Origin of the sequence: Mesorhizobium loti CJ3sym (assembly GCF_000472785.1) — a bacterium.
GTDB classification, from domain to species: domain Bacteria; phylum Pseudomonadota; class Alphaproteobacteria; order Rhizobiales; family Rhizobiaceae; genus Mesorhizobium; species Mesorhizobium loti_E.
Genome location: NZ_KI421462.1, coordinates 152,298 through 209,968, shown reverse-complemented (window position 1 = coordinate 209,968; position 57,671 = coordinate 152,298). Strand labels below are relative to the sequence as shown.

Here is a 57,671-nt window from a genome sequence, read left to right as displayed (position 1 = left end):
GACGCACGACAGGCTGTGCGTTTTGGCACAAAAGTCATGGCCATAAGCGCACCGGCACTTTACTCTCCAAATCATGATTCGCCTTGATCCCGCGACCGCCAGCTCGGGTGCGCCGCCCTCCGTTCCGGCTTGGGCGATCACAAGCGCCGGCGCGCCGAGCGACGGCGCCGCCGCCTTCCGGGCCGGCGCCGCCCTGGGTGTCCTCGACACGCTCGCCCGCGCACAGCCTGCCTGGGCCGGCGTTTGGCGGCAGCGGCTGGCGCTGAGCTGCGCCGCCGCCAGCATGCGGCTCGCCGGCCGCGCCGAGGACGCGGCCGCCTTGCGCGACGCCTGGTATCTGCGCCCAGCCGGGGCCGACTCCGGACCCGCGGGCACCATCTTTGGCGCCTGGCGGCAGTTGGCCGGACAGCCGCCCGTCGCTACCCCTGACCGGCTCGAAAAGATACTCGACCAGCTCGGGTTCCATTGGGAGAGCGCGGCGCTCGCCGACCTCTGTAGGGACATTGAAAACCTGGCGCGGTCGCAGCGACCGGCGCCGTTCGCCGCCGCGGCGATCGTCGCTCACGTCGTCGCCATGAGGCCCGATGCCGAGCTTTTTGGTTGGTGGCTCGCCGACCTAGTGCTGGCGCAAAGCCTGGGGTGGCCGCAGCCCCTGCCGCTGCTGATGGCTCAGGCCTTTGGTCCGGCTTTTCGCCCCGACGGCGGCGGCAAACGCATCCGGCCAGGGGACAAGAATTTTGAGCGGGCGGTCTGCGTCGCGCTGGTTCACGCTGCGGCCGATGCCTGCCGGCTGGCCACCGAGTTGTCGCGCCGCGCCGCAAAACTCCTGGCGGTGGCGCCGAAATTGCGCTCCAAAGGCGCCGGCGAGGTGGTCTTCCTGCTGTTCAACGAAGACGCCGTCTCTGGATCGCTGACGACGAAGAATCTGTCGCGCTTTGCATCCCGGCGGCTGTTCGAGCGGCTGCAGCAACTGGAGGCCGTGCGCGAGCTCTCCGACCGTCCCACCTTCCGGCTGTTTGGACTCTAGCGATGAGCGAAGCCTCTGCCCGCCGCAAGTCGAACGATCAGCCGGCGCTGCTTGACACCGAGCTCGATCACCTGCCGCCAGAACTGCGCTGGCGTGAGTGGATGGGCCGGGTGGAGGCGGTGATCTTTGCGGCAAATGAACCAGTGACACGCAGTGTCCTCGCGCGGGTGGTGGGAAGGAATTGCAATATCGAGCTGGTCATCGACGACATCCGCGCCGAGCTCGCCGGCCGCCCCTATGAACTGGTCGCGGTCGCTGGCGGCTGGCAGCACCGGACCAAGAAAATTTTTGGCGACGCCATCCGCGCCGCCTTCGGCACGGCAGCGGGCGAGGGGGCAAAAGAACTGTCGCAGGCGGAGGCACTGGTTTTGATGTGCATTGCCTATTTCCAGCCGATCACGCGCGGCGAGCTGTCTAGCTTTTTCGGCAAGGAGGTGTCGCGCGACCTGATCGGCGTGCTGCGGGGGCAGGACCTCATCGCCTCGGGGCCGCGCTCGCCGCAGCCGGGCGCGCCATACACCTATGTAACGACGAAGACTTTCCTGTCGCAGTTCGGGCTCGACACGCTGCGCCAGCTGCCCGAATTCGAGGCACTGGAGGATGCAGGCCTGCTGTCGAAGGAGAAGCTGCTGGCCGGCGACATCGTGCCGGGGTTTTCTTCCAACCATCGAAACGCCCACCCAGAGATCGAGGATTGACTGTCCGGGGCGCGTAGCAACCGCCGGCAGTTGCGTGTCCGAAATGTGTGCAGCATTCACCGCTGCATTCTCGCAATCCCGCGTACCGCGCGTCTTGGCGGCCACCCGGCTCCTCGCAGTGAAACGCCCCGACCTCTTCGTCTGCGTGAACGGTGGCAACACGGCAGGTCTCGCTACTCCCTCTCGTCTGCGCCCACCACCATCGGGTTGAAGAACTACTGGGAGCGGGTGATCGACCCCATCCAACAGGCACCTTGGTACAAGACCCCGCGCCCCACGACATGGGAAATGGAGATGTGGGATGTCCGTGTTGCTATGCTCGATGCTATCTACTACCAGCCAAAGCCCATTGAGGGCCCAACATAGGGCTGGATTACCCTCTTACTCGCCGAGCGTTCTTTATGGACGAAAACGAGACTTACCTGTGGTGCGGCGTCTTCCGCGATCTCAACTCGGAGGCCCGACTGTCGCTGACCCAACTCGTGATTAAGGGTGGCGCCGTCAAAGGCACCCCGGATCAAATTGGTGCGCGACTGGGGCGGACACGGACGCTGGCGCTACTCCGCGTCAAGGCGACTGACCGCATCGTCGGCGTCGCCACGCTAAAAAACCCCCACTCCGGATACCGGGTAAATACGTTCGCCGCAGCGGCGGCTCCGATCGCAGGCTACGAAACTGCGCCGGAGTTGGGATATGTTGTGATCGCCAAAGAGATGCAGGGCAAACGGCTCTCCGGCGGCCTCGTCGAGGCTATCCTCAAAGAGCTCCGCGAGCCTGCCTATGCCACGACCGACAGCAACACCATGAGAAACAATCTTGAGCGGTCCGGATTCACTAGGGCGGGGCGGGAATGGCAAGGCAAGAGGGGTACACTCTCGCTCTGGACGTTCGTTCCTCGTCAAGGGGCATGACCTTCTGCGAGAGATGCGCGAGGAAGGATCCTGCCGGACGTCTCATCATAGTCCGTTTGAAGAATTTGCCCGGCTTCACTGAGTAGGAATAGGATGACGTCGTACTGCACTTTCCTCATATTCAATCCCACTCACGTTGAGGCAGTCGATTTTATGTGCTCGGCTGCGGGCTGGAAAATTCGCTTTATTGCCGACCCGTCAGAACGATTTTGGTTCTACAAAAATGGGGTGACGGAAATCTCGCATCCTGACGCGCTCACTATGCGGCCGACCGGCTCTATAGCCGGCCAACTAATGGTCATCGATTCGGACGAGACGACGGCCAACAACATCATTGGGCTGGTTCGTGCGGCGAACGACGTTATCGAAGGAAATTACAAGCAAGACGCCCCATTCCGCCGAGGTTTTGAACTGCCTGACGATCCATCTGAACAAACAGGCGTTTTCTGCGATGTGTTTCGGAGTCATGGTTTCTTTGAGCAATTCAGCCATGATCCCGACTTCCCGCTTGCAGTGGCGCTGGCTGCAACTGCGTGGCAGGACAGACGTCTGGTGTATGCGATCCACAAACTATCGCGAAGCTTCGAAACGGAGAGCATCACATGGTGGTCAACCCACCCTAGGTATGGCCAGATCTTCGACAAGCGCTCCCAGCTCCACTCAGCTCACGTAAACACCTCGATAGCAATCAATCTTGCCTTCTCAGCGATTGAAGAGATCAAACTCCAAGTGAAGTCTAGCGCAGCTAAAGCGCGGTTTCTGGCGGGCGAGTGGAACCCTGCCGTGTTGAAAGATATTTTGGATAGACTCCAGGAGGCGGGGATAGACGTTGACCAAAAGGTGAATTGGATCGTGAGGGGCGAGATATCCAGGTCGGAAGATAGGATCAAGCCAACGCTTGGGGCGCCGGCTCCGTATAGCGACGGTCAAGTTGTTCGTGATGTCGAATTGACAATCCCCGACGCACTCCACATCAGTAGCTTCATTCGAAATTTCATGACGGCACATGGATTCAGCGATTCCTCTGAATTCCTTGGCCCGTATGAGGTTTTCAACGTTGAAAGTTTGGCTCGCCGGCTCATCCTCTCGAAAGCTCAATTGTGGAATGTCAGTACCGACGATATTTTACGGCGGACCAGTTCTGAAAATTGACGGCTAACCCATTCTTCCCGTGCTAGATCGTCAAGGAAATGCGGCTTGGCGGTAGATGCCTGCTGCGTGAGCATTGATCGCCGCTCAGCCATTGCCACAGTCGTCGGACATTGACGAATGCTCCTTAACCAGAAGGCAACGCATCGTTACCAATACGCTCGATTGCGATCACGGGTCCTGCGAAACCCGATCCGGAAAACTGACCGCCTAGCCGTCGACGTCGTGGAAAATTAAGCCAGGTCCGTCAGAGGGCAGTACTGCCGATTTCTCCATCGAGGTGGGGCTCCAGGCCGAGCTATCAGGAGCCGATTGTAGGGACTCAAGTTCTTCGATGTGGACGTCGATCTCGGCGTAAAGTTCGTCAAAAGAGTCGTCGCTTTTCAGCTCAAAGTAGGCCTGCGCGACCTTCAGATTTTCCTTGAATTCCTTGTACATGCCCGGCGCGTCCTCGGAGGAAAATCGACTAAATTCACCGAATACGCTGGGAATGTCTGAGAGCCATTCCTTACGAAACGCCTCGGCGTAGTCGGCGAACTCAGCATCCTTGAATATCTGTCGGAGCAATGTGTCCGTCAGCGGCTTGGCGTCCAGCCAAGTGATCGATTGCTCGCGGATGTCCGCCACCATTTTCTGGCGCACTTCTTCCGGCAGAAGGCCCCACGACGCCAGGGCGGCGATCAGGAGTTTTCCGCCAAGCGCCTGACCGCTCGCAGGCGCCCGTGCGGCCCACTCCAAAATGTCTGGCCGGGCCTCCAGTACCATGGCGAGAAAGGCTCTTTCACAGCGTGCGCCTAGGAAAGACTTCAACGATTCATCCAAAGGGCTGGCCTTCAGCCGCTCGATGAGCCCCGGGTAGAGAGCGGGAGGGACCCGGATCCGCCCGTCTTCTGCTGCCTTTGAATTACACGCGACTTCACCGAGCAGGCGGTCGAGTTTAGCGCCGTGAGCATAAAGCTCTACCAGTTCGGGCGAGGCTGCGACGAGGGTGGCGAAGGCGTCGGTAATCGTTGGATGGCGGAACACCCACCGGTTGCCATCATCCTCCGATATTAGTCGGGTCAAACTGTCGTTGAGATGCTGCATCGCACGAGCCAGATCGGCGGGCTTTACGCCCACGAGACGAGTGACCATTTCGAGAGCTGGACTCGCGGTGATAGGGGAGGGTACTCCGGCTTGCGAATTCAGGAAGATGAGGGCGACTGCGGCGCGGGACGCGTCGTCCAGCTGCGCCAGCACCTCGGTCAGGAACTCAACCGGGTGCTCCACTAGGCGCGTTAGACGTTCCTCGCCGATGATGAGGTTCTTGGTGAAGAGCGGATCGCCAAGCCGGCGAGCAGTTTCCGGCAAAAACGCTTTGCTGACGGCGATGGCGGGGAGGAATGGCTTCAGGCGATGGCGTATCTGCTGGGGCTGGGCGCGGCGAACGTGATTGTACAGCATCTGAGCTCGCTCCTCGTCGGAGAGCGCATGGACGTTGACAACCACTTGGCTTTCCTTGAGCAGAGAGAAGGAACTTGTTTTCAAGTGGGGTTTGGCGGCCTCCCAGATGTAGTTGCGGGAGGTGAAGACGATACGCGCGCCACCTTCGACAGCGGCGCGCAGGGTACCAAGTTCGGCATTCCAGCGGCTCATCCGAGAAGCGTCGAAGTGATTGGGACCAAACGCATCGTCGACCCAGAGGAACTGCCTCTCCCCCGGGTGCCACAGGTTAAGCTGATCCGGTGAGTTGATCTTCAAGGCGCCCAGGCAGCCGTCATCGATGGCGCCGAGCGCCAAAATTGCCGCGATCGTGGATTTGCCGGAGGCGGGGTCGCCCAATAGAATTACAAAGCCGTGTTCCTGCAATGCTTTCACTGCCGACCGGTAGGCGTCCGTCGGCACGAAGCAGCTGAGGTCGGACCCCATCGATTCCAGAATGGCCTTGGCCTGCTTGTAACCATGACCGGTTATGATGTGGGACAAGTCGCCGATGCCGTAGACGCGGGGCACCAGCATGCGCAGCTTGGGGTTCTCGGTCAGCTGCTGGATAATCCATGTTCCGCCGAATGTGCGGCATCTCTTGACGCCCGCACCTTCAAATGCCGCGCAGATCTGAGCGTCGGCATCACCGGAAACGCCGGCGTTGGTCAGGATGATGTAGTCTTCCGCGAGGCCATCAGCCGCAAGCTTTTCCGCTTTGGGCAGTTCGTCTTTTAAATCGGACAGAGCTAGGTTTGCTCCCGGCTTTCCAAGAAACTTGCATTGGATTGTTGACTTGGAGGTGGCACCGTCCGAGTCTTCCCAGCGCCCTAAGAACGCGGCGTCGCGTCCGCCGTCATTCGATCCGAGAAACGTTTGTACGGGCCGCTTCAATATCTCCGCGGCTACGGCAGCAGCTAAGTCCTGGAATGCCTTCCAACCAAGTGCACTGAGGTCGTAGCTCATAATCCCGCACCCCGTCTTCGATGTCTTAGGCCGGATCAAATCAATCTGCCAAAACTGCACTAATTCCCTTGCGGATCAACTACTTCGAGGGTGCGCTAGGCTCTAATTTCGAATTGGCTGCCCAAATGGCCGTCTGCCCCTTTTTGATTCAAGGCGGCCGGTGGTCTTAGCCCATCCCTGCGGCCTTGCGACACAGAACTGGGTCATCGCAGTTCCGGAAATCTCAATGATCCTTGTCAGCTTTCGCGGCTGCGTCTTCTCGGCGCTTCAGCTGCTTCTTTCCAAGTTGGCGTCCCTCGTGGAGGAATTCGAATGGAAGCGCGTCGAAGACTTCGCTCAGATTTGCGGGATCGTCACGAGCCCAGAGATAGAAAGGATCGACAAGTTCAAGTATGGTCAAAAGCCTGGCCCACTGAAGGGGCTTGGGGGACGAAAGCAGAAGATCACGGTGAGCCATCGCTGTCGTCTCGAGGCGACGTTGACGAAGCGCCATTCGGGCGGCTTGCTGCACAGCGGGCGACGAGTCTCTCGCCAGTCGGTCAAGCCAGGGCAGAGCTTCGCCAGGGGGAACCACAGCCGCTAACTGTGCGGCTGTTTTGCGGTCGGCCGCCGGCAAGGCGCTCGCGAGAGGCGTCACCAACGCCGCCAAAACATTGCCTCCCAAGTGCGCACGCAGTCTGCGCTCGAGCTGGAGGCGCAGCGACGGTTTTGCATGCCGATAACGCTCGATCAACTCGGGGCCGGCCCGATCGGGATTAATTTCAAGCATGAGGTCGCCCGCTACGGCGACCGCATGGCGACTGAGCAGGCGCTGTGCAGCGAAGTAGGCCTCGTCAGGTTCTTCTTTCCGCAGATAGTCGATCGCCGCGATTACATTCCCTCGGTCGAAACCAGAATAGCGATAGCTCGCGCGCACCAACTGTTCTTGGGCCCAGCCGTCGCCGGCCTCGGCAAGCAGCCGCAGCTGACCGCCATCCACCACGAGATGACCATTCGCGCGGGATCGTTGAAGGTACTCCACCACTGCCGCTTTGCCGCTGGGATGTTCGACGAGTGCCGTCAGATACCTCCTTCGCGACGCGGAAGCGCTACCGAGGTCTTGGCTCGACAACCAATCGATCACGGCCTGTCTCGCGCCATCGTCGCCGACCTCGGCCAAATACGTTGCTACGAACTGGGCCTCGTCGTCGATCCGTTCCGCAATCATGTCTCGAGCGATAGGGAGTAGCTCAGGGGTGTAAAAGTGAAGCGCGCGGAACGAAGCCAGAGTCCGGTGCCGAGTCTGCTGCTTTGTCGCTGGCGCCAGATAGATTGCCACCAGAGGCTGCGCCTCCTCGGCCCCCCCGAGGAAGCCGGTGAGAGCAGCCGCTATGTCGAGTGACTCGATGTCGCCCGATGCTAGCAGATCAGCAATGCGAGTACGCAAGCCCGACATGTCGCGATCGATCGAACAGCGCATCCCCACTGCGTTGACGTAAATCGGGGTGCCGGCACGAACCATCGCTTCGAGCTGCTCGTCGCAACAGTGCACGGCCAGTGCTTCCATCCGCACGACCTGATCAAAGGTCTGATTCTCAGGATCACCGGGCGACTTTGCGAGCGCCGCCGCGACCCGGTCATCGTTTGTCCAGCGCGCGGCGATGAACCCGTCCTGGCGACCAAAGACGTTTGGTCGACTGAGTTCAGCAAGGACCAGATCGTCATAACCGGACCCACCGATCATTGCGAGGATACGCTCACACTCATTGCCCGTGTTATCGCGAGTCATCGAGATACGGCCCCGCCGTGCGGCGGCGAACTGCACAAGCTCCTTCTCCAGCTTTGTACCTGAGCGCCTGCGCAGGGCTTCAAACTGCCAGCGCTCGCTAAGGCGCGGCAGGAAATTCAAGGGGTGGTGCAGGCGCCCTTCATGAGCATCGGTGTTCGCATTGCTTTCACTAAACACGCGGAGCTTTTCGGCGAAGGCGTCGAGCACCTCATCAAGGGTCCGCGCATCCATCGCCTCGGGATTGAAGCCATAGTACAAGACGGTATCCGTGAGCGGGTCGTCACCGGCGTGGGCGCGTGCGCGAATTGCGGCCGCAAGACCATCGGGATCCACCGCCGCCAGTTCGTCAAACCACCAGTTCGCCGCCCCCCATCCGTAGCTGTCGGTGCCTTCCGCGATCTGGCGAATTGCCTCGTGCGGTGCAACACGGGCGCGGCTTCGTAAGACGCGAGCATGCGTCCACTCTCCTGAGCTCGGGGCGGCATCCAGCATCGGAAGGAGTGACGCTTCTTGAAAATGACCGATCGCTTCGATAAGCGCGGCGCTGGGAGTTGGCATAAGCGCCACGATACGTTCACGGTGCCTCTCCCAAATTTCGGCGGCGAGGTCGCTATCGACTGTCTTCTCATCCTTGAGCATCCAGAGCAGTTGACTGACCGCGATCTCGTTGGTCTCGGTAGCAAGCTTGGGGTCTAGCCAACCTGGGTTCGCGCTTATGGCTACGTGAAGCGCCTCCGAGCTCAATTGCTGCGCGAAGATTGCCTGCGAGCGGGTGTCGACGTCCGAAGCTAACCTCGCCTGCTCATAGGCGAGAGCGCGTTTGAGATGCTCATCCCAAATGGCGGTCAGCGCGGCTGGCGCTTGCACCAAGCAGGCTGCACGCAGCCCTATGTCCACCGCCACCTCATTTGGAGACGCGACCTGGCGGGCGATCAGGTCGCCAACCGGCCCAGGGTCGGATGCCGCAACGGCCGCGAGGGCGTGCGGGACGTTGCGTAAAATGCCCAAGTCCCGCTCGTCAAACGTACCAAGCGTAAGAACCTCCAGCGCGGATAGTATCGCACCTCCGAGACTGCCGTAGCCGTTCCGCCATTGGTCTTCTGAGTGGGTATCCTCAGGAAGCCGTGCGACATGTTCCTGGATGAGGTCGGCAACGAATTCGGGCTCAGATTGACGCGCGAGCAGCCAAAGCGCGTCGAAATAGACATAGCCGAGACGCGATCCAATCGGTTCTTTCTTCTTTGTCTGGAGCCCGTCGATGGAGGCGAAAAGCGCTTCAGCTTGCTCGGCTGAAAGCTCGTCCTCCTGAATATTGTCCGCCAACGACTCCGCGATCGCCCAGTTCAGCATCCGGTCTGCAGCAAACAGGAAGCGATCGGGCACTGGCCGGCGAAGCAGCCCAACCTGTTCAAGCCTCAGTACCGCGTGATCGTCGAGGTTCACCGCATGGAGGTCAGTGACGCGCCAAGGATAGTAGCCCTTTCCGGTTAGAAGCCGAGCAGCGAGCGACCGCAACGCATATTTGTCGGTTGGATGATCAGACTGCTCACGTGCTCGCAGACTTGCATACTCCCAGTAGGCGCTGAAGAGTTCATATTCAGAAACGCCGGCCCAGGATGCTCGTTTTGGTAGCTGCACGAAGATGCTCGCGTGGACCGGCTTCAGGAGCAACTCGAAGACGTCGTCCGGCATCGTCTCCAACGCTTCTGCAAGGTCGTGGTGCCTCAAAAAGCGGTGTAGATCCGCACTGCGAAAATTGCCGATTTCGATGATCTGGACTCCCTCACGGATCGACCGGATCACGTTTGTGATGCGCGGCTGTGCGGAGACTACGATGCGGACGCCGTATTCATCCCACTTCGATCGAGCCAGCCTCTGCGCGAACTCGCGATCCTGAACATCGTCAATGTAGACGGTTAGCCAGTTACCGTTTTCGTCGCGAAACGCGTCCCCTAGAACCTTTGCGACGACCGCGATCGTCCCGCGGTCCGGATGCGCCGGTTGCCAAATCCGTTCGCTGATACAGTTGACAACGTCTTCAATCTTGGTGGGCGAACGCATCACAATGGCGAGTTCGCCACGCGCGATCTGGTCGAACGCGAGTTGGGCGAGTGTCCAGGTTTTTCCCTGTCCGGATTCACCGGAGAGGATCGCAAAGTTGGAGACCAGTTTGGGAAGTGCTAGACGAGCTTGTTGAGAAGGCACGTAGCCAATCAACTGGGCGTCCTCGTCTACGTGGCGGGCGAGAAGAGCTGGCAAGGACTGAATATGAGCGAGCAGGCGATGGGCCTGCGGATTAATCAGGGTGAGCAGTTCCGCAGGTGTCAGCTTCGCGCCATCGGTTGCGAGCGTCATTAACTGCCCAAGCAGCTGGAAACGCTTGTCACTGGCGACCTCGTCTTTCCTCAGCAGTGGTGTTAGGGCCTTGTCGATTGCATCCTGAGTAACGTCGGCGGCAATGATCTCGATCTCAAATCGGTCGAGCAGGTGTCGCAGCTCGGCATTGACTTTGATAAGACCGGCGGCCTCTGCCAACCGCTGTTCGAACGCGATGGTTGTGAGACGAGCGTTGCCCCAGCGATGCTGTCGCTCCGAGCTTTTACCTCGGGAGGCGATATACGCTTGGAGCGGCGCGAGGCCCTCAGCGTTATTTGTCACGAAGCGAAACTGCTGGTCGGCAGCCAGTTTCACGGCCTTGAGCAGATCTGGAAAGACTTTCGACGCGATTTCACCACTTGTCCATTTGCGACGGCTGGCGCGCATCTTTACCTGCTCGACGATGTCACTCGCACCGCCAACGACCTGATGATCGCTGCCCTCAGCTGGCTCAAGGTGGAGGACCATTTGTGTGCCGTCGGCTAGCGGCGACAGGGTCAGGGTCATGTCCAGACCAAGCTTGATGCTCCGCAGAATCTGAAGGAGGAAGCCGGCGATCGCCCGTCGTCCGGCCGTTTCTGAATCCAGGTTGATGCCGATCAATCCTCCGGTTGATGGCACGAGCTTATTCATATCTTTTTTTCCGGCGGCCGGCCCGACACCTTCTGTCAGCCCAGTGGATGGTCCGCTACCGCGTTGGTTCACCATGGAAATGTCATAGCCGTGAACACCCATCGACCCAATCCCTGCGTCGAAAAATACTAGTGCAATCCGTCAGAAATGACGTTGACAGATATGGCGTTTTAGAAGCTGTCGAGTAGAAGTTGTTTAATGGGGATCGTGCTCTATCGACAATACCGGCAATCTTTGAAGGTTACGCCATTCACTGGCCGATATATGCCCTACAACTGGTCGAGCTTGCCCAACCCCCTGGACGCCCAATGGATGGCGTATTCGTGGATGCTCGACGAATTCGGTCGTGAACTGGCCAATACAGTCAATGGATTTACTAACGACGTTCACAGCCTGACGGCTTGGTCGACTGTTGTCGAGCCGCTGACGCAACAGAGTCAGTTGGAGGCCAACCGCGAATTCATCGACAAGCTTGCAACCACCGCAGTGAACCTTCCCTATGTTGTGAAGGGGCGCTTTGCGTTCGCCGCGGCTCACCTGTGTCACCAGGCGAACATGCTAAAGTTTCCAGCTACTTGGCGCGACGACCTGCCGCTCGACTGCGAGATCTATCCTCACGTTGCTGACAGCTATGGCAAATCGTGGAAAGGCTACAAGCGGCTGAAGCGCGCGCTTGATGCCATTGGCGCACGTGCCTTTCGCGATGGCACCGGGGACTTCCGCCACGCCTACAATCATCGCTTCTCGCCGCGGTTCGTGGTTGGGATGACTCAGTTCGTAACGCGCACCGTCAATGCGTCTACGGGGCGGGTTCGTTACGGATTCGGTGGACGTTGCCCGCTTGATCTTGCCAAGATTGTGAAGCTGCTGGAGCAAGAACAGATGCGCTTCTACGCGGCCTTCGAGAGCTTCCAAGAACTCGTACGCGAACACGAAAGGGCAATCCGGGATCACGTCGAAGCCAAGCTTTGATTTCGCGTTCGACTGTGATGCAGATGTTCTATCCAAGCTTCGACTGCCCTTTCATGCGCGCGCTGCAGATTTTTCGTAGCCCAGTTATTGAACTCATTGGGGATCGAACATGAATATTGCTTGGGGTGCGCGTCTCAGCAGCGAGACTAAGGGCCTCGATGTTATAGGCATCCGAGCACTCGACCAAAATATCGAGGCCTCGCTGACCAATGGGCTCACGACCATCTCAATTCGTGCCCGATACATTTCGGTCCTTCCGTGGGCGATCGGCCAATATTTTGTTCACGAGAGTGCTGGCGGCCGCGTGCGGCATGACAAAGATGCGCTTGCCGTCCACCTAAACCGGGTTCGGTTTCTTGTGCTCGCAGCGACGTTCGTCGATGAGGGTGCCTCACGGATAGGTACCATGGGGTCGGACTTCTATCTCGACGAGATGGCCACCCTTGTCACTGGCAAGACCGTGCGCATGCCCGACGTCGGGAACCTCGCAGTGCTCGCGACGTATTTCGGGCCTGCCAGCGCGCTCGGTTTTGTCGAATCTCGTCCTGGATCAAGTGGCCTGCCATTCGGCCTGTCCGCGCGCGGCACAGCCATGTATCAAGAGCGTAGCAAGGCGCTCGGAAGCTCTCGATTGGTCGATTTGCTACGCGACGGCGGCGACCTCGACTACGACACGGCGCGCGAAGCGGTTTCAGCCTTCTCTCTCGCCAGAATTGCTGATTTTGGCCGCGAGGTGGATCTCTTGCGAGAAGCGTTTGAACAGCCATGGGTGCCGGGGAGCTCAATAGCGGCAAAGCTGGTTGCTCAAGCCTATCAGCGGATGATCGATACACGTTCATGGCTGCATCGAGAACTCGAAGTCGAGCCAGCCAGTGCCAGCGAGCTGATCGCCCGAAACTATGATCGTGCAGTACTCGAGGGTGCGGACGGTATAGAACTTGAGTGGGCGAGCTTCGAGTGGCACCGGCGTGTGCATTTTGCTCTTGAGTTGCTCCTCGCGGCTATGACGAGAACGCTCCTGGACGACGGCAGCATGTCGGTCGCGCAGTTGATCGCCATCTGGTCCTCACACGCTGTTGCTTCTGAGCCGCTCACAGATCACTGGAATTCACCGGTCGACGTCGCGGCACTTACTGTGCAGCCTGGAGCGTTTAGCGGCGGCCTGTTGCGTCCCGCCGACTTTCATCTCGAACCACACATCCAGGCAATCCGCGCCTTCGAAATTCTGGTGACGCAGGCGCGGGACGCACAATCCATCGGCGTCGTTCCAGGCGCAAGCAGCGGGGCGTCGGCGCCCTCTGCACGAGCGATCCAGCTGGTGGCAGCCGGAACTGGCACACTCGGGGCGGTGCTCCGCGCTATCTGCGATGAGTGCGTCGCGCAGCGCCATATCGCCAATACGATGCGAAAGATGGGTAACCATCAGGACTGTTCGCTGCGCTTCTATCCTGAAGGTCCAGTTCTCGTTCCCACGGATATTGACTTCAGCCCCAACTATTCTGGCAGCCGTCTGCAGAATACGATGCGTATCCTTGGCGACATAGGGATGCTCAACATTGGCTCTGGTGGCGTGATCGCCGCAGATGTGGTCGGCTGATGGGTGAGGTCAACGTTCTCCAGCGCTTGGTCGATGCGAGTAAGCGCGCCACGACGGCCGTGGTCCTAACCCACAACATCGACTTCATGTTTGCGCAAGCCATCCTGGTGAACCAGTTGCGCAAGAGCGGCGCACCGCGGCTCACGGTGTTCGCCGATGCAGGCTGTGCCGCCGCATCTTTTAATCGGCAAAGCGTGATCGCTGACCGCGTTGGTCGGTCATACCGTGTAGTCCCGATCGATCTTGGAGTCGGGCGGCGCTTCCATCCCAAAGCAATCTTCCTCGCAGGCGAGGAAGGCACCCGACTTGCTATCGGAAGCGGCAACCTTGGCCATGGGGGATGGAGCAGCAATCGCGAGATCTGGACCTATTTCAACTTTCCAGGTGAAGGCGGACCGGCAATCGCCGCTTTCCGTGACTACCTCGAAAAGGTCTGTGGCATGGCTGGGGCGAGCGACGCCGTGCGTGCGACAGTCCTCGACCCGTTCCGCTCAGAAGCATGGGCAGCCGACCTGCCTGAGCCCGATCGCCTGGTCGAGCTACCTGCGGACACTCCGCTCATGGATCGAATGCTTTCCCAGTTCCAGGAACCCCCAGCCTCGTTCGACATGATGGCCCCTTATTTCGACCCCGAGGGGGCGGCGGTGAACGAACTTGCAGCCCGTCTCGGCGTCCCCATGCGCGTGCTAATCCAGCATGGTAAGGAGGGGCTCTCTTCAAAGGCGGGGGCCAAACTGCCCTCGTCTGCACGTATTGTTGGGATTGCGCCGGGCGCCGGGGAACGGCAAACGATTCACGCCAAGCTTTACGCGGCGCGTTACACCGATCACGTGGTGATACTAGCCGGGAGCGCCAATTGCTCGCGCGCCGCATTGCTGCGTAGTGATAACGGCAACGCCGAGCTAATGGCGATTTCCCATCTTTCTAACGCAGAATACGAAGAGCTTCTTTCGGGCATCCAAATATCGGATAGTCCTCCCGACTTACCAGAAACCGCGCCTAATGCAGATTGGGACGAAATCGAAAATCCTCCGGTGCGAGTGCTTTCAGCCAGCTTCGACGCAGGTTCGTTGGTCGTGCGCTGTGCCTTCGCCGGCGGCGATACCCCGTCCGACATCAGGGTTGTTTTGCATACAGGTTCACTAATTGCAGTCGCTGACGAGACCGGCTCTTTTCGTGTGTCTGTTCCCGGTCCCGGAACCCGCCTTTGGGTCGAAATCGACACGCCTGCTGGCGCGGTCCGCAGCGCTCCGATGTGGATCGACCACGAGGCTGAACTCCGTGTTGGTCGGCCAGAGTTCGACGTTCAAACGAGGCTTGCCGGAAACGAGGGAACGATCAGCTCCGAAGGCCTCATCGACATCTTTACGCTTGTCGTCGAGCACTACAAGAGCCCGGTACCTTGGGCCGGCACGCGAGGCGCGAAGGGCGCTTCGGCGATAGACTACAATCTTGAAGACGTGTTCTCGACTGGGTTTGGCCGGCGCAGCTATGCGCCGGTTTCGGGTGGGGGATACCTCACGACCGACGAATGGAGTCTGATGAATGACTATTTCAGACTCGGCGGGGTCGGCCCGCGCAACGGAGATCCATCAGACAATTCAACCGACAATCCGGACGGGAACCCGCCGGAGCCGAAAGAACCACGGGCACCTGCCAAGCCGCTCGAACCAACGCAAGTCGAGAAACTCGCGCGGCTGATCGATAGAGCTGTGTCATCCATGTCGTCGATGGCATTCCTCGAAAGCAGGCCTCCGCCACGCCTTGCTGCCGACATCCGTACAGTTGCTCTGCTTTTGGGTATCGCGAGACGGCGCGAAGGCATGGACAAGGCGAGAGTCGACAGCGCCAGTGCAAGACTATTTCATGCGTTATTCTTCGGAAACGGAAGCCGCCCGCTTCTTGATCTCTACGTGGAGGCTCATCCAGAGGCACCCGCGCTTATGCAGTCGTCGGACCTGACGGCTGCGATGACGCTCTGGATCGCAGATCTCATCAACAAGCCAGAGGCAGGGACCTGGTTCAATTTTGCCGCGACACGTCTCGCTGCGGCCCATCCATGGCTAACCCTGGGCGATGATGAGGCTATGGACAGCCTCGAGCGACTGTCGGTACATATTGCGGGCCTCGTGGAAGCCCTGCCTGACTTTTGGCTGAGCTGGGTTCAAGGTGGCGCCGCCATCCGAGCATTGATGAAAAATCTGACCGATCCGGATCAACTGCTCGCAACAGTCACCCGTCCGCGCATCTATTCCGGCGAGATTGTTTGGATAGGCAATCAGTTCGCCGTCGCCGAGACGGATTTCGACAGGAAAAGCAACGCGGGCTTCTTCCTGCTAGGGGAAGCCCGGCACGCAAGATATCAGGGAAGTAGGGCAGTTCCGATTCTCGATGTTATCGATGCGGTCGAGCTTCCCGAGGCCGTGAAGCATACCATCAAGCAAATCCTGACACCGGCTAGCCTCTCGTTCCGATAATTCCATACTGTCCTGAACGAGGAGCGGTCTGCCCCGGCCTGTACGATTTTGTCATTTCCCCGGCCGCCGGCGTCAACGGACTGCCGAACTCTACGCGCCCGCCTCAAGAGCCTTTATGAGGGGCTGCCGGAACTGGAATACTCCTTCCACGACCGCGACATCATCGTTACCGCATGCGGCAGCAAAGCGTAACCGGCGGCGGTCGCATCAATTGCAAAATGGCATTTTGGAACAGGATTCTACGCGGGTACGAAATCTCGGCCCGCGCATGGAATAGGGGCCTTTTGGACGAAGATGCGGGAGCAGGATGTCAATTGCCAACTTCCCCGGCCGGTGACCGATCCACAACATACAATTCGTTATTCACCGGCTATCGAGCGAGCGGCCATTCTCTTTGAAAAAAGCACGTCGTATACAATCCTCTGCGTACAGGGGAGGGGCTGATGAGACTAAAGAAAGCGCGAATTACAAACTATCGCAGCGTGAAGGATTCCGGCTCTATTGAGTTGGAGCCCAACAAGACAATCCTCGTTGGGCCGAATGAGGCCGGCAAGTCAGCACTGCTAAAGGCCCTTCAGCAGATCAACCCACCGGCAGGTGTCCCTGGCTTCGACGCTCTCCGTGATTACCCCCGCGGCGACTATAACGACATCACTTCCAAGCGGCTCAAGCCCGAAGACATCAAAGTTGCCGTCGCACATTTCGAACTCGAAGATGACGACAAAAAAGCGATCGAGTCCGAGTTTCACTCGGCCACTTATGTCTGCTGGCGAAACCTGGACAACTCATGGGGGCATGAACTTCAGGGTGTTCCCGAGAAGCCGACCATCGAGGACCTAAAAAAAGACCTCGCCCGCCTTGCAGCGCACGTCGATAGTCGGCAGAAGGACGGCGAACCCCAGCCCAGCAAAGAGCTCGAAGGCATTCTGGCGGGCTACAAGGACAAAAACTATTACATCCAAGGTGAGGTTGCTACGAAGCTGATCGACTGGCTCGAAAAGCACTACCCGCTCGTCGATGAAGACGATGAGAAGGAGGAAGATCGCTACACCAGGCTGCTTGGCCACTGCAAATATGCCGATCGGCTAAAGACCACCCGGACGGCGCTCCGAACGAAGCTGCCGGTGTTCGTCCTGTTCAGCAATTACTTCCGCGTGCGCCCGCTGATCCACCTTGATCACCTCGCGACCCGCGTCGAGCAAAACCTGCTCGACGACGCCCAGTACGATTACGGAAACCAATGTCTCCTCAAGCTCCTAGGCTTCACGGCGCGAGAACTGTCAGACCTCGGTAAGGCGGCCGAACCAGGCGCCAAGGACACGGACGCCCAGAAGAAGTACCGGGACCAGCTCGACAATCGCGCTTACCAGCTGAACGCTGCGAGTGTTCGCCTGACGGATCAAATAGTCAAAGTCTGGAACCCTAACCCGGAGCGGGCGGAAGCCAGCCGCCTTAGGATCACCGCCGACGGTCAATACCTCAAGGTCGTGGTCGAGGATGGCTTGGGCGTTGAGATCGAGCTGGATCAGCGATCGGAGGGTTTCCAGTGGCTGGTCTCGTTCTTCGTGGTCTTTTTCTCCGAGACCGAGGACAAGCATGCGAACGCCATTCTGCTGCTTGACGAGCCGGGCATGAGCCTGCACGCGCTGAAGCAGCGTGATTTCCGCAACACGATTTCCATGCTCTCGGAATCCAACCAAACAGTCTATACGACGCACTCGCCCTTCTTGGTCGGCCCGAATGAGCTCGATCTTGTACGGGTCGTCGAGATGGCGGACCGGAAGGTCGGCACCAAGGTGCACACAACAATCACAGCGGCGGATCCAGCCGCCCTGCTGCCGCTGCAAGAGGCATTGGGCTACGATCTTGCGCAGAGCCTGTTTGCGCAGCAACGCAACCTGATCCTCGAAGGCCTGACCGACTTCTGGTATCTCGAGGCCACATCGGAAATGTTGCGGGTTGGCGGCGTCGCGGATCTTAACGACAAGATCGCCCTGATCTCGGCCAACACCGCGAGCAAGGTCGTCTATTTCGCGACGATCCTGATCGCCCACAATTTGAAGGTCGCGGCTCTTCTCGATTCCGACAACGCCGGCGACCAGGCCGCAAAGCAGGAGGTGCTGGTGCATCGCCTCGGCGCCAAGCGCATTCTCCGGACGATGGACTTCACCGTTCCACCCAGACCGAAGGCCGAGATCGAAGACCTGCTGCGCGACGTGCTAATACCCCTTGCGGCAAAAGAGCTTGGCATCGACGTGACAGCCGAAGCAGCGGCCACGCCGGAAAAGCCCTTGGTCGACCTGCTGTTAGCAAAGGGCGGCGCCAATTTTTCAAAATACAAGCTCGCAAAGGCTTACGTTCGCTGGACCCGTGACCATACCGCCCAGGATCTTAGCCAGGCCGAGCGTGACGCCTGGATCAAACTGATCGGAGCCGTCAATTCAGCATTGAAATAGAAGCTTCCGGCCCTGCCGGCCTTTAGGAGCATCCTAGCGTATGATCTGGCCATTTGTAACAAAGCAGACGGAACCCGCAAAGGCGCAGTCGGCACCAATAGCTTTCAGCACCGCGGATCTGGAATTGGCAGCGGTTGCTGAGAGGGCCGTTGCCGCCTTCGTCGACTACCTTGGTGCCGATACCATGGTTGGCGAAATTAGGGATGTGAAGGTCCTGCCGGGGCCTAAGCAAGCGCTCGTCAACGCCTTCACGCTTGCGTTGGCTCTTGAAGGCGATGCCGAGCGTCGGGATGCTTTGCTCCGTTATGGCCTGTTACTCTCTCATTTCCAGGAAGGTGTCGGCGACAAGCCTGTGCGCCAGATGCCCGATTTCTCTGGGGACGATGAGGCAATCCTGGAGGTAGTTCTCGCCCACAAATCCGAGTTTGACCGGTTTAACCAAGTGTATCCGACGGCTATCGCTGAGGCCAAGCAGATGGCGGAGAAATACCAACGATCCATCGATGCTGCTGTGCGCCGCGGCGGTGCATAGAGGTGCGGGGAGCTAGTCGTAACGCACATTGAACGGTCGCCGACTACTCTGCGCCTTCGTATACTGTTGATTCAACGGCCAGATTGCCGTTTGACAGTTATTCAGTATGTGACACCAGCGCGGGACAGCAAGCAGCATCTCCCGGAAGGCTTTAGGACACTGCGCCTCCCGGTGGCGCTAAAGCGTGTCACATGATGTTCATCATCCGTTCGACCTTAGCGTACGATTTTGAGCAGTTCTTGTTCCGACCCCTAGGAGGACGCTATCGCGAGCCGGACTCTTGCGAAGGAGACCGCGATGCATAAAGAGTTGGATGTCAGGAATGAAAAATAGAACATATTGCATAATTTGATGAAATAGTGCATATTAAAGCCTTGGATACTCCAGAGTCGAGGCTGCGCTATGGAACATTTCGACATCGTTCTCGCCATTGCAAGAATTGCCCTGAGTGGCGACAGCGAGCGGGCAACCCATCAGGTAAAGCGCCTTCGGGAGGCAGTCAGCAAAGCGAAGCCCGATCAGGCCGAGAAGCTGGCGCGACTTCTCAATCGCGACGATCGCAGACACTCGGTGGCGCCAATGTCGTTAGAACAGATGCGCGTCAGCGGATCGTCACCGCCAGTCATTCCGGGTGAGAAACTAGGCCGAAACACACCGTTACCGAACGATCGCGAGACTGCGACGCCGCTTGTTCGGGTAGTTTTTCCCGAGGACAATGTGGGCGCGGAACCCGTGTTGTCGCCGGTTCTCGCGGACGCCCTCGATGGTCTCATTGGCGAGTGGGCTCACACGGAGGAACTCGCTGCTCTAGGCGTACAGCCTAATATGCGCTGTTTGCTGTACGGCAAACCCGGTGTCGGCAAAACCATGCTCGCGCGATACATTGGCGCCAAACTGGGTCTGCCGATCGTTGAGGCTCGACTCGACGGTCTGGTGTCTTCTTTTCTGGGAACCACCGCCAGAAACATCGGCGCGCTTTTCGACTTTGCCGACCGCTATCGTTGCGTCCTATTTCTCGATGAGTTCGATGCCATCGCGAAGGCCCGGGATGATGCCCAGGAGGTTGGTGAGATCAAGCGAGTGGTAAACGCGCTCCTGCAGTGCCTCGACGCTCGCGGCCGGCGCGGTTTTACCCTTGCCGCGACAAATCACGAGCATCTTCTCGATCCAGCGGTGTGGAGGAGATTTGATGGCCGGATTGAGATTCCCTTGCCGGATGCCGATGCTCGAAAGAACCTGCTAGCACGGTTTCTGCCGCCGCTCACTCCGGGTGAGGCAGAGATGAAGATGCTCGTCTGGATGACCGAAGGAATGAGTGGAGCCGATATTGAAACACTTATCAGCGGTGGAAAGCGGTTTCTTGTGATGAAGGAGGCTAGCGGCGCATCTGGCTCGCGGCGCAGGGGGCTTCTAGGCGGGCTACGGCGCCAGGCAACATTGAGCGGTCAGCTGTTCAGTGTTGAACAGCGCGCTTTGCTGTTGGGTAGCAATGAAGAGCTTGCAGCTGCACTGGTTGATAATGGCGGCCTGACGCAAAGAGAGGCAGGGCTATTGGTAGGCGTCTCGCAAAGCACAGTTTCTCGTCGCCGCCGCGACACCGCCAATCCATTGGAGGCGTGATCGCGATGGCTGAGCCCCTTGCACGACCAATCCAAGTATTCCTTGACACGCAGCGGCTGATACAAATTCAGGCAACGGGAACACGCGGTCCCAATCGCGACTTTTTCGCCGGCAACAACTCGGGCTTTCAACGGCACAAGGCGCGCTTGCGCCAACAGCTGTTGCAAGCGAGTTCGGCTCTAAGGACAGAGGCTGATCCGGCGGGTTTCGTCTTGGTTCAAATGCGTGAGGAAGGGTTGGCGAAAAGCTATCGGCCTCTTGGTGCGTTGTTCACCACGCCGAACCGTTTCGCGCTCGTGGGTGGAGCCGCGATTGGTCAAATGTATTTCCAGACAACCCCCGATGCGTTGGACCGGCTAAGTGAGCTGATTGAGCAGCGAGCTGAAGTGCAGCCGCGCCTGAGGGAGAACCCGGAAACTGGCAGGATGGAGGAACGGGTTTCGGCATATCGAAGCGAAGTCGGCGCCATCGACGAAATACGCCTGCCGACCCCAGCAGACAGGCTAGGGTTCTCCGCTCGAGATGCGGTCATGTGGCTCGAGCAAGAAACGATCATCGGCGGCTACGTGGTCGAAATGTTCAGGCCTGATCCCAGAGTGACCCCTCAGGCGGTGGAGGCGATGATTGCTCGATTTCGCGGCCGCCTTAACGAACTTGGTGGCTTGATTGCCGTACCCTTCAGTTCGCGCACCACGAAAGCGACCGCCTCCGCCTTAACGCTCAGCATCGATCTACGGAGTGATGGCCGGCGCGCTATCAGCTTGCCGCTCGTCCCGGATGTGGATGCAGAGCAAACGGAGGGCGTACCCGACCTTGGCCCGCGCGCACCTGACAGGTCACTGGCCCGTCATCAAGCCCTGCTTGACCTCTTGGCTCGAGAACCGCTGGTTCGCCGTGTTGAACTTCCACTACGTCTCGAGTCGGGATCGGCCAGTTCGATTGGGCTCGGAGCCGAAGCCTTAGTCCAGCCACCGGTTGCAAATCAAAGCTATCCTGTGGTTGGTGTCATCGACGCGGGCGTTGCTGCGATCTCCCAACTCGAACCTTGGCGAGCAGGAACGGCGGGTCTGATCTCGCCGGCGGATCGCGATGAGGCGCATGGGTCGTTCATAGCAGGGCTGCTCGCGGGTGGCGGTGGGCTGAACCCAACGATCGCGAACCGTCTGGAGCCAACGCCGTGCCGCTTTTTTGATATTGACGTCTTGCCGCGCCGCGGTCTCCTTGGTCAATATTACCAAACCCCTGACGAATTTTTTGACCAACTCGAAACCCAGATCGAAGTCGCGAAGGCGGAGGGCGTGCGTGTATTCAACATGAGCCTCGGTGCTCCGGGCGTGCGCCAAGGGTTGGGGTACAGTAGCTTCGCCGCCAACCTCGATCGTATAGCGCTAACGCACGACGTGATCTTTTTGGTTTCGGCTGGGAATCTCCGCGGTCGCGATGCCCGGCCTGAATGGTCGGCCACGGCCGAAGATGCGCTCGAAATGTTGGCCACCCGCGCAATCGCGGAGGAGCGTATTACGGCGCCTGGTGAGCATCTTTTCGGCATCACGGTTGGAGCGATCAACGCTCCGAGCGTATTGGGTGCGGTGGCTGACGTTCCAACGACCTATACCCGTCGTGGACCCGGTCCTGGCGGCGCGCGTAAGCCAGAACTTGCTCATATTGGCGGGGTTTCACCGCGAGCTGGAAGTTCTTGCGGTCTTCATTCCATCGGCGTTGACGGCCAGTTGGTCGAAGGTTCTGGTACAAGCTATGCGACCCCGCTCGTCACGGGTTCCCTAGCCGCGCTTGACCACCGGCTGGAAGGTCAGGCTCCACGAGAAACGCTTCTCGCGCTGAGCGTCCACAAGGCCGAAAAGCCGCATATACTATGTGCGAAGCCCTTGCGTACGGTCGCGCGAGATTTTGTCGGGTTTGGCGTGCCACGCCACGCCGATGCATGCTTGTCGGATGATCTGAACAGTATAACTCTGGTATTTGCAGACATATTGCCGCCACGGCGCGAACTGTCTTTTATCTTCACGTGGCCGCGTTCGTTGGTAACGACGGAAGGAAAATGCCGTGGCCGGATCGACGTAACACTGGCTCACACGCCTCCCATCGATGCGGCGTTCGACGCCGAATGCCAACGGGTCCAGCTTGGCGTTGGTCTCCACCAGCTCGAGGAAAAGGAGAACGAAGATGGCGAACTGGTTCCCGATCCGCAACAGCGGCTGAACGCATGCGACAGCCAGCTGCCACAGCATCTCGACTACACTGAGCGCTATCTTCTGGAAAATGGGCTCAAGTGGACGCCGATAAAGCGCTATGAAAAGAACATCCCGAAGGGTTGTGGGACGACAAGCGAGTGGAAGCTGTCACTGAAGGGCTTAACACGCGCCGGAGCTCTGTACCCCGAGGAAGGAGTGCGCTTCGCGGTTCTGATGACCATCGCGGATCCACGCGGCACTGCTCCAGTGTACGAGGAGGTTCGTGCCGAGATATTGCGTCGCGGCCTAAGGCTCGCCGACATCACGGTCGCACAACGACTCCGGACGCGAGGATAGCGCTCGGCTTCGCATTGTGTGTCTGGTAGGTCTGGCGCAGAAGTCGCCGAACTCGAAGGGTGGGGCTCGTGGGCGAAGCCAAAAGAAGAAAGCAGAATGCAGCTCTCGCCTCGACGATGGACGCTGAGCAGGGCGAAAAAGTTCTGAGGCAAGCTTATCAGAACACGTGCCGGGCGTTCGATGTTTATCCAGATAATATTGTCGACGCGCTGATCGCTTCATATGCGGGGCGGAATGCTTCTCTCGATTTGGTGGCTCGAAACAATCCCCAGGGTGTCGTCGCCTTCCGAGCTGGTTGTTCCGCGTGCTGCCACCAGATGGTGCTCTGCAGTCCGTTCGAGATATTCATCCTTGCGCAACTGCTGCTCTCGACGCGCACAGATGATGAACTGGCAAGCATCGAGCGTCGCTTGTCCGAAATATCGAAACTTCCGTTGAACCCTGATGCGAGATATGGGAGCCACGCTACCTGTCCGCTTCTCGTGGACAATCAGTGTTCCGTCTATGATCGCCGGCCGGCCGTCTGCCGTGCGCTGTTTTCGAATTCGAGGGAAAGGTGTGAACAGGCCTTGGCCGGTGGCGCCGGCGACGTCGCATTTCTCGTCCATCCGAAGTTGATTTCGTCTGCGTTGCAGGTCGGCATCGACAGTGCCTTGCACGTGAAACGTGGACTGAACACAGAACTCGCAGAGATGTGCGGCTCGTTGCTTGTAGCTTTGCGGGACTTTGATGCATCCCTCTCTGTTTGGTTGGATGGGGGGATCCATTTTCGGTTTTCCACGCGCAGCGAGACGGTGCACCGTCAAATGCTCAGCTCGTGGAGAACGTCGCGGCTCGACTGGGGCTTTGAGGTCGAACGCCCACCACCTTGACGGAAGGATTGCGGTTTCCGAGATTTTAGAATGCAACCATTCATCGTAGACATTTGGTGCGGATCAAGGGACCATAGCGATGGATCAGCTCAGAGCTGTCGAACTGAAACTGGTGGATGATCTGTTCGGAATAAGCTCCGGATGGGTACTCGATTTCACGAACGCAACATTTGACGATTTCTTCCGTAGGGAGGTCGGTATCGACATCTACGATGATGCGTATGCATCTGGGAGTGGAAGCAAGGGGAAGCGCCTGCGGGCGCTTCTGACGATTGGACACCCACGAGCCATTGTCCGGGCACTGACGGCATTGTGGGAATACCGCGAAACCATCCGCATCAGTAGGGGAGATCCGGAGACCGTTGTCAATGCCCGAGCGCGGCTCAGTTCGATTGTCGAGAGACTGGGTGGGGCCCTATTGCCCTCTTTCGACATCAATGTCGGTTCGTCCCCCGCACAATCACATTCCGCAACGAAGGCAGGCCCAGATCATGCCGCACTTGATCGTCTCGAACGCGACTTTATAGCGCTCTTTGCGATGACGGATGAGCCTCACGCTCGAGGATATCACTTCGAGCGCCTCCTGACTGCATTGTTTAATGCCTGGGATATGGACGCGAGGGAAGGGTCCCGGCTGGCGGGCGAGCAGATCGACGGGTCGTTCCAACATGGCGCAATCACATATCTCCTCGAGGCGAAGTGGCATCGTGCGAAGACTGGAGCTGAAAACCTACATGCCTTTCAGGGAAAACTGAGCGAGCGTCTCGAAGGGACGAGAGGGTTGTTCGTCAGCTTCGAAGGCTTTACGGATGGAGCTCTCGAGGCATTCACAGCCAGGCGAATTATTCTCGCCGACGGGATGGACATTTTCGATGCGTTGAAGCGAAGGATTTCGTTTCCCGACATCATCGTTGCCAAGGCTCGGTACGCCTCGGAGTATCGCAACCCGTTCGCACGTGTGCGGACTCTGTTCCCGGCGTAGCAGCCGACTGCTGCAAGTGCGACCGGAGCATACGATTCAGGCAAAGAACTTCGGTGACGATAAGCTCTCGATCACAGCTATTTCACGCCGTGCAGCAGAGACAAAATTCTGTTTGAGGTCTTAGAGGACCTGCCTCGGCTTAGCATCTTCAGCTGCGTGCGAAGCCAAAGCACTTCCGCAGATTGCCTCGCAGCTTCAATGACAGGATCTGAGCCGATTAACTCGATTTCAAATAGTCGAGCGGTGAGGACCTCGAAAGCAGAGGCCTGCGGCCTTGGTGGATGAGGTGATCGGCTTCGGCGACTAACTCGGCGTATACCCAAACGAGGTCTCCGTTCGGTATCACCCAGACGCCCGTTAGGTGTTCTGTCCTCGGAGCCGCCTTTTGGTTAAGTGGTGCTAAGTGGCACCGGCATGGACTTCGACCTACACGTGCGCAAAGCCCCCTTGGCAGTACCAGTCACTGTTCGCCAGGGCCTGATACGTTGCCGTGCGCCATGCGTTCATATTCGCCGCCCGACAGCTATCCGCGAATTGCTGCAGGAGCAGACGCACTTCGTCTGGGCCGCCATTGGCAAGATGTGTCCTTAGCAGGTTGTGCAAGTCGGTCAGCTCTTGTGCCCCCTTGGCAGCATATAGTCGCGCGAGTTTCAGCATTTGAAATTGACGCAATACCCGGGCCGTCAGCGTGTCACTCCATCCAGGTGAAGGCGAAACAAGGAAGCGTAGTGCAGCGGGCGCACTTTCGACGACCTGGGCTACCAGCCAGAGATCACCGTCGATGTCGTCATAATATGGATGAAACGCCTCTTCATCCGCCGTCAGCGGCCGGGTATCAGATTTCGCCTTGTTGCAGTCATGACAGGCAGGAACAAGATTCCAGGGAGCTACCGCGAGCGCTGGATAGCGGGTTTTTGGAAGGTAGTGATCGAGAGTGGACACAATATGCTGCCCGCATAGAGGACATCGGCCATATTTAGGTGCGGCCAGTAGCTCGTCATAGATAGTTCGCCCCGGGCTCCCTCTCGCGACCATTCTTCCGGCGTACACGCCCGACATCTCCTTGATTGTCACCACGCCGTCGACGTTTGGGCTAGGCTCGATAGTATGAATTTCGTTGTTGGACGCTGCCTCGTCAAAGTCGATTGAGGCCTGAATGATCGTGGCGGTGACGCTCTCAAGTCGCCCTTTTAGACCAACATCGGCAACGCGACTGATAGCCGTGATGAAAACATCCTCGGCAGTAAGTTCCGGCTTTGGTAGTTTCCACATTATTCGTGACCGTCCGCATCGCGTGCGGCGATGAGGCCCCGAATGATTGCCTGGCCTTCCAAGCCAACCCGACCACCGAAATGCTCGAGGATGTCTTCGAAGTCTCCACCCTCCTCCACCTTGTCCCGCAACATCTTGTGGAAGCCCGAATCGGTGACCTCCAAGCCGAAGATTTCCCTGGTCAGTATTCCGACGTTTTCTCCAAAGGTTTCAATCTCGGGCCTCTCCGCGATCACAGTTCGTCCATTTCGTCGAACTTTCCAGACGCAGCTCATTGGCACCTCCTGCAGAACGACAGGCGAGTGTGTTGCGATGATCGCGACGCCGTTGCGGTTGATCAGGAGGTCGGAAAGGGCTCGGACAAATGCCGACAATAGCGGTGGATGGAGATGCGCTTCAGGTTCGTCCAGAAGGACGAGTGTCCTCTCCTCAACGGTTTCCACCAGACGGGTAATCGTCAGTAGAACGATTTTGTGACCCGAGCTGAGCTGCCCGAATAGGCGTGACGCTTCTGAGGAGGCGTCATCTTCATCCTCTGCTGCCAGCTGCGCCACATCAGCGTCCTTGAAAATGGGATCTGCCTCAAGCATCTGGAGGGCGCGTCTCCACCGAGAGGCCCTCGCACCGCGCCGACAAATCTGGACGCTTTCGGCGAAGTCCCGACCTAGATAGTTGGGACTCTTCGGCGCCAGCGGCTTTCCCTCAGGAGATAGCCCGACTTTCTTGAGACCGATGTAGGAGTATTGCAGTCCCGAAGACTTGTCTCTCGGAACGCTGAGCGGTGTGAAATCATCGAACGCGCTAAAACTCACTGAGACAAGGCCGGTGAACGTACCAGTGTCGTCACCGTCATGGTTGACTACAAACCTCCCTTTTGCGCGTTCGCCGTCGTTTAGAATGGACTCAGTCATGGAATTGAGCAGGTGGGTCTTGCCGACGCCGTTCCTGCCGGTGATCACGTGTATGTTGGTTGGCGGCTGAACTTCAGGAGACACCGCAAACGTCAACTCGATCCGACTCGTGTCCGAGCGGCGGTCACGGGCAGTTGTGTAGGACAATTCGTATGGCGTGACACGCGCGCCACCACGAGCCATACGACGGTACTGACCTCTTACAGCTTGCGGGGTTACGGAGCGGAGTAAGGATATTCCGGTGACTCGTTCATCGAGTGACCGCTCAAATAGATCTGCATCAAGCGCGACATCTCGAAGGCCTTCGAGGATTCGGTCGCGAAGCTCTGGACCTAGGTCGTTCAACCCCGCGTAATACGTGTCATCCTGCCCTAAGGCAAAGAACGGGTCATCCAAGGCATCGAAACGATTAGGGATGTTTGGGCGGCGCTGACCTTTCTCCATCCCGACCTGGCCGATTTTTACGGAGCCGATATCGTGCTGCTCGCCAGCAGTATCGACATAGGTCAGGAAGTACATGGTCGAAAATTCGAACCAGTCGTCCCAGTTGTCCGTGACCAGAAACGCGCGTGAACGCGCATTACTTGGCGGGCGTACGCCCGCAGCCAATACCGTAAAGAACAAAGTCGCCCCCAAGACTCTTGTTGTAGCCATACCATTGCAATGGCAGGGAGCGCCAGACCTCTGACCGGAAAGGAACAATTCATGATGCGTGGGCTTCTTGGAGTCCGGGTGGGCTTGCGCAGTGCCAACCTCTGCCTATTTCGACACACTTGATCCAGCGGAAATCGAGCCCTGTGTTCCGGTACGACCGGTTTCAGCGTTGACGATGTCGGACTCCACCGCGCTACAGCAAGGATTTAAGGCATTCGAACAGACGCCGGCCTTGGGTGTTCGCGATTTGTGCTTCCATGTTGCAACCAAGTTGGAATGTCGCGCTGCCAGCAAAGTAGAAATGTCGCCAAGGTCGTTTCGGAGGACAGGGCGCAGCAAGTCAGAAATGCGACAGTGACGCGCCGCCTGGCACCAACGCAAGCGCCCTCCAAAGTCGCATAAATGGCAGTGGGGAACTTCAGTGCTGCCTCGGCTGCCCTGCGCGCTCGACGATTTGGTCGATCTGTCATCGCCGAACTACAGCGGGGGCGGCCCCGTCCATAGCGTGCTGTCTTGCGATTGGTCGAGCTCGCCAAGAACATGCGAAGGGAGTACAAGACCGGGATGCGCGAGGGGAGCGTTGCTTCACGAGCCATGCTCGCCTGGCTGACGCGCGATCGCTTGCCGGAGAAAGCATCGCAGGAGCGACGCGTCAGGGAGCATTCCCGGCGCTGACCATGCCGCGGATCGCCTTCACGCTAGAAACCGCGTTTCAGGGGCACATTGGCACCATAGGGTCAGACCCCAAGCCTGGTTACGCGTCAGGACCTCGTATCTATTTCACCCACTTGCGTACGCGGCGCACGATCTCTGATGTTGAGATCCCGTAGCGGTCGTGAAGTGTCGGTAGCGCGCCGGCGTCGAGAAATTCGTCGGGCAGTGCGATCTGGCGGAAGACAGGGGTCACGCCCTCGCGCATCAGCAGGCCAGCGACACCTTCGCCCAACCCGCCGATCATCGTGTGGTTCTCCGCAACGACCACCATCCGTCCAGCCCGGCGCGCGGCGGCAAGGATTGCGTCCGTATCGAGCGGCTTGATGGTCGGCACGTGCAGCACCGCGCAGTCGATGCGGTCCGCTTCGAGCGCCTTCGCGGCCTCCAGCACGCGCATGGTCATCAGCCCGCTGGAAATGAACAGCACATCCGCACCGTCGCGCAGCAGCCGCGCCTTGCCGATCTGGAATGTGTAATCATATTCGTCGAGCACGACGGGGACCTTGCCCCGCAACAGCCGCATGTAGACCGGCCCCTTGTAGTCCGCGATCGCCTCCGTGGCCTGTTCGATGTCGAGCGCGTCGCATGGATCGATGATCGTCAGGTTCGGCATGCCGCGGAAAATCGCGATGTCTTCCGTCGCCTGGTGGCTGGGGCCGTAGCCGGTGGTCAATCCCGGCAGAGCGCAGACAATTTTGACGTCGAGGTTCTCCTCGGCAATCGCCATGCATATGAAATCGTAGGCACGTCGCGAGGCAAAGACAGCGTAGGTCGTGGCGAAGGGCGTGAAACCCTCCCGCGCCAGGCCAGCGGCAGCGCTCATCAGCACCTGCTCCGCCATGCCCATTTGGTAGAAGCGATCCGGATGCTCCTGCGCGAAGACATGTAGGTCGGTGTATTTCGCAAGATCAGCCGTCAAACCCACGATCCCGAGCCGCTCGTGTGCCAATCTGGCAAGTGTGTGCCCAAACGGCGCGTTGCGGGTCGCAATGCCATCGGGCGCAATCGAGGCGATCATTGCCGACGTCGTTTTGCGCTCACCCGCGTTGACGGCGTGGCGCGGCGCGAACTTTGACAGCCTCAATGCGAACGTCCCCTCTCCAAAGCTTCGAGGGCCAACGTCCATTCATGCGGCTCGACCCGAATGAAGTGTGCAATGTCGCGGGATTCAAGGAACGGCACGCCCTTGGCCATGCGAGTGTCGCAGACGATGACACGCGGGCGAGGTTCCTTAAGCCCGCGCGCCAGATCGAAGGCCATGCGGACTGCCTCAATGTCGTTGCCGTCGACACGCTGTGCGTGCCAGCCGAACGCCTCGAACTTGTCGGTCACCGGCTCGGAGGAAAGCATCGCGGTCGATGGGCCGTCGGCTTGCTGATTGTTGAAGTCGACGATGGCGATGAGATTGTCGAGCCTGTGGTGTGCGGCCGACATCGCTGCTTCCCAGGTCGAGCCCTCGCCGAGCTCACCATCGGACATCAGATTGTAGACGAAACTGCCGCTCCGCTTGCGTTTCAGCCCCAGGCACATGCCGACGGCAATGCCAAGGCCGTGGCCGAGCGACCCGCCGGTGATCTCCATGCCGGGCGTATACGCCGCCATGCCGGACATCGGCATGCGGCTGTCGTCGGTGCCATAGGTTTCGAGCTCTTCCTCCGGGAGCACGCCCGCTTCGATCAGCGCGGCGTACAACGCGATCGCGTAGTGTCCGATCGACAGCAGGAAACGGTCGCGCCCCTCCCAACGCGTGTCGGTAGGCCGGTAACGAAGCGCATGGAAATAGGCGACGGCGAGCACGTCGGCGACCCCCAGAGCCTGTCCGACATAGCCCTGGCCCTGGACTTGACCCATGCGCACGGCATGCCGACGGATACGATAGGCACGTTCGGCAAGGCCGACATTGCTGCCGGCCCGAGGCATATCGATCTCCGTTGTCCCTTCAGCCATGGATCAGCATCCCACCATTGACGTCGATGACGGCGCCGGTGATGTAGCTGGCCAGATCGGACGCGAGGAAGAGATAGGCGCCCGCCACGTCGCGGGCATCGCCCAGCCGACTGAGCGGGATACCCTTGATGATATCGGCGCGCATGGCGTCGGTCAGTTTGTCACCGGTGATGTCGGTCTGGATGAGCCCGGGCGTGACACAGTTGATGCGGATGCCGTCGGGTCCGAATTCGCGCGCCATGGCCTTGGCAAGCCCGAGCACGCCCGCCTTGGCGGCCGAATAGTGTGGGCCGCCGAAGATGCCGCCGCCGCGCTGTGCGGAAACCGACGACATGCAGATGATCGATCCGCCGCCATTCTCGCGCATATGCGGGATGAAGGCCTGGCTGAGATAGAGAACGCCGCGCAGATTGACATCGAGGATCCGGTCCCAATCAGCGGGGCCGATATCCAGTGTCTTTACTGGCTGCGTGATCCCGGCAATGTTGCACAGCACGTCGACCTTGCCGAAGACCTCAGTCACTTCCGCAGCAGCTTTCTTGCAGGCATCGAGATCGGCGACATTGCAGGCGAGACCAATGTGCTCGGGCCCAAGCGACGCGGCTGCGTCACGGGCTTGTCCCTCATCGAGGTCAAGAATGGCAATGCGCGCGCCTTGCTCGGCCATCAGCGTTGCCGTGGAGCGGCCAATTCCTCTAGGGCTCGCGGCACCCGAAATCACCGCGGCCTTGCCCTTCAGCAACATGTCAAAGTCTCCTGCTGTTTACGCGACGAATGGTCTAAAGGCGGTAGTACCGGGCGGCGTTGTCGTGGAACAACGCAAGCCGCTGCTCATGGGGGTAAGCCTTCGTGATCTCCTTGAAGGCATTAACGATGGCGTCGAAGCTCGAGAACAGCTTGTCGACCGGAAAGTTCGTCGCGAACATGCTGCGGTCGACGCCGAACGCGGCGATCGCTTCCTCGACATAGGGACGGATCGATGCAGTGGTCCATCGCCAGTCGCCCATGCCGAGACCCGAGATCTTGCAGGAAACGTTCGGCGCCTGCGCCAACTTGTGCATGGCTTTTCTCCATGCCCCGAAATGTTCAGGGCCATCAACTTGCATTCCGGTGTGGTCGAGGATGATCTGGACGTCGGGAAAATCGTGCGCGAGCTCAAGGAACTCACCCATCTGCGGATAATAGAGCTGCAGGTCGAAACTCAGCCGGCGTTTCGCCAATTCGCCAAATCCTAGCCGCCATTGTGGCGTCCGGCTCACTTCAGGCCGGGCCTGATACGTCTTGGCGGAGTCGGGATGGTAATTCATCGACTGCCGGATACCCCTGAAGTTCGGATACTCCATGTGCTGGTCGAGAAGGTCGCCCACATCGGGTTTGGAGAGGTCGGCATAACCGACGATGCCGTGGGGAAACCCACGCTTGTTCGCGATCTCCTGCAACCAGCGAGTCTCCCCCACTGGATCGCTGGGATTGAACCCCACATCGAGATGCACCGATTTGACCAGGTTCTGGTTCCTAGCGTCTTCCAGATAGTCATCGAGAAGGTAGCTTTTTCGGATCGCCTCGTAGTCACCGAAAACCGACGGCTTAACCCCGTCGGTCAGCCAGGGATAGTAATTGGTCTCCAGGTCCCACAGATGATGGTGCGGATCGATGAACGGCAGCTCGGCCACGGTCGGGATTCCTCGCTCGGGTTCAGGACCCGCCAGCTAGCCGGCGGGTCCACTGGGTGGCGGTCAGTTGCTCGGGGGGAAAACGCGGGCGATGACCTTCTTGGCCTCAGGACTGTCGACCTTGTCGGCGGTAACAAGAGGCATGACCAATGCCATGTCCTGGGTCACCGGCGCGCCCGTCAGTGCGTTGTAGACCTGTTGGGTTCCGTCGATACCTTGGCCCACAGCCTCCTGGAAGAAGATGCCCTGGATCGCCCCCTTCTTGAGCAGCGCAATCGTGGTTGGCGAGCCGTCGGCGACGGTAATGCCGATCTTGCCGTTCAGGCCACGGGTTTCGACCACCTTGGCGGCCCCGGTGCCAGCTTCGTCATACATGCCGTAAATGGCCTTGATGTCGGGATTGGCCGTCAAGAGGTCATTTGCCTGGGTTACAGCTTCGCTGATCGTCAGGCCCCGCGTCTCCAGCATTTGGACGAGGTCGCAGCCTGCAGCCGCGAACGCCTCCTTGGCGCCTTTGAGGTACTTCTGCGCATTCTCCCGATCCTGCGGCAAGGACAGCATGCCGACCTTCTTGCTGCCACGCTCCTTGGCGAGCTCGCAGGTGAATTTCGCTTGCGCTTTGCCGGTCTCATAGTTGTTCGCGGTGACCGAGGACGTATAGTTCGTGAGGCCCGGCTGTGGCCCGATGCCGGCAAAGGCGATCGGCACTTTCTGCTTCGCCAGATAGTCGAGCAGCGGTGGTGTCGACGTCGAGCTGACAGGGCCGATCACAATGGCCGAGACACCTTTGGTGACGGCTGTCCTGGCATTGTCCATCTGCTTGGCAGGCGAATTCTCCGACGTATACTCGACATAGTCCATGCCGAGTTCCTTGGCCTTCTCCTTCACGCCGTAGCCGACCCATTGCCAGTAAGAGATGTCCAGCGATGGGGCGATATAGGCGACGGTCTTCTTGTCTTCAGCGTATGATGCGCTGGACAGTGCGGCCGCTGCCAATGCTGCAAGCAGGATTGTCTTCATTTTCATTTTGGTTCCTCCCGTTGATGATCTAGATTCGGTTCTTGTTGCTGAAGCGGTCGATCAGAACCGCGAGCAGGATTGCGGCGCCTGTGACGGACCCCTGCCAGAAGCTGTTCACGCCGATGAGGTTCACGCCGTTCTGGATGCAGGTGATCATCAGCGCGCCGAGCACAGCGCCGATCGCACTGCCCGTCCCGCCAAAGAGGCTTGCCCCGCCGATGACGACGGCGGCAATCGCCTGCAGCATCAGGCTGGCGCCGGCCGTGGCTTCGGCGTTAAGGATGTAACTAACGGTCAGCAGCCCGGCGAAAGAGGCAAGCAGGCTCGATGCGACGTAGGCCGCGAACTTGATGCGCAGAACCGGGATGCCGAGCAGTCGGGCAGCAATTGCCGACGAGCCGACGGCATAGAACCAGCGTCCGACGACGACCTTGCGCAGCACGTATTCCAGCGCGACCATCAATACGATGCAGAACAGAAGATGGTTGGGTATGCCGGGAATGATCTCGCCCGAATTTAGGAGCCAGAAATCCGGCGCACCGATCGGCATCGAGCGACCATTGGTGACGATGAAGGCAAGGCTGCCCGCCACCGCGTAGGTGATGAGGGTGACGACGAAAGGCGCGAGCCCAACGACCGTGACCAGAAGACCATTGATCGACCCGAACACAAGGCCGACCGCCAGGCCGGCAGCGCTCGCGGTCAGTCCATCAGCGCCACTGGCCATCGCCAGCGCGGTTACCATTCCGGTGAGGGAGAAAACTGAGCCGACCGAAAGATCGATGCCGCCGGTGACAACGACCAGCAAAACACCAAGCGACATAATGATTAGAGGCGCGGCGGCCTGAATAATGTTTTGCAAATTGCCCATGCTGAGTGCGGCGGGCACGAACATGCCGACGGCCAGCAGCAGGACGACGATTGCCGCGGCAATCGCGACTTCGGTGCGGTACGAAAAGAGAACTGCTGGGACGCGGAACCTGGTGGTCCGGAGCTTGTTGGTTGTCGTGGTGCCGTTGGTTGCGTCGGTCATGCGGCCATCCCCGTCAGTTCGGCGAGCCCGCCTTCGGTATAGCGATCCTCAGGCAGAAATCCCTTTGGCCGCCCATCGGTGTCGAAGGCGAAGATGGCGTCGCAAAGCTCGAGCAGTTCGACGTTCTCGGTCGACCACCAGATGATGATCGCGCCGGCGTCGGCCATCTGCCGGATCAAGCCGTAAATGTCATGTTTGGTGCCGATGTCGACGCCACGCGTTGGCTCTTCCAGCACCACCATGCGCAGCGGCAGCCCAAGCAAGCGTGCGACCAGAAGCTTCTGCTGATTGCCGCCGGACAGCGAGGCCGGCAGGTCCCAAATCGAGCCGGCTTTCAACTTCAGCGCCGACACGAGATCGCGACATTCCTGCCTCTCGGCCGCGGCGACGATCCGCCGCCTCTCGCGAACCCTGCGCGCTGCGAGCACGTTGTCGACGATCGGAAGCTGCGAAAGGATACCCTTGGTCGCCCGGTCGCCCGAGACAAAGCCTATGCCGGCGCGCGCCGCTGCCGCCGGGGACGGGAAGCGGTCCCCGAAGCCTTCGCCGGAGAGGCGCCAACCAGCGCCGGGTCCCGCGCCCACAAGGGCAGCAATGAGACCGGTCGGACCCGCGGGTGCGCCGGCCAGTCCCAGGATGGTGCCGGACAAAATTGAGATCCGGACGTCGCCTGGGCCAAGGAGTTCGATTGGTGAGCCCTGGCGGGGGTTCTGCTGCGGGTTGCGGTGCGTGGCCTGACGCTGCGTGGGTTGTCCCATCTGCTGGACGATCTCCCCGTCGCTGAGCGAGGCGAGGGGCGCGGCATTCGCGATGGTGACGCCATCGCGCAAAATAGTGCAGACGTCGCAGAGCTCTCGGATTTCCCGCATACGGTGAGACACAAAGACGATGCCGATGCCTTCCTCGCGCACCAGCCGCTTCAGCACCGAGAAGAGTTTGGCCGTCTCGCCGGCGGTGAGATTGGCCGTGGGCTCGTCGAGAAGCAGCACTTCCGCTCCAGTAGAAAGCGCACGAGCGATCTCGACGATCTGGCCCTCATGAAGCGACAATTTGCGTGCCGGCAAATCGATGATTTCTTCGCCGATCGCTGGGTCGATCAGGCGGAGCGCACCAAGCGCAATTTCGCGCATGCGGCGACGGCTGATCAGCGACCAGCCTGACCTGGCATGCACAATGCCGATATTTTCCGCCACCGATAGCTCGGGCAACAGCGCCAGCTCCTGATGCACCACAGCGATGATCGGGCTGGTGCGGTCGGCCTTCGACGAGCGCAGGTCAATCCCACCGGCATCGCGCGAGGTCAGCCCCGTGATGATGCGGATGAGGGTGCTCTTGCCGGCGCCGTTGCCGCCCAGGAGCGCATGGATTTCGCCAGCCCGGACCTGAAAACTGACGCCCCGAAGGACCCGCGTCGCGCCGTAGCTCTTCTCGACGTTGGAAGCTTCGATCAGCGTCTTCCTGGCTGATGCCAGCCCAACGCCCGGTAAATTGCCGGTAGTGCCCAAGCTTTGAGCTGAACCCGGTTCCATCCTCTATCTCCTCCCAATACCGAAGGATCATGCGACCGATTGACATTCGGCTCAATTCTCGTTTCTTAACATTTTGTGTAGCTAAGCTTAACTGACGAGCACGATGTCGGATTTCAAGTTCAATTCCATGACCCATTTCGAGGCGGTCGCGCGTCTCGGAGGCGTGGCGAAGGCCGCGCAGGAATTGCGCGTGACACCTTCGGCGGTCAGCCAGCAACTGCGGTTGCTCGAACACCAGCTCGGGGTGCGGCTTTTTCAACGCGAGAAGCGTCATCTTTCGCTCACGATCGACGGCGAGCGGCTCTTTCAGACCACCACCCAGGCTTTCGAATCCATCCGCGAGGTGCGCAACGCCATCGTGCGGCAGCGTGAGAGCTTCCAGCTCAGCATCCGTGTCAGTCCTTCTTTCGGTGAGAAGTGGCTGGCACCGCGCTTGGCCGAGTTCAGCAAGGACTATCCGAGCTGGAATTTGCGGGTCGACGCGACACCCAACTTCTCCGACTTCGAAACGGAGGTCATCGATCTCGATCTTCGTTACGGCGACGGCGGCTGGGCCGGCCTCTATTCCGATTGCGTCGTCAACGACTTGATCCTGCCGATGTGCTCGCCTTCCTATCTTGCCGAACTGCACGCGATCTCGCCGGATCCGCGCGAGCAGCTTCGCCATGCGCGATTGATCGACAGTGTGAAGGCCTATTTCCGTTGGGATTACTGGCTGCCGCGCAACGCCATCCAGGGGGCCCGCATGACCTATCCCTATCGTTTTGACCGTTCATCGATGTCGGTTCAGTTGGCTAAGGATGGGGCAGGCGTGGTCCTGGAGAGCACATCGATCGCATTCGAGGACCTGGTGTCGGGCTCCCTGGTGCCGGTCTCAACCGAGTTCGACGTCATAGAGTTTCCGGGCTATTGGCTGGTCTGTCCTTCGCGGCATATGAACCGGCGCGCGGTTCGCCTGTTTTCGGAATGGGTGTCACGGATCGGAAAGCGTGATACCGATCTGGCTCGCCATTTTCTGTTGGAGAAGCAACTCCACATATCGTTCGAGCGACGGCCGCATTTCGGCGCGCAGGATGACAGAGCCACACCAATGGCGTGATACAACAATGTTGATCCCGTATTAGAGTTTTTCAGAACGGCCAAGTTGACCTTGTGCGCATGGCGACAATAACGTTCTCAGCAGGTCGAGGCGCACCATGCGGTGGTCCTGTCGCAAGGAGGCAAAGCCAATTCCACCGAAACAGGAGGTCATAATACGCACGAAGTCGACCGGATATCTTTCCGCCTCCGTGGTGGCTATCTGAAATCCCGACACGCCGACCGTGGTCTGCGGGCGGGTTCATTGGGGCAAAGGCCCTAAATCGAATGAGTATCGCAGGGCGGCCGAGCAAATTCGGGCTGTGACGAAGATGCCTAGGAACCTTCTGGAAAGACTGACAGGATTTTTTCTCTCGGCCGAGCTGCACCGCTATCGGCTCGGCCGCGTGCGCGAAAGCAGTTGAACGATGTGCTGAAGTTCGGCTTTCATGACGGGCGTAGCCGAACCGGAATGCCTCGGGCGCGTTCGCGGGGTCGAGTGCAAAGCGAATCCCGGGCGTGATGGCAAGGCCCGCGCTGGCCGCGTTCGCGGCCCAGGTTTCCCCGCTCAGCCCGTTTCGCAGGCGCAACCAGAGTGCCAGGCCACCCGCCGGGAGGTCGAACATGACATCGTCGCCGAGATGCCGGCTGGCTTCCTCGGCCAGGAGATCACGCCGCGACGCGTAGATGCGTCGGGCCTTGCGGGTGCCGTTGCAACACTCCGTCTCCAATCAGCCTGGCCAGGGCTTGTTCGAGTGGGAAATCTCCCTGGCGGTCGATGGCCTCTCGCCGGTCGGCTATACGCGCCAGGATGTTCGGCCGCGCGGTTATATATCCGATCCGGATAGCGGGTGTGAGCAGCTTGGACAGGGAGCCGACATAGACGGTGGGCTGTTCCGGGTGCGCCCGTGCGGCTAGCGGCAGCACGGGTCGTCCTTCGAATCGGTATTCGTGATCATAGTCGTCCTCGATGACGACCAGTCCACGCTTTCGCGCGATGTCGAGCAGTTTTAGCCGGCGACCGGCACCGAGCGTCGGGTATTGATGGTGTGGCGTGACATAGATCGCTTTCGGGGCCGTTTCCTGCTGGGCGATATTTTCGAGTTGCGTGACGTCGATACCCTGGGTGTCAACTGGTACGGCGATGATTCTGGCGCCTGCTGCCCGAAACGCCGTCCACCAGAGGATAGCCTGGCACCTCCACGGCAATGGCTTGGCCAGGGTCAATAACCGCAGCCGCTGCCAGGAACAGCCCCATCTGGCTGCCCCTTGTCACCAGTATCTCATCAGGCGAGGCCGCAAGTCCACGATCGCTTGCTAGATAATCGGCAAGTGCCAGCCGCAGGACGCGCGCACCACGTGGATCGCCGTATCCAGCGTCGGACGCAAAAGTGCTGGACTGACCAGAAACTCGGGACGGCTTATTGGAGGATGCTGGGGACATATTGGCAGGCTCGCTTTAGCAACCCTATTGCAGAGTCCACCGGGCCGCCGGCGACATAATCAAGGGGCACTCGCATAGGACAAGCCGGTGTTTGGTTTCTCCCGGATCATCTGCGATTTAAATCAAATCCGTCTGTGGATATTGACGATTGCGTGACCCTCACCTCGTAGACGGCTAACGCGGGCGGCAACTGAGAGGGTCATATGACAAGCGATTTTTCTGCCGCGCGAGTGCATCTAGATCGAGCGTATCATTATCTGCGAGGCGATGACCCGATGAGCCAGAGGGGGCGCGAAGCCTTGGATCTGCTAATTGAGGCAGTTGCCGTCGAGGAGTTCAAGCAGCCGAGCCAAAACGCGCAGGTGCTAATGTTTCCGATTGGGCGCCGCTTCTGAGGCGATCTCCATGGCGGTAACCATCAACGTGATGTGCAAACATTCTCAGTGCCCGCCAATGCATGAGCCGAGTCGGCAATCGAATGGGAGTCCGAAGCCTGTCGCTCGCAATCTTCCGAATTTCGCTGCGCCAATTGTCATCGGCGGCAGCTATTCCGGAAAGGCCGCCGCCCGGCAGTTCCGCCAGGTTCTGGTGACCGACGCCGGTTTACGGCGGAACGCTTTTTGCCAGCCATTCGCCTGCCTTCCTGTCCCAGGACGGCGTCGATCCGGCCGAGATCACGGAACGGTCGCCTGAATAGCTTTCGCGCTGCGCGACGCGCTGGTACTACGGAACGGCCGAACGGGTGAGGGGAGCCGCGACGGTTTCGGGTCCTACTCGCCGACGGCCCTCAGCGGAGGGAGTCTTTTCGCTGCCGGCGTTTCAGATGCGCCGCCAAGGGTCAATGGTTGGCGGAGAATGGGGAAACAGCGTTCCACCGACCCTGCTGTATGGCTGTGAACTTAATCCGGACGGCTCGGCGTGATTGGTGCCGATCCTGCTCGGTCCACCAGGCACTTCGTCTGTCCGAATGAGGAGGCGGCCGCTGCTTTGCCCTGCGGGGCGAATGCCCATTTTCCCATAATCATTGCATATATCAGCGCTAGGAAGGTCCAAATTGGAAACGAAAAAATGGGGCGAGGCTTATGATGTTGAGCTGTAGCCGAGGCAAATCGCCTGCACAGCTTTTCCGCTATCTATCGGCCAAGTGGCCTGCGGCGTTCAATCCGAAAGCGCCCAGGCCGCTCAAGATCGGCATCCATCGTGACATTCGAGTGCTCGACGGCGAACTGTCTGATGATGAATTGAGGAGAGCCCTGCTGGCGTATACCAAGATGGCCAGATACTTGGCAAGACTGGATGCCGGCGCCGCACGGATCGATCTCAATGGCAAGCCGGCCGGCATGGTCTCGGATGCGGACGCGGCGACCGCCAAGGCTTTACTTTGCGCCCGCAAGGACAAACAAAAGAGCAAGCAAACGCCGGAGCCAAGGGCAGAGCCTCAAGCGCTACCCAAACCAAAACCGAAGCGAACCGCCGTGTTCAAGGCGAAGAATACGGCCGACAGCCCGACCGGCGTAGTCGTTGAGACCAAGCGTCGCCGGTCATTCCGAAAGCCGATGACTTGATCGCCGCTGAGCGATGGCTCTTGTCGACCGGGACAGCCCCTCGGGGTCGGAGCACATGGCGCCCGCGCCAATCCAAATTGCCGCGATCGCAATGGAGCTGCCGCATGCGCGAAAAACGGACCGGTCGGTCATCCCTTCTTCGAGATGAACGAAGGCCGGACGCTATTCCGATGTCGTTCTGGCCGGCCCAGATTGACTGTGGCCATACTGCTGCTCGACCTCCTCCCAAGTGAGGACCTTGGAAAGAATGGGAAGCATTTGGCAATTCAGCGCGCAGGCCTGGCAGCGCCAGCTTCTGCCAGGCGATCGCCCTCAGGCGTGGCGGCAGGTTGAACCCGAGCAGGCGGCAAAAGGGACGCCGAGGGCGCTCTGGCCATGGCTGTCGACATATTGGCGCTGGATCTCCACGTTGGTGTAATGTCGCAGCAAGACCTTGGTCATCGCCGCGACCTCCGAAGACGAACAGCGCTTGAGCTGCGAGAAAATGCAGGTCGAGCCCTTTTCGACATGCCAGTAGATCATCACGGCGCGACCGCCATAGCGGACATGCCATTCCGTCATCAGGTTGCCGTCCCAAGCGCCGAACTTCTTGGGCCGTGCCGGCTTCGCCCCAGATGGCGGTGTTGCGGATCGCCTGTGTTGCATTGGCAACGAGCCCGCAAGCCGCCTCGAGCGCGCCCGGAGCAAGCACGTGACCCCTGAGCCAACCAGGAGCCCCTCCTATGGGGCAATACGGTCAGGTCGCCTGCCATCATTCCACGACAGGACAACTAATAAAGAAGGTGTCGCCGGTCTGGCGTCTGACGACCGTATACTATCCGACACTGTTTTGTCGCCTTTGTTGGGTCCGCGACACCGGGCTATTTCATCGAGCTCTTGTCTGCCTCAGGCTAATCCCCTGAAAAGCAATCACAATGTTTTTCTTCTGCTGGGTCGGCCAAATTGGCACGAGTTTTGAAACTCCTTCGTTGGGAGCCGGGAGCCGACGACCGATCTTCATTTCGTGGATGACACCGCGATCGATGGAACGAAGAAAGAAAAGCATAATGTCAAATCCGCATCAGATAGCATCCTATGGCAAGGGGGCCTTGGCGAAACCGCCCGTACCCAAACAGGCTGCCAACCTTGTCGACGCTTGCGCAGGAAATCTTGATGGCCGGCTGCGACTCAAGGGCCCACCACACTCGCCTTAATCCTGAACTCGAAGGCGCAGGATAAAGTTCTGCATCTCGCCGCGCGGTATGCCTAGACAGTTACACGTTGGCCGATCTTGACATCGAGTCGGGCTACTCCCCGGAGGACGTCTACGTGCCGTCGTAATCATTCGCTGCCCGCAGCGCCTTCCGCCCTTCCATCGCTTAGAGAGTGAAGTGCCACCATGTCCGAACAACCCTTGCCGACGCTGCCGATGTGGCGCGTCGATCACATCGAGCCCTCGCCTGAGATGTTGGCGCTACGCGCCAACGGTCCGATCCACCGCGTACGCTTCCCGTCCGGGCACGAAGGCTGGTGGGTGACAGGCTACGACGAGGCCAAGGCGGCGCTGTCCGACGCGGCGTTCCGGCCCGCGGGAATGCCGCCGGCGGCATTCACCCCGGATTCGGTGATTCTCGGTTCGCCGGGGTGGCTGGTCTCGCACGAGGGGGGCGAGCATGCCCGGTTACGCACGATCGTGGCGCCGGCCTTCAGCAACCGCAGGGTGAAGCTGCTCGCGCAGCAGGTCGAGGCGATCGCCGCGCAATTGTTCGAGACGCTGGCGGCCCAGCCCCAGCCCGCCGACCTGAGGCGCCACCTCTCCTTTCCGCTGCCGGCCATGGTCATCAGCGCGCTGATGGGCGTGCTCTACGAGGATCACGCCTTTTTCGCCGGGCTGTCCGACGAAGTGATGACGCACCAGCATGAAAGCGGCCCGCGCAGCGCGTCGCGCCTGGCCTGGGAAGAACTGCGCGCCTACATTCGCGGCAAGATGTGGGACAAGCGCCAGGATCCGGGCGACAACCTGCTGACGGATCTGCTCGCGGCGGTCGAGCAGGGCAATGCGACCGAGGAAGAGGCGATCGGCCTGGCGGCGGGCATGCTGGTGGCGGGGCACGAGAGCACCGTCGCGCAGATCGAATTCGGCCTGCTGGCCATGTTCCGCCATCCGCAACAGCGCGAACGCCTAGTCGGCGATCCATCCCTGGTGGACAAGGCGGTGGAGGAAATCCTGCGCATGTACCCGCCGGGCGCGGGCTGGGACGGCATCATGCGCTATCCGAGGACCGACGTGACTATCGCGGGCGTGCATATTCCCGCGGAGAGCAAGGTGCTGGTCGGCCTGCCGGCGACGTCGTTCGATCCGCGCCATTTCGACGACCCGGAAATCTTCGACATCGGACGCGACGAAAATCCGCACCTGACGTTTTCGCACGGGCCGCACTATTGCATCGGCATGGCGCTGGCCAGGCTGGAACTCAAGGTGGTGGTCGGCTCGATCTTCCAGCGCTTTCCCGCGCTGCGCCTGGCCGTGGCGCCCGAAGAACTGAAGTTGCGCAAGGAGATCATCACTGGCGGGTTCGAGGAGTTCCCGGTGCTCTGGTGACGCGCGGACGCCGCCCGGAATCGCGATCTTCTCCGCAATTTGCCGGCGCGCCTAGCACGCGCCGGTCAGATCAGCCAGCCAACAGGTAACCAAGATGGACGTGCAAGAAACCACGGCAGCATGCCGGGACGCCTTCGCCGAACTTGCGTCGCCAGCGTGTATCCAAGACCCGTATACGTTCATGCGGTGGTTGCGCGAGCACGATCCGGTGCATCGTGCGGCGTCGGGCCTCTTTCTGTTGAGCCGCCACGCCGACATCTACTGGGCGCTCAAGGCCACGGGCGATGTGTTTCGGGGACCGGCGCCGGGCGAACTGGCGCGCTATTTCCCGCGTGCGGAGACCAGCCTGTCACTCAATCTCCTCGCGTCCACGCTAGCGATGAAGGAACCACCGACGCATACGCGTCTGCGCCGGCTGATCTCGCGCGATTTCACCATGCGCCAGATCGACAACCTGCGGCCGAGCATCGCGCGCATCGTCGCGGCGCGCCTGGACGGCATGGCGCCCGCGCTGGAGCGCGGGGATGCGGTGGACCTGCATTGGGAATTCGCGCTGGCCTTGCCCATGCTGGTCTTCGCCGAACTGTTCGGCATGCCCCAGGACGACATGTTCGGGCTGGCCGCCGGCATCGGCGCCATTCTGGAAGGCCTGAGCCCACGCGCCAGTGATCCCCAGCTCGCCGCGGCGGACGCGGCCAGCGCCAGGGTGCAGACCTACTTCGGCGATCTCATACAGCGCAAGCGCACTGATCCCCGCAACGACATCGTGTCGATGGTGGTCGGCGCACACGACGAGGATGCCGACACGCTGTCGGATGCGGAGTTGATCAGCATGCTGTGGGGCATGCTGCTGGGCGGCTTCGCCACCACTGCTGCGACCATCGACCATGCGGTCCTGGCGATGCTGGCGTATCCCGAACAGCGGCACTGGCTGCAGGGAGACGCCGTGGGGGTGAAGGCATTCGTCGAAGAAGTCCTGCGCTGCGACGCGCCTGCCATGTTCAGCTCCATTCCGCGTATCGCCCAGCGCGACATCGAACTGGGCGGCGTGGTGATCCCGAAGAACGCGGACGTGCGCGTGCTGATCGCGGCCGGCAATCGCGACCCGGACGCCTTCGCCGATCCCGACCGCTTCAATCCCGCGCGGTTCTACGGCACCACTCCTGGCATGTCGACCGATGGGAAGATCATGCTGAGCTTCGGCCACGGCATCCACTTCTGCCTCGGTGCGCAACTGGCCCGGGTGCAGTTGGCCGAGAGCCTGCCGCGGATCGAGGCGCGCTTCCCCACGCTGGCATTGGCCGAGCAGCCGACCCGGGAGCCATCCGCGTTCCTCAGGACGTTCCGCGCGCTGCCGGTGCGACTGCATGCTCAGGGGGGCTGAGATGCGCGTCGTGATCGATCAGGATCTATGCGGAACCACCGGGCAGTGTGTGCTGACGCTGCCGGGCACCTTTCGCCAGCGCGAACCGGACGGCGTGGCGGAAGTGTGCGTGGCGACGGTCCCGCAGGCGCTGCACGCCGCCGCGCGGCTCGCGGCCAGCCAGTGTCCGGTCGCCGCCATTCGGGTCATCGAAAGCGACGCTGGCGAGCGCGCCAGCGCCGACCCTGCGCCTTCTCCGGCGCAGGCTGAGCGGCATGCCGCGAAAGACCAACGCAACCCAGGAGGACGGTTTGAAGGCAAGGTGGCCGTGGTGACCGGCGCCGGCGCCGGCATCGGCAAGGCATGCGCCCTCGCCATCGCGCGCGAGGGCGGCAGAGTGGTGGTGGCCGACATTGATGGCTCGGCGGCCGTCGCCTGCACCGCGCAGATCGCGGCCGAAGCGGGCCACGCGCTGGCCCTGGCCATGGACATCGCCGATGCGCAGGCGGTGGCAGCGCTGTTCGAGACGGCGGAGCGGCACTTCGGTGGGGTCGACCTGCTGGTGAACAACGCGAGCGCCATGCATCTGACACCGCGCGACCGCACGATCCTCGACCTGGACCTGGCGGTCTGGGATCAGACCATGGCGACCAATCTGCGCGGCACGCTGCTCTGCTGCCGGCAGGCCATCCCACGAATGATCGCCCGCGGCGGTGGCGCGATCGTCAACATGTCGTCGTGCCAGGGGCTCAGCGGTGACACCGCGCAGACGTCCTACGCCGCGTCGAAGGCGGCGATGAACATGCTGTCGGCCTCGCTCGCCACCCAGTACGGTCATGCGCAGATCCGCTGCAACGCGGTTGCGCCGGGTCTCATCATGACCGAGCGTCTCCTCGCCAAGCTGGACGAGTGCATGCAACGGCATCTGAGCCGGCACCAACTCCTGCAGCGCGTCGGCCGCCCCGAGGACGTGGCCGCGCTGGTGGCGTTCCTGCTCTCCGACGATGCTGCGTTCATCACCGGCCAGGTCCTGTGCATCGACGGCGGCATGCTGGCGCATGTGCCGACGTACGCCGACGGTGGCAACAGCCGCGCCGCGCGGCCTGCCGGCGACACCGCCAAAGCGGCCGCGGGGCCGCGCTGCTGATGGACATGCTGCTCAACCCGCTGGACCGTCGGCACCGGCTGCGGGACGACATCCCGGTCGTGCCCGGCGCTTTCCCCCTGGTCGGACATCTTCCCGCCATCGTATGCGACCTGCCGCGCCTGCTGCGGCGCGCGGAACGGACGTTGGGCAGCCACTTCTGGCTGGATTTCGGCCCTGCCGGACACCTGATGACCTGCGTGGATCCGGATGCGTTTGCACTGCTCCGGCACAAGGACGTGTCCTCGGCGCTGATCGAAGAGATCGCGCCCGAATTGCTTGGCGGAACGTTGGTCGCCCAGGACGGCGGCGCGCACCGGCAGGCGCGCGACGCGATCAAGGCGGCGTTCCTGCCCAAGGGGCTGACCCAAGCCGGCATCGGCAACCTGTTCGCGCCCGTCATCCAGGCGCGGGTGCAGGCGTGGCGCGACCGCGGCGACGTAACCATCCTGCGCGAGACCGGCGACCTGATGCTCAAGCTCATCTTCAGCCTCATGGGAATCCCAGCGCAGGACTTGCCGGGATGGCATCGCAAATACCGGCAACTGCTGCAGTTGATCGTCGCGCCCCCGGTCGACCTGCCCGGACTCCCCTTGCGGCGCGGCCGCGCCGCCCGCGACTGGATCGACGCGCAGTTGCGCCAGTTCGTCCGCGACGCGCGCGCGCATGCCGCGCGCACTGGGTTGATCAATGACATGGTGAGCGCCTTCGATCGCGGCGACGATGCGCTCTCCGACGACGTCCTGGTCGCCAATATCCGCTTGCTGCTGCTTGCCGGCCACGACACCACCGCCTCGACGATGGCCTGGATGGTGATCGAGCTGGCGCGGCAGCCTGGGCTGTGGGACGCCCTGGTCGAGGAGGCGCAACGCGTGGGCGCGGTGCCGACCCGGCACGCGGACCTGGCGCAGTGTCCGGTCGCCGAGGCGCTGTTCCGCGAGACGCTGCGCGTGCATCCGGCGACCACGCTCCTGCCGCGTCGCGCGCTGCAGGAATTGCAACTCGGCCAACGGCGCATTCCTGCGGGCACCCATCTGTGCATCCCGCTGCTGCATTTCTCGACCTCTGCGCTGCTGCACGAGGCGCCTGATCAGTTCCGCCTGGCACGGTGGCTGCAACGCACGGAGCCGATCCGGCCGGTGGACATGCTGCAGTTCGGTACCGGCCCACACGTCTGCATCGGTTACCACCTGGTATGGCTGGAAATGGTGCAGTTCTGCATCGCCTTGGCACTGACCATGCACAAGGCCGGGGTGCGGCCGCGGTTGCTGAGCGCCGTCGAAAAAGGTCGGCGCTATTTCCCGACCGCACATCCGTCCATGAAAATCCGCATCGGATTCTCATGAGCTGGCATCGCATGCCCCGTGTGGCGAGGCAGCTGCGCCGGCGACGCGCGGCAATGCTGCACTTGGCGCGCGCGCTCGGTGCGACGCCGCCAACACCGCGGCGGCTCGGACGCTCGCCGTGGCCGTGCCAGGTACAAGGACATGAACGACATGCAGACCGATTCCACGCTACACGACGACGCGCAGGCGCGTGGCGCATCCGGCAGGCTGCCGCCGGAGATCTGGATGCAGGACGGCGCAAGGCGGGTCGAACAGGCGCTGGCGCGTCTTCTCTGCGCCGAAGACGACGGTGAGACCGAGCTGATGGCGGCGATGCGCTACGCCACCTTGCATGGCGGAAAGCGCACTCGCGCCTTGCTCTGTCTGGCTACCGGCGCACTGGCCGACACGCCGGCGCCCATGCTCGACGATGTCGGCGCCGCCATCGAGATGATGCACGCCTGTACCCTGGTCCACGACGACCTGCCCGCAATGGACGATGACGTGCTTCGCCGCGGCCTTCCGACCGTGCACGTCAAGTTCGGCGAAGCCACTGCGATCCTGGTCGGCGATGCGCTGCAGGCGCACGCCTTCCTGACCCTGGCGAGCCTGGATGCGCCGGGCGACAACCGTATCGCGCTCGTGCGCGAACTGGCGCAGGCGGTGTCCGCCGAGGGTGCCGCAGGCGGGCAGGCCATGGATCTGTCGCTGGTAGGAAAGCACGTCGAGCTGGACAGGATCGTGGCGATGCACCGGATGAAGAGCGGAGCACTAGTGCGCGCGTCCGTTCGCATGGGCGCGCTATGCGCCATCGCGGAGGATGCCGCCCACGCTGCGCTGTACTGTGCGCTCGATCGCTACTCCGCCTGTTTCGGCCTGGCGTTACAGGTGGTCGACGACATTCTCGACGCGACAGCGGATACCGCGACGTTGGGCAAGACCCCCGGCAAGGACGCGGCGGCGCAGAAGCCGACCTGTGCGTCGATCATGGGGCTGCAGGCAGCGCGCCAGTTGGCGCTGGATCTGTTGCGCGACGCCGGGGAGGCCATCGCCCCGCTGGGAACGCGTGCGGAACGGTTGGCGCAGATGCTGCAGCGGGCCAACGCGTATCTGTTCAAGCACGCGCCATGCGCATGAGCGCGCCCGTCCGCATGGAGTCGCCCCTGTGCCGCTGCGATCGATCGGCCGGCGTGAGCGGTGCATGCTGCACTGTGTCCAAGTCGGCGGCGGCGATCGCAGCGGTTGCCCAGCACGGCCGCGGCTCACGCGGCGCGCTGCGCGCAAGCCTATGCGGCGGACCGGCCCCAGCATGGGGCGCGTCGCCGCGCCGGAGCAGGGCGGCCGTCCGGCGCTGCCCGTGCGCCGGGCCGCGACGGGCCTGCGGCGACGTGCGCGGCGTCTGCCCGATCCAGGTTCCCGTCAACTGTCTGCAGAAGGAACATACCGCGTGAACGCGCTGTCCGAACAGATCCTTTCCGAATTGCGCCACCTGCTGATCGAGATGAGCGACGGCGGCAGCGTCGGTCCGTCCGTCTACGACACGGCGCGAGCTCTGCAGTTCCACGGCAACGTCACCGGTCGGCAGGACGCATACGCGTGGCTCATCGCGCAACAACAGGCCGATGGCGGATGGGGAAGCGCGGACTTCCCGCTGTTCCGCCATGCGCCCACCTGGGCGGCGTTGCTGACATTGCAGCGTGCCGATCCTCTTCCCGGCGCGGCCGACGCAGTCCAGGCTGCAACCCGGTTCCTCGAGCGCCAGCCCGATCCCTACGCGCATTCGGTGCCGGAGGACGCGCCGATCGGCGCGGAGCTGATCCTGCCGCAGTTGTGCGGCGAGGCCGCATCCTTGCTGGGCGGCGTGGGGTTTCCGCGCCACCCGGCGCTGTTGCCGTTGCGGCAGGCGTGCCTTGTCAAGTTGGGGGCGGTGGCGACGTTGCCGAGCGGCCATCCGTTGCTGCACTCCTGGGAAGCCTGGGGAACGTCGCCGACCACCGCATGCCCCGACGACGACGGCAGCATTGGCATCAGTCCGGCGGCCACCGCCGCGTGGCGTGCGCACGCCGTAACACATGGGAGCACGCCGCAGGTCGGGCGCACCGACGCGTATCTGCAGGCGGCATCGCGGGCGACGCGCAGCGGCATCGAAGGTGTCGTTCCCAACGTCTGGCCGATCAATGTGTTCGAGCCATGCTGGTCGCTGTACACCCTGCATCTGGCCGGGCTGTTCGCGCATCCCGCGTTCGCCGATGCCGTGCGCGTGATCGTCGCGCAGCTCGACGCCCGCATGGGCGTGCGCGGTCTGGGCCCGGCCTTGCACTTCGCAGCCGATGCCGACGACACCTCCGTTGCGTTGTGCGTCCTGCGCCTTGCAGGTCGCGACCCGCCGGTCGATGCGCTGCGCGATTTCGAAATCGGCGAGCTATTCGTCACCTTCCCCGGCGAGCGCAATGCCTCGGTGTCGACCAACATCCATGCCCTGCATGCGTTGCGACTGTTGGGAAAGCCCGCCGCCGGCACCAGCTACTACGTCGAGGCCAATCGCAACCCGCACGGTCTATGGGACAACGAAAAATGGCACGTTTCGTGGCTGTATCCCACCGCGCATGCGGTCGCTGCGCTGGCGCAAGGCAAGCCCCAGTGGCGCGACGAGCGCGCGCTGGCGGCGCTGCTGCAGGCGCAGCGCGATGACGGCGGCTGGGGCGCCGGTCGCGCGTCCTCATTTGAGGAAACCGCCTATGCGCTGTTCGCGTTGCACGTCATGGACGGGAGCGAAGAGCCGACAGGGCGCCGGCGCATCGCGCAGGCGGTGGCGCGTGCGCTGGAGTGGATGCTCGCTCGCCATGTGGCGCATGCATTGCCGCAGACGGCGCTGTGGATCGGCAAGGAACTGTATTGCCCCACCCGGGTCGTCCGCGTGGCCGAACTCGCCGGGTTGTGGCTGGCGCTTCGTTGGGGGCGGCGCGTCCTGGCCGAGGGAGCAGGAGCGGCGTCATGATCCAGACCGAACGCGCGCTGCAGCAGGTGCTGGAGTGGGGGCGTTCCCTGACAGGGTTCGCCGACGAGCATGCCGTGGAAGCGGTCAGGGGCGGCCAGTACATCCTGCAGCGCATCCACCCGAGCCTGCGCGACACCTGCGCCCGCACTGGCCGCGATCCGCAGGCCGAAACGCTGATCGTGGCGTTCTATCGCGAACTGGCGCTGCTGTTCTGGCTCGACGATTGCAACGACCTTGGCCTGATCGCGCCGGAGGAGCTCGCCGCGGTGGAGCAGGCGCTGGGGCAGGGCGTGCCGTGCGCGCTCCCCGGATTCGAGGGCTGCGCTGTGCTGCGCGCTTCGCTGGCCGCGCTCGCCTACGATCGTCGCGACTATGCTCGGCTGCTCGACGACACTCGGTGCTACTGCGCGGCGCTGCGCGCCGGACACGCGCAGGCGGTAGGGGCGGAACGCTGGTCCTACGCCGAGTACCTGCACAACGGCATCGATTCGATCGCCTACACGAACGTGTTCTGTTGCCTGTCGTTGCTGTGGGGGCTGGACATGGCGACCTTGCGCGCGCGTCCGGCGTTTCGCCAGGTCCTGCGGCTCATCTCCGCGATAGGGCGCCTGCAGAACGATCTGCATGGACGCGACAAGGACAGGTCGGCGGGCGAGGCCGACAACGCGGCGATCCTGCTGCGGCAGCGCTATCCGGCTATGCCTGTGGTGGAGTTCCTCAACGACGAGTTGGCCGGCCATACGCGCATGCTGCACCGGGTGATGGCGGAAGAACGCTTTCCAGCGCCGTGGGGAGCGTTGATCGAGGCCATGGCGGCCATCCGCGCGCAGTACTACCAGACCTCGACCAGCCGCTACCGCAGCGACGCTGCGGGGGGAGGCCAGCGTGCGCCCGCCTGAACGGCGGGATGCGGCTGCGTGCGCGCGCTGCCGTCGGTCCGATCCGATGCAACGCCGTCCCCCGATGCGACGGATGGAGCGAGCATGAGCGATAGCGACAACATCCCGAGCCGGCGCAAGGACGACCATCTGGACATCGTGCTGGATCGGCGAACGGCGCCGGCCACGGTCGCCGCCGGCTGGGAGTACATCCGTTTCGAACACTGCGCATTGCCCGAGTTGGACCTGACGCAGATCGACCTGCGCGCCTCGCTGCTGGGCAAGACCATGCGCGCGCCGCTGCTGATCAGCTCCATGACCGGCGGCGTGCCACGCGCCGAGGCCATCAACCGGCATCTGAGCGAGGCAGCACAAGCCTTGGGGATCGCCATGTGCGTCGGTTCGCAGCGCGTGAGCCTGCAATCCCGCAACTCCCAGGGGCTGACGCGCGCGCTGCGCCGCATGGCCCCAGACATTCCCTTGCTGGCTAATATCGGCGCCGCGCAACTGCGCGAGGCCGACGGCCTGGACCTGGCGCGCCGGGCGGTGGATGCGCTGGAGGCCGATGGACTCATCGTCCATCTCAATGCGCTGCAGGAAGCGGTACAGCCGGAGGGCGACCGCGACTGGCGCGGCGTCCTGGCGCAGATCGCTCGCGCCGCGAGCAGCGTGGACGTGCCGATTGTGGCCAAGGAAGTGGGGTCGGGTCTGTCCGCCTCGGTGGCCTGCGCGCTCGTCAAGGCGGGCGTGGCGGTCATCGATGTCGCCGGCGCCGGCGGCACCAGTTGGGCCGCGGTGGAGGGCGAGCGCGCCCGCGATGCCGCCGACCGTGCAGTGGCGATGGCGTTCGCCGACTGGGGGATTCCGACCCCGGCCAGCGTGCAGGCGGTACGTCGGGCGCTGCCAACTGTGAAGCTGATCGCGTCGGGCGGGATCCGCGACGGCGTCGACGTGGCCAAGGCCATCCGCCTGGGCGCGGACATCGCCGGGCAGGCGGCCGGCGTGCTGCGCGCGGCGACGGTGTCCACCGAGGCGGTTGTCGCGCATTTCGAGATCGTCATCCGCCAGTTGGCCGTTGCCTGCTTCTGCACCGGCTCGGCTGATCTGGCGGCGTTGCGTCAGGCGCGGTTGTTGCCCTCGGCGCATCTGCCCGCCGGTTGATGCCGGCGTCGCCCGCACGTGGCGGCGGGCGCCTAGCAGGCTGCTGAATACCTACGCCAAAGATAGACTACTGATCCACCTTGGCGAGGCGGTTCAATGCGCGGGAGCTCGTGATCACCAGAAGGGAAGTCGATGCCCAGGACGTGGCTTGGTTGGAGACGCCAAGGAACGTCAAACTGACGATTCTTGTAACGTGGTCGGGGATCGAGAGCGACAGGATCGAACCGGTCTCGTCCCGCATAGCGGAACGATAGCTCCACCGGAAGCATTCGGTTCTGCCACAGCATCGGCCAGGCAAAAATAACTTGCGTTGCGCGGATAAAATGCCCTGATCCTGCCATTCCTCCATGGGCACGTGGGCGGGGAGAAATCTCATACAACTGGCAGCGAAGGGAGGCTCGGCCCAATGAGCGGGGTGGCGCGTGAAGAAGTTAATCCGGTGTCATCGGCAACGTTCGCGCCGCTCGAGAATTCAACTTTCCGTCCGATCTGGATTGCCACACAGGTATCCAGTCTAGGGTGGCTGATTCAAATGGTTGCCATCAGTTGGCTGATGGCGACCATTTCGACATCGGATGTGATGGTCGCCTTGGTGCAGGCTTCGACAACCTTGCCCACATTCCTCCTGTCAATTATCGCCGGCGCCCTAGCGGACAATTACAGCCGCCGCAATCTCATGTTCGCTGGCTGGTGCGTGATAGCATTGTCCTCGACGATGCTGACTGTTCTTGCAGGTCTCGGAATTTTCAATCCATGGATGGTTCTTGCATTCAGCTGTTTGGCCGGAGTAGGCGCCGCTTTCACCGACCCCGCCTGGCACGCGTCGGTTGGCGATATCCTGCGAAAGCGCGATGTTCCGGCCGCCGTCACGCTTATCTCGGTCGGATATAACGCCGTCCGAAGCATCGGTCCGGCTCTCGGTGGCGTCGTCGTTGCTTCCTTTGGCCCTTTGACGGCTTTCGCAGTGGCGACGCTTACATATCTGATGCTGCTGTGGACCATAGGGCGCTGCAAATGGCATGTTCGCTCGTCACCGCTTCCGAGTGAACCATTGACCACGGCGATCCATGACGGAGCGCGCTTCACTGCCCTGTCATCCGAAATCAAGGCAGCAATTGCCCGCGGTGCCCTTTTTGGGCTGACGAGCATCTCCATACTAGCGCTCTTGCCTCTCGTCGCCCGCGATCAGCTGGGGGGAGGGCCAGTCGTTTACGGCATCCTGATGGCCGGCTTCGGGACCGGCGCCTTGTTCGCCGGCATCTGCAACAACATTCTGAGACGGAGGCTGTCCCAGGAACGTTTGACGACACTGTCGTGCATCGCCTGTGCGGCTTGTTGTCTATCGCTTGCTTTCACCCCCTCGGTGGCGGTGGCGGCTATCGCGCTGGCGCTCGGCGGCGCGGGCTGGGTCGTGACCTGGACCGGGCTGGACGTAAGCGTCCAGTTGGCGAGTCCAAGGTGGGTCGTTGGTCGCACGCTCTCGATCTATTATGCCCTTTCATCCGGCGGCATCGCGGCTGGCAGCTGGCTGTGGGGTACGGTGGCCGAGAGCTATTCGCTGAGCTCGGCTCTGGAGCTTTCAGGTGGCGCGCTGCTGCTGGTCGCTGGCACCGGCTTCCTGCTGCCCATCCGTCAATGGAAAGATTCCGATCAGGCTCCTCTTGGCTTCGAAACGCCTCAGGTTGCCCTGGATTTGAAGCCCCGAAGCGGGCCGATCGTCGCCAAGATCGAATATTCAATACCCGAAGCAAATGTCGAAGCGTTCCTGGAGCAGATGCGGGAACGGCGGCGAGTACAAAGCGGCGTTGGTGCGCGACACTGGAATCTCCAGCGCGACCTCCAGCAGCCTTCGCGTTGGACAGAAACCTTCCGCACCCCGACCTGGATGGACTACCTTCGCCTGAACCACCGCCTTACGGCAGCCGACAAGGAGTTGGACCAGCGTCTCCTCGCATTGCACCTGGGAGAGCTTCCTCCTCGAACCACGCTTGCGATCGAGCGGCCGACTGGAGCTGGCCGCAAGCGGGACCAATCGATGCGGTTCTTTTTCCGGCGTTGACATCCGTCCAGGCGTCCGCGCTGGTGAGACAGGATGGGTTGGAAACGAGCCAACGCTCTCGCCATCCGTTTTGCAGATCGGCTTCGATCCATTCGGGTGGTTGCCGAGCCGGCATACTGGGCGGCTCAGACGTATCCTTGTCGGAGAGATTCCTCGGCACTCGAGCGTCTTGCAGCGCGTTGCGCTCAAGCTCACCGGCACCTGTTCGGTGCGTTCCCAAACAGAGCAATGGCTTTTCGCGCCGCAACCCCGAGGTGGGCTTGTAATTTTCGTTTTTGCTGGGTTTAACTCTACGAAATATGAACAGGATCGGCTTCACGGCCCGTCTGGTTCGCATGGCCACAGAGGAATACACAGATATGGCGACCGGAACAGTGAAGTGGTTCAACAGCACCAAAGGTTTTGGCTTCATCCAGCCCGATGACGACGGTCAGGACGTTTTCGTCCATATTTCAGCTGTAGAACGGGCTGGACTTTCAAACCTCGTTGATGGGCAGAAGATCAAGTACGAGATCGAGCAGGACCGCCGTAGCGGCAAGTCCTCCGCAGGTAGTCTCAGCAAGGTAGGCTGATTTTCTCGTCGGACCCGCAGAGCGCGAAGGATAAGTCAAGCCGAAGGTACCATCGTCATTCGCGGGGCGTATCGCGACGGACTCTCTTATACGAGACGATCCTGATGCGTCACGCAAACGGTGAATCACGAACGCTCTCGCCGCAAACCCTTCCGCCCGGAAATCTGCCCCGGTTACGGCTCTCGGCGTATCCCAGAGTTGGGAGAAGTTTCTGCCAGACTACAACTGTAACCTCATATCGGTTTAGCAGGTCAAGCGTCGGTGGTACCCTGATTGGGTAACTTAACGACTTTGGAGGCCGAGCAATGGATCGCGATAACAAACGGGCACGCGCAGCTGCAAGTTCATCCCAAGACGTGGGGAATCGCAGTACCCTCCGTGACCTTCCATACGGACCATTGACCGATGTTGCAGAACGGCTGGTAAGCGCTAACCCGCGCGATACAGCGCGAAATCTTGGGACCTTCAAAGAACTCGGGAGGCGAGAGCGCATAGCCGTTCGGGGCACTCGAACCGAGCCAGAAACTGACCTCGCGAAGTTTGAAACGCGGACCAATCAGCTTGGACGATCAGCCGTCGATCTGGGGGATAAATTGACTGCCGGGTTGGGACACACCCCGGATGAAGTAGCATTGGAGCAATTCAGAGCAGTCAGTAATGTGTCTCATTACCTTCGGCCAGAGACACAAAATAGTATTGTTAATCGCATTGGCAACATGGACCCGCCTTCGCAAGCTATCGGAGCGCTTTACGCTGCGCAAAACTTCAGCAAGTTTAACGCTGAAAATAAAGCACGCATTTTTGATCAGGCCGCTGAATTGGCTACCGATCCGGATGGCCACGTCAGGTCGACAGCATCCAATGCTATGTACGCGATGTATCACCAGTTAGATCCAAATCAACAGGCCCAAGCTCACTCAATTCCCGGCATGCAAGACATCTTGCCGCAGATGCCTCCTCCGCGGCATGCAGCAGAGGAACGCAGTGCGGATCTGGACGCCCACATAGCAGGTATTGGGGCTGCAGTCCGTGATACAGTTGGCCCGCAAACCTCCCACGAACAGCTGCAGCGGGGTGGTCAAGTCGGCCGGGACATAAGCCACTCCTACAATCACGCCCGAGAGGATCTAATGGAGGCTAGGAGAAGCAGAGATCGCACCGGCCGTTGAGGTCTCGGCCATGGCAGTAACGCTTCCTCTCATGAATTCCGTTCACGGCCTTGCTGTTTCCAATTCGCTGGCCGTCGACGTACCTGCTTCGTGAAACTTTCAAAATCCACGTCTGCCGGGGGGCGCGATGCAAGCATCGCACTACCCGCTGCGGCATCGATCTGTCGAGCGTCGGCATCGCGCGACCTCGGTTCGGTGTCTGAAGCAAGCGCAGCATCAGCACCGCTAATTCGGCCACGGAACAATGTCTTCTACAAAAACGACGTCCCCCAACATAGCCATTAGCATCGCGTGCTCACTCGCCTTGGGGTTCTGTGCGGCAAGTCTGTACGCAACCTTCCGCCACGGGGGTAGCGGCGAGGCTCTGATGGCGTTTGATGTCCGTGCCTTTTGGTTTGAGACGCCCTTCTATTTGGGTTTCGCAACCCCCGTTTTCTATCAGGGCGCGGCTATCGTGCTCTCGACGTCCGCGGTTGTCTTGCTGATTCAGCAGGTCGTATTGCGCCGCAAGCTCGAACATCACGGGACGGCTCGTTGGGCTCGAGTGGATGAAATGCGACGCACGGGATATCTGCGACGATACCGTGGCGTGACAGGGCCGGTCTTCGGGAAGACGAGTGGTCCTTTCTGGCCTGGCTATTACCTGACCAATGGCGAGCAGCCTCACAGCCTCATTGTTGCGCCGACCCGCGCTGGCAAGGGTGTCGGCATAGTCATTCCAACGCTACTTACATTTAAAGGCTCTGTGATAGCTCTGGACGTCAAGGGGGAGCTCTTTGAGCTCACATCGAGGGCGCGTAAAGCCGCAGGCCACGAAGTGTTCAAATTCGCGCCACTGGATTCAGAGCGGCGCACAAACTGCTACAATCCACTGTTGGATCTCATAGCACTGCATCCACAGCAGCAATTCACCGAAGCCCGCCGCTTGGCCGCGAACCTGATTACGGCCAAGGGGGAGGGGGCGGAAGGTTTCGTCGCCGGCGCGCGAGATATCTTTGTCGCGGGGATCCTTGCCTGCATCGAGCGGGGCACGCCAACAATCGGCGCCGTCTATGATCTGTTCGCTCAGCCGGGGGAGAAGTTCAAGCTCTTCGCGCAGCTCGCCATGGAGACCCGGAACAAAGAGGCACAACGCATCTTCGACGACATGGCGGGGAACGACACGAAAATCCTAACCTCCTACACGTCCGTGCTCGGCGATGGTGGGCTCAACTTGTGGGCGGATCCGGCTGTCAAGGCAGCTACAAGTCGCTCGGACTTTTCGGTCTATGATCTTCGCCGTCGCAGAACGTGCATCTATCTTTGCGTTGGTCCGAACGACCTTGAGGTGATCGCGCCTTTGATACGCTTATTTTTTCAGCAAATCGTTTCAATTCTACAGCGGTCGCTGCCCCGCCAGGACGAAAAGCACGAGGTTCTCTTTCTGCTCGATGAATTCAAGCACTTGGGGAAGCTGGAGGCGATCGAGACCGCAATTACGACTATCGCGGGCTACAAGGGGCGTTTCATGCTCATCATCCAAAGCCTTTCGGCACTAACGGGGGCTTATGGAGAGGCTGGTAAGCAGAATTTTCTCAGCAATACCGGACTGCAAGTGTTCATGGCCACGGCCGATGACGAGACTCCGAACTACATTTCCAAAGCCATCGGTGAATACACGTTTGAAGCCAAATCGATTTCCTACAGCCAGTCGCGAGCGTTCGACCGGAACATTCAGAATTCGTTTCAAGGTGCGCCGCTGCTGCGTCCCGAACAGGTTCGGCTGCTCAATGACGAGTACGAGATTGTTCTCATCAAAGGTCTGCCGCCATTGCAACTGAGGAAGGTGCGATATTTTTCGGACCGCATTCTGAAACGCATCTTTGAAAGCCAGACAGGCGCCCTCCCGGAGCCGGCACCCTTGACGGAAGCAGAGGAGGGATTCTCCGCAGAATCTCGACTCGATGAGCCGCTGCGTGGATTGGCGCAAGACTTTGACGATACAGTTTGATGCGAGGCTAATGTGGACCAGCGAAAAAATCCATCCCGTGTAACAGCTTTGCCGCAGGTGCAGGACGCCGGCCTGGAAGAGGATCAAGCGGTCCAGGCCAGGCAAGTGGGCGTTGAGCAGCACCTTGCCGAGGCCCGGAGGCTGTTCGATCAAGCTGACGAGTCGCCAACCAATCCAGAGGAGCTTCAGCGACTGGACCAGGGGTTCCGCGAAGTGCTTCAGCAATGGCAGGATGAGCAAGCCGCCTCATCTTCTTTCAGCGCTGAGGTTCCCGAGGCGCTCCGGCCGCTGTTCGATGATCGAGCTCACCAGCCGCCAACCAATGCAGAGGAGCTTCTGCGACTGGAACAGGGGTTCCGCGAAGTGCTTCAGCAGCGGCAGGATGATCAAGCCGCCTCGTCTTCGCTCAGCAACCCAGGGATGCATGCTGGACCGGAGGACCCCAACAGAGGCGTGTCGGACGCTTTCGCAACATCTGGGCACGCCGGAGTTCAGGCCCCCGCTCCGCCAGTCTTGGCTGCCAGCCAACAGCAGATCCGGCCCTCG

General features: G+C 60.8%; 41 protein-coding genes and 3 pseudogenes. 30 read left to right on the top strand and 14 right to left on the bottom strand.

Annotated features, from left to right (window positions below):
• The first annotated feature begins 73 nt into the window (after positions 1-73).
• From A3A9_RS0137370 to A3A9_RS0137350, 4 genes are all read left to right on the top strand, one after another.
• Complete coding sequence (locus A3A9_RS0137370; RefSeq protein WP_027033388.1) at positions 74-1,027, top strand: DUF1403 family protein; 954 nt, start codon at positions 74-76, stop codon at positions 1,025-1,027.
• 2 nt (positions 1,028-1,029) lie between these two features.
• Positions 1,030-1,725 (top strand): SMC-Scp complex subunit ScpB, encoded by a 696-nt coding sequence (gene scpB, locus A3A9_RS0137365; protein ID WP_027033389.1) that lies wholly within the window; start codon positions 1,030-1,032, stop codon positions 1,723-1,725.
• Positions 1,726-2,126: 401 nt separating this feature from the next.
• Positions 2,127-2,636: a hypothetical protein gene (locus A3A9_RS0137355; RefSeq protein ID WP_027033390.1), complete on the top strand. Its 510-nt coding sequence runs from the start codon at positions 2,127-2,129 to the stop codon at positions 2,634-2,636.
• A gap of 93 nt (positions 2,637-2,729) precedes the next feature.
• Positions 2,730-3,788, top strand: coding sequence for a hypothetical protein (locus A3A9_RS0137350; RefSeq protein ID WP_027033391.1), 1,059 nt, complete (start codon positions 2,730-2,732; stop codon positions 3,786-3,788).
• 207 nt (positions 3,789-3,995) lie between these two features.
• On the opposite strand, the gene A3A9_RS40965 is transcribed toward A3A9_RS0137350, so the two are convergent.
• Both A3A9_RS40965 and A3A9_RS0137340 read right to left on the bottom strand, forming a co-directional pair.
• Entirely contained in the window at positions 3,996-6,212 is a 2,217-nt protein-coding gene (locus tag A3A9_RS40965) for a hypothetical protein (protein ID WP_152536314.1), read from the bottom strand.
• 223 nt (positions 6,213-6,435) lie between these two features.
• Positions 6,436-11,091, bottom strand: a complete 4,656-nt coding sequence (locus A3A9_RS0137340) for a hypothetical protein (protein ID WP_032925927.1) — start codon at positions 11,089-11,091, stop codon at positions 6,436-6,438.
• Positions 11,092-11,187: 96 nt separating this feature from the next.
• Between A3A9_RS0137340 and A3A9_RS0137335 the strand changes: the two genes are divergently transcribed.
• The 9 genes from A3A9_RS0137335 to A3A9_RS0137295 all read left to right on the top strand — a co-directional run bounded on the left by A3A9_RS0137335 (position 11,188) and on the right by A3A9_RS0137295 (position 25,046).
• The gene (locus A3A9_RS0137335) at positions 11,188-11,961 is read left to right on the top strand and encodes a hypothetical protein (RefSeq protein WP_027033393.1); all 774 of its coding nucleotides are present in this window, start codon (positions 11,188-11,190) and stop codon (positions 11,959-11,961) included.
• A gap of 109 nt (positions 11,962-12,070) precedes the next feature.
• Positions 12,071-13,558, top strand: a complete 1,488-nt coding sequence (locus tag A3A9_RS0137330; protein WP_027033394.1) for a hypothetical protein — start codon at positions 12,071-12,073, stop codon at positions 13,556-13,558.
• Positions 13,558-16,035, top strand: a complete 2,478-nt coding sequence (locus tag A3A9_RS0137325) for a hypothetical protein (protein WP_027033395.1) — start codon at positions 13,558-13,560, stop codon at positions 16,033-16,035. The genes A3A9_RS0137330 and A3A9_RS0137325 overlap by 1 nt, the downstream gene beginning before the upstream one ends.
• Before the next feature lie 443 nt (positions 16,036-16,478).
• Positions 16,479-18,491, top strand: a complete 2,013-nt coding sequence (locus A3A9_RS0137320) for an AAA family ATPase (RefSeq protein WP_027033396.1) — start codon at positions 16,479-16,481, stop codon at positions 18,489-18,491.
• 40 nt (positions 18,492-18,531) lie between these two features.
• A complete protein-coding gene (locus tag A3A9_RS0137315; RefSeq protein WP_027033397.1) occupies positions 18,532-19,023 on the top strand; it encodes a hypothetical protein in 492 nt (163 codons plus the stop codon).
• Between the two features lie 402 nt (positions 19,024-19,425).
• Positions 19,426-20,643, top strand: coding sequence for an AAA family ATPase (locus A3A9_RS0137310; RefSeq protein ID WP_027033398.1), 1,218 nt, complete (start codon positions 19,426-19,428; stop codon positions 20,641-20,643).
• 5 nt (positions 20,644-20,648) lie between these two features.
• Positions 20,649-23,192, top strand: coding sequence for a S8 family peptidase (locus A3A9_RS40960; RefSeq protein ID WP_051429772.1), 2,544 nt, complete (start codon positions 20,649-20,651; stop codon positions 23,190-23,192).
• Positions 23,193-23,260: 68 nt separating this feature from the next.
• On the top strand, positions 23,261-24,064 hold the full coding sequence (locus A3A9_RS0137300) for a YkgJ family cysteine cluster protein (protein ID WP_152536313.1): 804 nt from the start codon (positions 23,261-23,263) through the stop codon (positions 24,062-24,064).
• A 79-nt stretch (positions 24,065-24,143) separates the two neighbouring features.
• Positions 24,144-25,046 (top strand): restriction endonuclease, encoded by a 903-nt coding sequence (locus A3A9_RS0137295; protein WP_027033400.1) that lies wholly within the window; start codon positions 24,144-24,146, stop codon positions 25,044-25,046.
• 426 nt (positions 25,047-25,472) lie between these two features.
• Here the strand turns inward: A3A9_RS0137295 and A3A9_RS0137290 are convergent, their stop codons facing one another.
• The 9 genes from A3A9_RS0137290 to A3A9_RS0137250 form a co-directional block, all read right to left on the bottom strand.
• Entirely contained in the window at positions 25,473-26,318 is an 846-nt protein-coding gene (locus A3A9_RS0137290; RefSeq protein ID WP_027033401.1) for an HNH endonuclease, read from the bottom strand.
• Complete coding sequence (locus A3A9_RS0137285; protein ID WP_027033402.1) at positions 26,318-27,853, bottom strand: AAA family ATPase; 1,536 nt, start codon at positions 27,851-27,853, stop codon at positions 26,318-26,320. Before A3A9_RS0137285 ends, A3A9_RS0137290 begins: the two co-directional genes overlap by 1 nt.
• Before the next feature lie 805 nt (positions 27,854-28,658).
• A complete protein-coding gene (locus tag A3A9_RS0137280) occupies positions 28,659-29,681 on the bottom strand; it encodes a transketolase family protein (RefSeq protein ID WP_027033403.1) in 1,023 nt (340 codons plus the stop codon).
• Entirely contained in the window at positions 29,678-30,517 is an 840-nt protein-coding gene (locus A3A9_RS0137275) for a transketolase (protein WP_106406568.1), read from the bottom strand. Before A3A9_RS0137275 ends, A3A9_RS0137280 begins: the two co-directional genes overlap by 4 nt.
• A 19-nt stretch (positions 30,518-30,536) precedes the next feature.
• The gene (locus tag A3A9_RS0137270; protein WP_027033405.1) at positions 30,537-31,289 is read right to left on the bottom strand and encodes an SDR family NAD(P)-dependent oxidoreductase; all 753 of its coding nucleotides are present in this window, start codon (positions 31,287-31,289) and stop codon (positions 30,537-30,539) included.
• A gap of 34 nt (positions 31,290-31,323) precedes the next feature.
• A complete protein-coding gene (locus A3A9_RS0137265) occupies positions 31,324-32,217 on the bottom strand; it encodes an amidohydrolase family protein (protein ID WP_027033406.1) in 894 nt (297 codons plus the stop codon).
• Positions 32,218-32,280: 63 nt separating this feature from the next.
• Positions 32,281-33,237, bottom strand: a complete 957-nt coding sequence (locus tag A3A9_RS0137260; RefSeq protein WP_407660607.1) for a substrate-binding domain-containing protein — start codon at positions 33,235-33,237, stop codon at positions 32,281-32,283.
• 28 nt (positions 33,238-33,265) lie between these two features.
• Entirely contained in the window at positions 33,266-34,270 is a 1,005-nt protein-coding gene (locus A3A9_RS0137255; RefSeq protein WP_027033408.1) for an ABC transporter permease, read from the bottom strand.
• Positions 34,267-35,799, bottom strand: a complete 1,533-nt coding sequence (locus tag A3A9_RS0137250) for an ATP-binding cassette domain-containing protein (RefSeq protein ID WP_080680414.1) — start codon at positions 35,797-35,799, stop codon at positions 34,267-34,269. Before A3A9_RS0137250 ends, A3A9_RS0137255 begins: the two co-directional genes overlap by 4 nt.
• A 103-nt stretch (positions 35,800-35,902) precedes the next feature.
• Between A3A9_RS0137250 and A3A9_RS0137245 the strand changes: the two genes are divergently transcribed.
• Entirely contained in the window at positions 35,903-36,898 is a 996-nt protein-coding gene (locus A3A9_RS0137245) for a LysR substrate-binding domain-containing protein (RefSeq protein ID WP_027033410.1), read from the top strand.
• 647 nt (positions 36,899-37,545) lie between these two features.
• Here the strand turns inward: A3A9_RS0137245 and A3A9_RS44695 are convergent.
• Positions 37,546-38,103, bottom strand: a complete 558-nt coding sequence (locus A3A9_RS44695; RefSeq protein ID WP_027033411.1) for an aminotransferase class I/II-fold pyridoxal phosphate-dependent enzyme — start codon at positions 38,101-38,103, stop codon at positions 37,546-37,548.
• On the bottom strand, positions 38,006-38,320 hold the full coding sequence (locus A3A9_RS46375) for an aminotransferase class I/II-fold pyridoxal phosphate-dependent enzyme (protein ID WP_263496943.1): 315 nt from the start codon (positions 38,318-38,320) through the stop codon (positions 38,006-38,008). Before A3A9_RS46375 ends, A3A9_RS44695 begins: the two co-directional genes overlap by 98 nt.
• Before the next feature lie 203 nt (positions 38,321-38,523).
• Between A3A9_RS46375 and A3A9_RS46195 the strand changes: the two genes are divergently transcribed.
• Both A3A9_RS46195 and A3A9_RS0137230 read left to right on the top strand, forming a co-directional pair.
• Positions 38,524-38,715 carry a hypothetical protein gene (locus tag A3A9_RS46195; protein WP_027033412.1) on the top strand — a complete coding sequence of 64 codons (192 nt, stop codon included), beginning with the start codon at positions 38,524-38,526 and terminating at the stop codon, positions 38,713-38,715.
• Between the two features lie 687 nt (positions 38,716-39,402).
• The gene (locus A3A9_RS0137230; RefSeq protein ID WP_027033413.1) at positions 39,403-39,885 is read left to right on the top strand and encodes a ProQ/FINO family protein; all 483 of its coding nucleotides are present in this window, start codon (positions 39,403-39,405) and stop codon (positions 39,883-39,885) included.
• A 204-nt stretch (positions 39,886-40,089) separates the two neighbouring features.
• Here the strand turns inward: A3A9_RS0137230 and A3A9_RS43685 are convergent.
• Positions 40,090-40,564: pseudogene (locus A3A9_RS43685) on the bottom strand (Tn3 family transposase); the annotation flags it as partial.
• A gap of 699 nt (positions 40,565-41,263) precedes the next feature.
• On the opposite strand from A3A9_RS43685, the gene A3A9_RS0137220 reads away from it, so the two are divergent.
• The 14 genes and pseudogenes from A3A9_RS0137220 to A3A9_RS45595 all read left to right on the top strand — a co-directional run.
• Positions 41,264-42,466 carry a cytochrome P450 gene (locus A3A9_RS0137220; RefSeq protein ID WP_027033415.1) on the top strand — a complete coding sequence of 401 codons (1,203 nt, stop codon included), beginning with the start codon at positions 41,264-41,266 and terminating at the stop codon, positions 42,464-42,466.
• A gap of 94 nt (positions 42,467-42,560) precedes the next feature.
• Complete coding sequence (locus tag A3A9_RS0137215; protein WP_027033416.1) at positions 42,561-43,850, top strand: cytochrome P450; 1,290 nt, start codon at positions 42,561-42,563, stop codon at positions 43,848-43,850.
• A gap of 1 nt (position 43,851) precedes the next feature.
• A pseudogene (locus A3A9_RS46460) lies at positions 43,852-44,133 on the top strand (ferredoxin); the annotation flags it as partial.
• An 18-nt stretch (positions 44,134-44,151) separates the two neighbouring features.
• The gene (locus A3A9_RS0137210) at positions 44,152-44,976 is read left to right on the top strand and encodes an SDR family oxidoreductase (RefSeq protein WP_027033417.1); all 825 of its coding nucleotides are present in this window, start codon (positions 44,152-44,154) and stop codon (positions 44,974-44,976) included.
• Complete coding sequence (locus A3A9_RS0137205; RefSeq protein WP_027033418.1) at positions 44,976-46,319, top strand: cytochrome P450; 1,344 nt, start codon at positions 44,976-44,978, stop codon at positions 46,317-46,319. Before A3A9_RS0137210 ends, A3A9_RS0137205 begins: the two co-directional genes overlap by 1 nt.
• Before the next feature lie 150 nt (positions 46,320-46,469).
• Complete coding sequence (locus A3A9_RS0137200) at positions 46,470-47,435, top strand: polyprenyl synthetase family protein (RefSeq protein ID WP_027033419.1); 966 nt, start codon at positions 46,470-46,472, stop codon at positions 47,433-47,435.
• A gap of 310 nt (positions 47,436-47,745) precedes the next feature.
• A complete protein-coding gene (locus tag A3A9_RS0137190; protein ID WP_027033420.1) occupies positions 47,746-49,296 on the top strand; it encodes a hypothetical protein in 1,551 nt (516 codons plus the stop codon).
• Positions 49,293-50,195 carry a terpene synthase family protein gene (locus A3A9_RS0137185; RefSeq protein WP_027033421.1) on the top strand — a complete coding sequence of 301 codons (903 nt, stop codon included), beginning with the start codon at positions 49,293-49,295 and terminating at the stop codon, positions 50,193-50,195. Before A3A9_RS0137190 ends, A3A9_RS0137185 begins: the two co-directional genes overlap by 4 nt.
• An 84-nt stretch (positions 50,196-50,279) precedes the next feature.
• Entirely contained in the window at positions 50,280-51,335 is a 1,056-nt protein-coding gene (gene fni, locus A3A9_RS0137180; RefSeq protein ID WP_027033422.1) for a type 2 isopentenyl-diphosphate Delta-isomerase, read from the top strand.
• A gap of 406 nt (positions 51,336-51,741) precedes the next feature.
• On the top strand, positions 51,742-53,394 hold the full coding sequence (locus A3A9_RS0137170) for an MFS transporter (RefSeq protein ID WP_027033423.1): 1,653 nt from the start codon (positions 51,742-51,744) through the stop codon (positions 53,392-53,394).
• A gap of 359 nt (positions 53,395-53,753) precedes the next feature.
• Positions 53,754-53,966, top strand: a complete 213-nt coding sequence (locus A3A9_RS0137165) for a cold-shock protein (protein ID WP_027033424.1) — start codon at positions 53,754-53,756, stop codon at positions 53,964-53,966.
• A 305-nt stretch (positions 53,967-54,271) separates the two neighbouring features.
• Positions 54,272-55,135: a hypothetical protein gene (locus A3A9_RS0137160; protein ID WP_027033425.1), complete on the top strand. Its 864-nt coding sequence runs from the start codon at positions 54,272-54,274 to the stop codon at positions 55,133-55,135.
• A 244-nt stretch (positions 55,136-55,379) separates the two neighbouring features.
• The gene (gene virD4, locus A3A9_RS0137155; RefSeq protein WP_027033426.1) at positions 55,380-57,125 is read left to right on the top strand and encodes a type IV secretion system ATPase VirD4; all 1,746 of its coding nucleotides are present in this window, start codon (positions 55,380-55,382) and stop codon (positions 57,123-57,125) included.
• Between the two features lie 12 nt (positions 57,126-57,137).
• Positions 57,138-57,671: pseudogene (locus tag A3A9_RS45595) on the top strand (hypothetical protein); the annotation flags it as partial.

Excerpts from the sequence above, each read along its gene's own strand:
- A3A9_RS0137370 (WP_027033388.1), top strand. The coding sequence starts at position 74 with ATGATTCGCCTTGATCCCGCGACCGCCAGCTCGGGTGCGCCGCCCTCC.
- scpB (WP_027033389.1), top strand. The coding sequence starts at position 1,030 with ATGAGCGAAGCCTCTGCCCGCCGCAAGTCGAACGATCAGCCGGCGCTG.
- A3A9_RS0137355 (WP_027033390.1), top strand. The coding sequence starts at position 2,127 with ATGGACGAAAACGAGACTTACCTGTGGTGCGGCGTCTTCCGCGATCTC.
- A3A9_RS0137350 (WP_027033391.1), top strand. The coding sequence starts at position 2,730 with ATGACGTCGTACTGCACTTTCCTCATATTCAATCCCACTCACGTTGAG.
- A3A9_RS40965 (WP_152536314.1), bottom strand. The coding sequence starts at position 6,212 with ATGAGCTACGACCTCAGTGCACTTGGTTGGAAGGCATTCCAGGACTTA.
- A3A9_RS0137340 (WP_032925927.1), bottom strand. The coding sequence starts at position 11,091 with ATGGGTGTTCACGGCTATGACATTTCCATGGTGAACCAACGCGGTAGC.
- A3A9_RS0137335 (WP_027033393.1), top strand. The coding sequence starts at position 11,188 with ATGGGGATCGTGCTCTATCGACAATACCGGCAATCTTTGAAGGTTACG.
- A3A9_RS0137330 (WP_027033394.1), top strand. The coding sequence starts at position 12,071 with ATGAATATTGCTTGGGGTGCGCGTCTCAGCAGCGAGACTAAGGGCCTC.
- A3A9_RS0137325 (WP_027033395.1), top strand. The coding sequence starts at position 13,558 with ATGGGTGAGGTCAACGTTCTCCAGCGCTTGGTCGATGCGAGTAAGCGC.
- A3A9_RS0137320 (WP_027033396.1), top strand. The coding sequence starts at position 16,479 with ATGAGACTAAAGAAAGCGCGAATTACAAACTATCGCAGCGTGAAGGAT.
- A3A9_RS0137315 (WP_027033397.1), top strand. The coding sequence starts at position 18,532 with ATGATCTGGCCATTTGTAACAAAGCAGACGGAACCCGCAAAGGCGCAG.
- A3A9_RS0137310 (WP_027033398.1), top strand. The coding sequence starts at position 19,426 with ATGGAACATTTCGACATCGTTCTCGCCATTGCAAGAATTGCCCTGAGT.
- A3A9_RS40960 (WP_051429772.1), top strand. The coding sequence starts at position 20,649 with ATGGCTGAGCCCCTTGCACGACCAATCCAAGTATTCCTTGACACGCAG.
- A3A9_RS0137295 (WP_027033400.1), top strand. The coding sequence starts at position 24,144 with ATGGATCAGCTCAGAGCTGTCGAACTGAAACTGGTGGATGATCTGTTC.
- A3A9_RS0137290 (WP_027033401.1), bottom strand. The coding sequence starts at position 26,318 with ATGTGGAAACTACCAAAGCCGGAACTTACTGCCGAGGATGTTTTCATC.
- A3A9_RS0137275 (WP_106406568.1), bottom strand. The coding sequence starts at position 30,517 with ATGCCTCGGGCCGGCAGCAATGTCGGCCTTGCCGAACGTGCCTATCGT.
- A3A9_RS0137270 (WP_027033405.1), bottom strand. The coding sequence starts at position 31,289 with ATGTTGCTGAAGGGCAAGGCCGCGGTGATTTCGGGTGCCGCGAGCCCT.
- A3A9_RS0137260 (WP_407660607.1), bottom strand. The coding sequence starts at position 33,237 with ATGAAGACAATCCTGCTTGCAGCATTGGCAGCGGCCGCACTGTCCAGC.
- A3A9_RS0137255 (WP_027033408.1), bottom strand. The coding sequence starts at position 34,270 with ATGACCGACGCAACCAACGGCACCACGACAACCAACAAGCTCCGGACC.
- A3A9_RS0137250 (WP_080680414.1), bottom strand. The coding sequence starts at position 35,799 with ATGGAACCGGGTTCAGCTCAAAGCTTGGGCACTACCGGCAATTTACCG.
- A3A9_RS0137245 (WP_027033410.1), top strand. The coding sequence starts at position 35,903 with ATGTCGGATTTCAAGTTCAATTCCATGACCCATTTCGAGGCGGTCGCG.
- A3A9_RS46375 (WP_263496943.1), bottom strand. The coding sequence starts at position 38,320 with ATGTCCCCAGCATCCTCCAATAAGCCGTCCCGAGTTTCTGGTCAGTCC.
- A3A9_RS46195 (WP_027033412.1), top strand. The coding sequence starts at position 38,524 with ATGACAAGCGATTTTTCTGCCGCGCGAGTGCATCTAGATCGAGCGTAT.
- A3A9_RS0137230 (WP_027033413.1), top strand. The coding sequence starts at position 39,403 with ATGATGTTGAGCTGTAGCCGAGGCAAATCGCCTGCACAGCTTTTCCGC.
- A3A9_RS0137220 (WP_027033415.1), top strand. The coding sequence starts at position 41,264 with ATGTCCGAACAACCCTTGCCGACGCTGCCGATGTGGCGCGTCGATCAC.
- A3A9_RS0137215 (WP_027033416.1), top strand. The coding sequence starts at position 42,561 with ATGGACGTGCAAGAAACCACGGCAGCATGCCGGGACGCCTTCGCCGAA.
- A3A9_RS0137205 (WP_027033418.1), top strand. The coding sequence starts at position 44,976 with ATGGACATGCTGCTCAACCCGCTGGACCGTCGGCACCGGCTGCGGGAC.
- A3A9_RS0137200 (WP_027033419.1), top strand. The coding sequence starts at position 46,470 with ATGCAGACCGATTCCACGCTACACGACGACGCGCAGGCGCGTGGCGCA.
- A3A9_RS0137185 (WP_027033421.1), top strand. The coding sequence starts at position 49,293 with ATGATCCAGACCGAACGCGCGCTGCAGCAGGTGCTGGAGTGGGGGCGT.
- fni (WP_027033422.1), top strand. The coding sequence starts at position 50,280 with ATGAGCGATAGCGACAACATCCCGAGCCGGCGCAAGGACGACCATCTG.
- A3A9_RS0137170 (WP_027033423.1), top strand. The coding sequence starts at position 51,742 with ATGAGCGGGGTGGCGCGTGAAGAAGTTAATCCGGTGTCATCGGCAACG.
- A3A9_RS0137165 (WP_027033424.1), top strand. The coding sequence starts at position 53,754 with ATGGCGACCGGAACAGTGAAGTGGTTCAACAGCACCAAAGGTTTTGGC.
- A3A9_RS0137160 (WP_027033425.1), top strand. The coding sequence starts at position 54,272 with ATGGATCGCGATAACAAACGGGCACGCGCAGCTGCAAGTTCATCCCAA.
- virD4 (WP_027033426.1), top strand. The coding sequence starts at position 55,380 with ATGTCTTCTACAAAAACGACGTCCCCCAACATAGCCATTAGCATCGCG.